Raw genomic sequence first — 56,577 nt, 5'->3', positions numbered from 1 at the left:
TCCTCTACCCCATGCGCATGCCCGACCTCGCGCTGCTCGGCTTCACCGAGGAATTGTCCCGCGCCGCCACCCAGGCCCGCGATGCCGCCACCCAGGGAGACGCCCGATGATCGAACGCAGCGAGGAACGGGACAGCGCGCTCCGCGCCACCCTGGCCCATGTGCCCACCCTCGGCTGGACCCGCGCGGCGCTGGCCGCGGGCCTGGCCGATCTCGGCCGCGATTCGCTGGAACAGGACTGGCTCTTCCCCCGCGGCCCGGTGGAGGCGATCGAGGCCTGGTGCGACCTGGCGGACCGGGAGATGGAGGCCGCCGTGGCGGCCGAGGACCTCTCCGCGCTCCGCACCCCCGCCCGCATCCGCCGCGTGATCGTGATCCGCCTGGAACAGGCGGCGGCGCACAAGGAAGCGATCCGCCTGGCGCTCGGCCACCAGGCGCTGCCCTGGAACGTGCCCTCCGCCATGCGGACCGTGGCGCGCACCGCGGATGCCATGTGGGCCGCGGCGGGCGATACCTCCGCCGATTTCTCCTGGTACACCCGCCGCGCGACGCTGGCCGGCGTCTATGGCGCCACGCTGGCCTTCTGGCTCCAGGACAATGAGGAAGGCTTCCCCCGGACGCTGGCCTTCCTCGACCGCCGCCTCGCGGGCCTCGCGAAATTGCAACGGCCGAAAGCGGGGGCGGGCGCGAAACGAGCCGCCTGAGCCCGCGTTGCCGCGCTGCAACCCCCATGGAGGCACGGCATGCGCGGCATCCTGTTATGGCTGATCGGTATCCCCATTCCGATCATCCTCCTGCTCTGGCTCTTCGGCGTCCTCGGATAGCGCTTCAACCGCGTGCAGCAGGCCCCGGATTGCGCTAGACTATTCCGCAGTCCGGGGATGCCGAGGGGGCCGGGCGGCCCCGACGCGGGCTCGGGTCGCGCAACGATGGTTGCGTCGCCCGGGCCGATGCGGCAGGCATGGCATCCTCAAGGGGGAGTTCCCGCGCCATGCGTCGCGCTACATTTGCCTATCGTCTTCTCGCTGGCGTCCTTGCCACCGGCATCGCCGGCCCCGCCCTGGCCCAGGCCTGCGTCCAGCCCGCCGAGCGTTCAGCCTTCGAGGTCCGCGCCCTGCAGAGCCAGCTCATGGTCACCGCCCTGACCTGCAGCCGGGACCAGGACTACAACGCCTTCGTGAACAAGTTCCGCCGCGAACTCGGCACGGCCTATTCCTCCATCGAGGGCCATTTCCGCCGCACCGCCTCCGGCAATTTCGCCCGCGCGCGCGACGGCTTCATCACCCAGCTCGCCAACGACCATTCGCAGGACGGCCTGCGCCAGGGAACCGCCTTCTGCCCGAACTCGGTCGCGCTGTTCCAGGTCGCCCTCGCGCAGTCCGACCTCAACTCCCTCGCCACCCTGGCATCGGATCGCAACATCCTGAACCCGATGATCGCGCCCGCCTGCCCGGAACGCGCCACGCCCGCGCGCAACCGCCCCGCGGCCACCACCCGCGCGGCCGCCCAGTCCCGCTGAGCCGCCAGGGCTGACGGCGACGCCGGGGATGAAGCGCTTCTGGGACGATGCCAGGGCGGAAGCGGCGGAGGGGGGATTTGCCATCCTCCTCGATGGCCGCCCCGTGCGCCTGCCCTCCGGCGCCCGCCTCCGCGTCGCCACCGCACCCCTGGCGGAGGCGATCGCCGAGGAATGGCGCCAGGCCGGCGGCGCCAAGGGGGGGGAGATGCGCCCCGAACAGGTGCCGCTCACCCGCCTCTGCGGCACGGCGGAGGAACGGATCGCCCCCGACCCCGCCGCCACCGTCGCCGCCATCGCCCGCTATGGCGAAAGCGACCTCCTCTGCTATCGCGCCACCGAATCGAAGCTGGCGGCGCGCCAGGCGGCGGGCTGGGACCCCTGGCTCTCCTGGTCCGCCCAGGCGCTCGATGCGCCGCTCCGCGTCACCACCGGCATCATGCCCGTGGCGCAGACCGACCAGGCGCTGCGCGCCCTGGCCTGCGCCGTGGAACAGCACCCGCCTCTGGTGCTGGCCGCCCTCGGCGTCGCGGTTCCCGCCCTCGGCAGCCTGGTGCTCGGCCTCGCCATCGCCGCCGGCCACCTGTCCCCGGAGGAAGCCCACCGCCTCGCCACGCTGGATGAGGCGTTCCAGGAGGAAATCTGGGGTACGGATCCCGAATCGACCGCCCGCCGGGAATCCGCGGCGGCCGATGTCGCCATCGCGGCGCGCCTCGTCACCCTGTCCCGCGCATGAAGGCCCGGCTCCTCCGCATCGAGGGGCGGGTCCAGGGCGTCGGCTACCGCGACTGGCTGGTGAAGCAGGCGAATCGCCTCGGCCTGCAGGGCTGGGTCCGCAACCGCCCCGATGGCAGCGTCCAGGCCCTGGTGGCCGGGGAGGAAGGGGCCGTCCTCATGCTGCTTTCCGCCTGCCGCCGCGGCCCCATGCTGGCCCGCGTGGACCTCATCGAGGAATCCCTCGCCGAACCCCCCGGCGAGCCCGGCTTCCACCGCCTGCCGACCGGCTGACCCGGCGTTACCCTTCGAGACGTCGATAGTTCTTGTCCGGTTAACCATACTGTCCTATTGAGCGACCCGTCGGCGGGCCTAGTCCCGCCGCGCCCCGGCCGCGTGAGCGGGCCTGGCGCCGCGACCCCCCTGGATGAACCCAGCGGGACGCCGGCGCTGAAGGAGGCCCGGACCGGGGCGCAGCACGCGGATGATCGCCGAAGGGAGACACAACTCCCGGCAACCGCGCCTCAGTGGACAACATCGGACCGGCCCCGGCACGCGGGTGGGTCCTTCTGCCACCCTCCCGCCCGGCACCGCGCCGCGCGGGATGACCGGATTTGATCACTCTCCATGACCACCTTCGCCGAACTCGGCCTCTCCCCCCGCCTCCTCCAGGCGCTCGAGGAAGAAGGCTACACCACCCCCACCCCGATCCAGCGCGACAGCATCCCCCACGCCCTGAAGGGCCGGGACATCCTCGGCATCGCCCAGACCGGCACCGGCAAGACCGCCGCCTTCGGCCTGCCGCTGCTGCACCTGCTGGCCGAATCCAAGGGCCGCCCGCCCCGCGGCGGCTGCCGCGCGCTCATCCTCTCCCCCACCCGCGAACTGGCCAGCCAGATCGCCGACAGCCTGAAGGCCTATGGCCGGCACATGGGCCTGTCCGTCGCCGTCATCTTCGGCGGTGTCCCCCACGGCCCGCAGCGCCGCGCCCTCGCCCATGGCATCGACATCCTCGTCGCCACGCCCGGCCGCCTGCAGGACCACATGGATGAAGGCGCCGCGCGCCTCGACATGGTGAACGCGCTGGTCCTCGATGAGGCCGACCAGATGCTGGACAAGGGCTTCTGGCCCGCCATCCGCCGCATCCTGCCGAAGCTGCCCCAGCCCCGGCACACCATGTTCTTCTCCGCCACCATGCCGACGGAAGTCGCCAAGCTGGCCGGCGAGATCCTGCGCGACCCCATCCGCGTCGAGGTCGCCCCCGTCTCCTCCACCGCGGAGCGCGTCACCCAGCACCTGGTCGTCATCGAACAGGGCCGCAAGCGCGGCAAGCTGGCCGAGCTGCTGCGCGGCGAAGGCGTGGGCCGCGCCCTGGTCTTCTCCCGCACCAAGCACGGCGCCGACCGCATCGTGAAGAACCTGGAAGCCGACGGCATCAACGCCAACGCCATCCACGGCAACAAGAGCCAGGGCCAGCGCGAGCGCGCCCTCGCCGACTTCAAATCCGGCCGCGCCCCCGTCCTCGTCGCCACCGACATCGCCGCCCGCGGCATCGACGTGGACGGCGTGACCCATGTCATCCAGTACGACATGCCGGACACGCCCGAAGCCTATGTCCACCGCATCGGCCGCACCGCCCGCGCCGGCGCCTCCGGCATCGCCGTCGCCATGTGCGCCCCGGACGAGCGGGAGAAGCTGTGGCAGGTGGAAAAACTGATCCGCATGCCCATCCCGGCGACCGACGAACGCCAGGACGTCTCCGTCCCCATGCACCGCACCCCCGGCCGCCCCGACGCCATCAAGCCCGCAGCCGGTGCCGGTCGCGGCCGCGGCCAGCCCGGCGGCCGAGGCCGCAACGGCGGCGGCGGCCAGCGTGCCCCCCAGCAGGCCAACCGCCCCCGCGTTGACGCGAAGCCCGCGGCGCCGCGCGGCGACGGCGGCAACGCCCCCGTCCGCCGCCCCACCGCCGCCGCCGCCACCCCGGCAACCAGCCGCGACCGCGCCTGGCGCGACGGCGACTTCCGCGACGCAGCGCCGGCGTTCCTGCGTAAGCGCTGACGCTGAGCCCTCTCCCCGTGTCTGGGGGGAAGGGGCTTTATAAGCCTTTCAGATCAACGCCTTGGGGAAGGCTCCGCCTTCCCCAAACCCCATCCGCCAGGGCCGAACCGGCCCTGGACCGTCATCAGTTTCGCGCCAGGACGGGGAACGCGAACCAACCGACGACCCCACTCACCACAGAACCCTCCCCCGCGCTTGCGTGGGGTCCGGCGCATGTCGCCGGACGCTGAAGGCTGGCAGGGTGTCTTTGCCACCGAGGTGCCCGAGAACCCTCCCCCGCGCTTGCGTGGGGTCCGGCGCATGTCGCCGGACGCCGAAGGCTGGCAGGGTGTCTGTGCCACCGAGGCGCCCGAGAACCCTCCCCCGCGGTTGCGGGGAGGGCAGGGTGGGGGTACGGCCCGCCCTGACACACCAACCAGAGGCCCCTCCATGCGCGAAACCGTCCTGATGAAAGGCGAAACCGCCACCCTCGTCATCGTCACCGCCAACGGCCAGACCGAAGTGCTGGACGGCGAAGACGAGGTGATCGAAAGCCACAAGGACGACCGCCACGAAGCCATCCTGGCGCGATACCTGGCGCAAGGGTGGGAGATCGAGGAAGACGGGCCGTAAGGCCCACAAACCCGCCTCCCCCTGCGTGAGGCTCACCGCGTGCGGGCGCGGGGCGGGGCAAAGGGTGGCTGTAGCGTCCTGCCGCGCTGCTTCACCTCAAGGCCCCGGATGCCATTCAACGGCGTCAGGTCAGCGACCTGCGTGCCCTCCAGGTCGAGCTTTCGCAGGCTGGAGAGGCCGGAGAGCGGCGAGACATCCGCGACCTTTGTGCCCTCCAGGTCGAGCGATTGCAGGCTGGAGAGGCCGGAGAGCGGCGACACATCCGCGACCTGCGTGCTCTTCAGGGTGAGCGATTGCAGGCTGGAGAGGCCGGAGAGCGGCGACACATCCGCGACCTGCGTGCCCATCAGGTCGAGCGATTGCAGGCTGGAGAGGCCGGAGAGCGGCGACAGATCGGCAATCTGGGTTCCGCTCAAGTCCAACTCGACAATGAAGGGCACCCACGCCGCCGGCGGCGCCTCACTTGCCAGAACAAGTCGCTTCACCTCATCAAGGTCGAAATCATCGGGCGGCGGCCCCTCCTTTGCTGGCGGTTCTGGCGCGATGTCGATTGGCCCCGTCGCTTGCAGCCGGCGCCGGATGGCGCGAACAAGAACGCGGACACTGCGGGCCGGCCGCTCGGCCGATCGCGCCAGCAACCCGCCCACGAAGCGCACCACGGGTGTGAGCCAGCCAGTCAGGCCCTCCACAGTCGCCTTCACATCGCGCGCAATGTCACGGATCGCTTCCGTCGTGCGCGCCAGGGCGGCGATGTCGCTCTCCGGCGGAATCGCAGCATCCTGCCCCGTGCGCGTCTCCAGCCGCGCTGCCCCCACCTGCACAGTCAGTGACGCGATTTGCAGGTTGAAAAGCCCGCGCTGATCCACGGCCATATTGGTCTGCGGCGTCGTCGGTTTGGCGGTAGCCTCGGCCAATCCCCGCACATTGTCCTCGACGTTGCGAAGCCTTTCATCAATGCGGACCAGGGTGGATTCGAACGCCGCACGCGGCACCTGCAACTCGCCGAACCCGGACATCCGGGGTTCGAGGCCGAGCGCCCGTGCCGCATCCACGCCGTTCTCCAGCGCCTCGACCAGGTTGCCGCGTTCGCCGCGCAGCGCCGTCAGGGCGGGTGTTGGCGCCTCAAGGTCCGGGTCCAACTCCGGCAGTTGAAGGCGGCGCAGGTCCTGGCGGGCTTTCGAGAGATCCCCGCCGAGTTCCCTCGTCGCGCCCACCGCCTCATTCGCGATGATCAGGTCGATCCGATCGAGCAATTCCTTGAAGTAGCGCTGATGCGCCGGGTCGTTGCTCAGCGCCAGGGCGGCGCGGAAGCGCCGGGACGCCCGCCCGATTTCGCCCAGGCGGTCGCGCATCGCCTGGATTCGCTCTGGCCGCGTCATGGCGTCGGCCTCGTGCTGGCCGCGAGGGGCGAACGGGGCGTGATGCTGAACCAGTCCTGGATGCCGTCGGAGATCGCCTTCGCGGCTTCAGCGAAGCCGTTCTCCGGCTTGGGCCAGTCCGCGACTGGCTTGAGGCGACCATCGCGGGTGGTCGGCACCACCTGGATGTAGCTGCCGAAGAAGCCCATCCAGCCGCAATTGCGATAGATCACCGGCAGGACCAGCGCTCCGCTGCCGCTGTGTCGCGCCTGGATGGCCGGCCATTCCCTCGTCAGGATGTAGTCGGAGGCGAAGAAGTCCGCCGTCACCAACAGGACAAAGACCTGGGACCGCTCGATTTCCGTCTCGATCCTGTGATTCCAGTAGTCGCCTGCCCGGATGCGGCGGTCATGCCACAGCCTCAGATTCAGCAGATGGGCGGGCGCTGCCAGATGCACGCGCAGCCTCTCAAAGGCGGCGTGGTCCGCATGCGAATACGACAGGAAGCATTGTTCCGGCCCCGACATGCCCCGGCCATGCCAGCCTCGCGCACGCTCAACAACCGCCTCCATTGATGACGGGGTCCGGGGGGCGTCACGCCCCCCGGTCGGGGGCCTGGGGGCAGCGCCCCCAGCCTTCCCCCCTGGACTTTCACCCCGTCAAAGGACTATCATCCTATCGCTCTTTGAACCCGCTCATCAGCCCCTCGCTCACCCCGACCCTCCCCCGGCGGGGAATTTGTCCAAAACACCCCCGCTGAATCCGCACTAAATCGGCTAAATCTCCTAAATCCACAGTACCCGCCGCCCCGTTACCCGAACACCTCTCCCCAGGCCGCCATCAGCGCGCTGTCCGCTTCTTCCATCGTCGCCAGCACCCCCAGCCGATGCAGGCTTGTCACGCCCAGCCCTTGCTCCGCGATCCCGCAGGGCACGATGCCGCCGAAGTGGGACAACTCCGGGTCCACGTTCAGCGCCACCCCGTGCCAGGACACCCAGCGCGTGACGCGCACGCCGATGGCGCCGATCTTGTCCTCGGTCCCCCGCGCGCGATCGACCACCCAGATGCCGACCCGCCCCTCCCGCCGTTCCCCCTTCACGCCGAAGCGGTCGAGGGCGCGGATCATCCACTCCTCCAGCCCCTGGACGAAGGCCCGCACGTCCCGCGCCCGCACCGTGCCGTGGTCCCGGTTCAGGTCGAGCATGACATAGCCCGTCCGCTGTCCCGGCCCGTGATAGGTCCATTGCCCCCCGCGCCCCGCGGCGACCGCCGGGAACCGCGTTTCCAGCAGGTCCTCCGGCCTGGCGGAGGTCCCGGCCGTGTAGGTCGGCTCATGCTCCACCAGCCACACCGCTTCCGGCTGCTCGCCCGCGCGGATGGCCGCCACCCGGGCCTCCATGGCGGCCAGCGCCTCCGCATAGGGAAGCCGCCCCGGCGTGATTCGCCATTCGAGTGCGGAACCGGGCGGGGGGGGCGTTGTCGGGTGCGCTGTCATCGGTTATACGCCCGGCCTCTACCCGATAAGCGGTCGTGGCGGAATGGTAGACGCGCCAGCTTGAGGTGCTGGTGGGGGCAACCCCGTGGAAGTTCGAATCTTCTCGACCGCACCAGGGCCCTGCGGGGTCCACCCCGCATCCTGCGGGCCTGGCAGATGATAATGCCGCTCACATAAGCTCTGCTTTATCCGTTTGGCGCGGTGGCGCCCCGGGCCGCTATGGCCTGGAGACGGTCGCCCATGATGCTTGCCCGCCTGACGATCCGTGCGAAGCTGATGGTCAGCTTCGGGCTCCTCACGGCGCTCTGCATCGCGGTCGCGGGCTTCGGCGCGGCGCAGCTCCAGGCGGTCAACACGGCGGCGCGTGAATTGCGGGAGGTCCGGCTGCCGGCCAGCCTCCATCTCGGCGTCTTCGGCACCGAGATGCAGCGCTTCCGCGCCCTGGAAGGCCTCCAGATCCTCGCCCCGCCGGATGAGGCGGAGGCCCAGGAACGCGAACTCCGCGCCATTGCGGGAGAGGTCGAGGCCGCCTGGCGGCGCTACCTTCCCCTGGTCGCCAGCACGCGGGAGCGTTCGCTGGCCGATGCCGCCGCCGCCGCCTGGGGCGCCTACCAGCAGGGCACCGCGAAGGTCGTCGCCTTCAAGCGGGAAGGCGACCCCGCCAACGCCATGCAGGTGTACCAGGGGGAGCAGTCCGTCGCGGCTACCCGCCTGCGGGACGCGGTCGACGCACTCACCGCCTACAACCGCACCGCCGCGGAAGTCGCCGGCCAGCGGGCCGATGCCGCGCATGAGGAGGCACTGCTCGCCAGCGGAATCGCGGCGGTCGCGGCGCTCCTGGCCGGCATTGCCATCGCCCTCCTGCTCAACCGCGACGTCGCAGGCGGCATCGGGCGCCTGTCGGTCCGTCTCCGCCGCATTGCCGAACGCGACTACGACTTCGACCTTCCCGATGCCCGCCGAGGCGATGAGGTCGGCGGCATGGCCCGCGCCCTCGACGAATGCCGCAACGCGCTGCGCGCCGCCGATGCCCTGGCGGCGGAGCGCGAGGCGGAGCAGGCGGCGCGGGTCGCCCGCGCGGAACGGGTCGATGCCCTGGTGCGGGAGTTCGAGGGCCAGGTCACCATGGCGCTCCGCTCCGTCGGCCAGGCCGTCCATTCGGTGGACGAGACGGCGGCGGCCCTCGATGAAACGGCGCGTGAGGGTGCTGCCCGCGCCGTCTCCGTCGCCGGCTCCGCCGAGGAAGCCAGCGGGGGCGTCCAGACCGTCGCCGCCTCGACCGAGGAACTCGGGGCGAGCGTCGCGGAGGTGGCCCGCCAGGTGGCGGAAAGCGCCCGCGCGGCGCGGGAGGCCAGCGCCCAGGTGCAGGCCGCCCAGGCCACCGTCGCCTCGCTGACCGACGCCGCGTCGGAGATCAATGAGGTGATGGGCCTGATCCGCGCCATCGCCGGGCAGACCAACCTCCTCGCCCTCAACGCCACGATCGAGGCCGCGCGGGCGGGCGAGGCCGGCAAGGGCTTCGCGGTGGTGGCGCAGGAAGTGAAGTCCCTGGCCGGGCAGACGGCCACGGCCACCACGCGCATCGCCGACCAGATCACCCGCATGCAGGCGGAGGTCACGAACGCCGTCGCGACCATCGCGGCCATCACCGGCACCATCGCCTCGGTCGACCAGATCGCCGTCCAGGTCGCCGCCGCCGCCGAACAGCAGGCCGCCGCGACGCAGGAGATCGGCCGCGCGGTGCATGAGGCCGCCGCGGGGACGCAGGCGGTCTCCGAATACTCCGTGGGGCTGACGCGCGATGCGCGCCGCACGGGAGAGGCCGCCGGCAGCCTTCGGGCCGCCTCCCAGGAGCTTACCGGCAAGTCCGGCGGACTGCGCCAGCAGGTGGACGGCTTCCTCGCCGCCCTGCGCGCCGCCTGACCCCCAGCCGACCGGCCAGAAAGGCCCTGACCGGGCACACCCGCCCTGCCTAGGAACGAGGAACACCCATGATGATCGCCCCTGCCTTCCGCCGCGTGGCGCTGGCCGCCGCCGCCACCTTCGTGCTCGCCGCCGGCTCCCTCTCCTCCGGTGCGGCCGCGCAGGGCTGGCGCGGCTGGAACATCCACACGCCCGAACACCCGAACGGCCGCGGCATGGATCACTTCGCCGACACCGTCGCCCGCACCTCCGAGGGCCGGCTCGCCCTGCGTACCTTCCACAACGGCCAGCTCGGCCAGCAGGATGAGGCGATCCAGCAGATCCGCCTCGGCACCATCGACTTCGCCAGCTTCAACCTGAATTCCTTCACCAACGTCGCCCCCGCCGCGGGCGTCGTGGCGCTGCCCTTCCTGTTCCGGGACAATGCCCATAGCCGCCTCGCCATCGATGGCGTCGCCGGGCAGGAAGTGGCGCGCGATCTCGAACAGGCCGGGCTGGTCGCGCTTGCCTGGTATGACAGCGGGGTGCGCAACCTCTACAGCGTCCGCCCCGTGCACAGCCTGTCGGACATGCAGGGGCTTCGCGTGCGCGTGCAGAATTCGAACCTGTGGCTGGAGACGATGCGCGCGCTCGGCGCTACCGCCGTCTCCGCGCCGCTCAGCGCCGTGATCCAGCGCTTCCAGTCCAATGCCATCGACGCGGCGGAGAACAACTGGGTCTCCTACCACACCGTCGGGCATTTCGAGGGCGCGCGCTTCATGACCATGACGCAGCACAGCGCGGTGCCGGAGGTGCTGGCCGTGTCCCGCACCCGCTGGAACCGCCTGCCGGAAGCGGATCGCGCCCTGCTGCGCGCTGCCGCCGTGGAATCCGCCACCCTGCAGCGGGACCTGATGGACCGGCAGGAGGCCGCGTCCCGCGACCACGTCATCGCCAACGGGATCACGGTGATCGAGCCCACGGACCGCGCGGCCTGGATCGCGGCCATGGACCCGGTCTATGCGCGCTTCGCGGGCACGCCGCGCCTCCAGGGCCTGGTCGAATCCATCCGCGCCCTGCGCTGAACCCAGGGCCGCCGGGCTTCGGCCCGGCGGCCATTCGGCGGGGCGTTAACCCTGGGCCTTCGCCGCCTGCCAGGCCGCCAGCTTCGCCCGCGCGCCGTTGGTCCGCGGGTCCATCGCCGTGTCGTGCTCCGGCGTCTTCGCCGTCAGCTCGATCACGTAGCCGTTGGGGTCCCGGAAGTAGATGGACTTGATGACCCCGTGGTCGGATGGCCCCCGCGTCTCGATGCCCGAAGCGCGCCCCTTCGCCAGCATCGCCTCCAGCGTCTCCATGGAGACTTCCATCGCTAGGTGCAGGTCGAAATCGTGCTGGTTGTGGAAGTCGAAGGGGCTGTCCGGCACCTCGAAGAAGGCCAGGTAGCTGTTGTCCGCCAGGCGGTAGAAGGTGTGCAGCACCTGTGCGGTGCGGCCCGTGGCGGTGGTGCCGATCGGCATCGCCTCCGCCAGCTCCAGGCCGAGGAACTCCTCGTAGAATTGCCGGGTCTCCTCGGAATCCCGGCAGCGATAGGCGATGTGGTGGTAGCCCAGGATCGCGCCCATCACGCGGCACTCTGCGACAGGACATGGTCCCGCCAGCCTTCCCAGGCCGCGTGCCCCGCCTTCCAGCCGGGCCTGGCCCGCATCGCCGCGATCCAGCGCCGCACGCGGGGGTAGGGCGTGTAGTCGAACCGCGCCATTTCCCCGAGTGTCGCGTAGGCCACGCCCATGTAGTCCGCCAGGTTGGGCTCCGCCCCGCCCAGGAACGGCCCGGGGTCCTTCAGCATGTCGGCGTCGAGGATGCGCATGAAGCGCTCCCCCTTCGCCGTGCAGCGGGCGTTCACCGCGGCCTGGATCACCGAATCCTCGAAGGCCATGTGCGGCATGATCCGCGGATACATCGCGCCGTAGCAGTATTCGCGGGAGAAGCCGGTATTGAACCAGTCCAGCTGCTCATCCACCCGCGCCCGGGCCTTGAGGTCCGTGGGATAGGCCGGGCTGCCGGCCAGGCTGGCGAGGTAGCGGAGGATCGCCGCATTCTCCGTCAGCACGAAGTCGCCATCCTCCAGCGTCGGCACCTGCTGGGTCGGGTTCTTGGCGGTGTAGCCGGGGGCCACATGCTCCCCGGTCAGCAGATCCACCGGCACGAGGTCCAGCTCGATTCCGGCCTCGGCCGCGAACATCTCCACCGGCCGGCACGTCGTGGATCCGCTGAAATGATACAGCCGCATGGGATTTCCTTCTCTCCGCGCCGCCCCTGTATCGCCCGCGCGCCCATCGCCTGCCAAGCGCAACCGATTGCCCCCCACACCCCCGGTCGCGCGCGGCGCGTATCTCCACTAAGGTAAGGGTGGAGGTGATTTGATGGACGAGGATTTCCGCAAGGCCGCGCTCGACTACCACCGCCTGCCAAGGCCGGGGAAGCTGAGCGTCGAGCCGACCAAGCGCATGGCCACCCAGCGCGACCTGGGCCTCGCCTATTCGCCCGGCGTCGCCGCGGCCTGCGAGGAGATCGCGAAGGACCCGAACGCCGCCTTCGAATACACCTCCCGCGGCAACCTCGTCGCCGTCATCACCAACGGCACCGCGGTGCTGGGCCTCGGCGCCATCGGCGCGCTGGCCTCCAAGCCCGTGATGGAAGGCAAGGCCGTCCTCTTCAAGAAGTTCGCCGGCATCGATTCCATCGACCTGGAGGTGGAGCAGCGCGACCCCCAGAAATTCATCGACGCGGTCGCGGCGCTGGAGCCGAGCTTCGGGGCCATCAACCTCGAGGACATCAAGGCCCCCGAGTGCTTCGAGATCGAGCGCACGCTGCGGGAGCGGATGAACATCCCCGTCTTCCATGACGACCAGCACGGCACGGCCATCATCGTCGCCGCCGCCGTCCGCAACGGCCTGCTGCTGCAGGGCAAGCGGCTGGAAGACGTGCGCGTGGTGAATACCGGCGGTGGCGCCGCCGCCATCGCCTGCCTCGACCTGCTGGTGGCCATGGGCCTGAAGCGGGAGAACGTGACGATCTGCGACATCGACGGCGTCGTCTGGAAGGGCCGCCCGAATACGGACCCCTACAAGGCCGCCTATGCGCAGGACACCAACGCCCGCACCTTGCAGGACGCGCTGCCGGGCGCCGATGTCTTCCTCGGCCTCTCCGCGCCCCGCATCCTGAAGGCGGAATGGCTGCCCCTGCTGGCGCCGAAGCCCCTGGTCCTGGCGCTGGCCAATCCCGAGCCCGAGATCCTGCCGGAGGCCGTCCGCGCCGCCCGCCCGGATGCGATCGTCGCCACCGGCCGGACGGACTATCCCAACCAGGTCAACAACGTCCTCTGCTTCCCCTTCATCTTCCGCGGTGCCCTCGATGCCGGCGCCACGACGATCAATGAGGCGATGAAGGTCGCCGCGGCGGACGCCATCGCGGCGCTCGCCCGGATGGAGGCGAGCGAGGTGGTGGCCGCGGCCTATGGCGGCAGCGCCCCCACCTTCGGGCCGGACTACATCATCCCCAAGCCCTTCGACCCCCGCCTGATCCTGGAAATCGCCCCCGCGGTGGCCAGGGCTGCGATGGATAGCGGCGTCGCCCGCCGCCCCATCGCCGACATGCAGAAGTACCGGCATGAGCTGGAGCGCTTCGTCTTCCGCTCCGGCAACCTCATGCGCCCGGTCTTCGAGGCCGCGCGCAAGCGCCTCTCCCGCGTCGTCTATGCCGAGGGCGAGGACGAACGCACGCTCCGCGCCGTGCAGACCGTGCTGGATGAAGGGCTCGCCGAGCCCATCGTCATCGGCCGCCGCGACGTCATCGCCGCCAAGGCCCGCGCCATGGGCCTGCGCATGGACTTTTCCGAATCTGTCCGGATCATGGACCCGCAGGCGGACGAAGCCGCCTTCGCGCCACTGATAAAGCTGTACCAGGAGAAGGTGGGCCGCCGCGGCATTCCGCCTGACGCCGCGGGCCGCCGCGTCGGCAACCGCCCGACCGTGGCCGCCGCGCTGCTGCTGGAAGCGGGCCTGGCCGATGCCTGCCTCTGCGGCGGCACCGGCGACTGGTTCCGCCACTGGCACCACGCCTTCGACGTGATCGGCAAGCGGGCGGAGGTGGATCGCGTCTATGCGCTCTCCGCCCTCATCGTCCCCAATGGCCACCTGTTCTTCGTGGACACCCATCTGACGGTGGACCCGACCGCGAAGCAGATCGTGGACATGACGCTGCTGGCGGCGGAGCAGATCCGCGCCTTCGGCCTGGCGCCCAAGGCCGCGCTGCTGTCCCATTCCAGCTTCGGTGCCTCCGGCGCGCCATCCGCCCGCAAGATGCGGGAGGCGCTTCGCCTGCTGCGCGCCCGCGGCACGGATTTCGAGGTGGATGGGGAGATGCACGCGGACGCCGCCCTCGTCCCCGCCATCCGGGACCGCGCGGTGGCGGACAGCACGCTGACCGATGCCGCGAACCTGCTGGTGATGCCGAGCCTCGACGCCGCCAACATCGCCTTCAACCTGCTGAAGGCGGCGGGAGAGGGGCTCCAGGTCGGCCCCATGCTCCTCGGCATGGCCAAGCCCATCCATGTGCTGGTGCCGAGCGTGACAGCGCGCGGCATCGTCAACATGACGGCGCTGGCGGCGGCGCAGGCGAACGGGATGCTGGTGGCGGGCTGATGCCGACAGCCTCGATGATCGACCTGCGACCGGCGTAGCCGGCAGAGGTCCCGGCCGCATCCCGCCACCGGTCATTGTCGCCGGTAGCGGAATGGCCGCTGTGCGGGCGCAGCGCCGGCAAGCCTGTCAGGGCCAGACAGGGGCGCCATCCAGCCCCGCGGTTTCCGGCAGGCCGCAGATCAGGTTCGCGTTCTGCACGGCCTGGCCGGCCGCTCCCTTGCCGAGGTTGTCGACCACGCCCATCGCGATCACCAGCTTGCGAACCGGATCGGCCGCATAGCTCACGAAGGCGAGGTTCGAGCCGGTCGCCCATTTGGTCTGCGGCGGCTTGTCCGTCACGCGGATGAAGGCGCGCCCGGCATAGAAGCGCCGCGCCGCGTCCAGGCACTGATCCGTGGTGGCGCGGCCGCGGCAGTAAATGGTGGCGAGGATGCCGCGGGTCATCGGCACCAGATGGGGCGTGAACACCAGCCCGGTGGCGCTGCCGCCGCCCAGCCGCTCGATCGTCCTGGCCATCTCGGGCATGTGGGTGTGCTGGAGCAGGCCATAGGGCACGAGGTTCTCGTTGCTCTCGGCGTAGCCGAACCGGCTGTCGGCGCCGCCCCGACCGGCGCCGGAGATGCCGGTCTTGGCGTCGATCACGATGTTCCCGGGATCGATCAGCCCATTGGCCAGCAGCGGCGCCAGCGCGGTCAGCGTCGCCGCGGGAAAGCAGCCGGGGTTGGCGATGCGGGTCTGGCCCATGATGTCGCCCGGCCAGACATCGGCCAGGCCATAGGTCCAACCCTCGACGTAGCGATGGTCACCGCCGATATCGACGATCTTCACCGCCGCGGGGACCCGCGCCAGCGCCTCCGCCGAGGTGCCCGTGGGGAGTGACGCGAACAGCACATCGAGCTTCGGCAGCGTCGCGGGGTCCCATTTCTCGATCACCAGTCCGGCCAGGCGGGACGGGACACCCGGGAAGCGGTCTGCCAGGCGGCTGCCGGCGCTGCCCTCGCCCGCGGCGTAGACGAGTTCGAAGGACGGATGGCCCGCGACCAGGCGCATCGCCTCGCCGCCGCCAAAGCCGCTGATCCCGACAATGCCGACGCGAATGCTCATGGTGCTGTCCCGCTGCCGGAGTGTGCGTCGGCAGCGGTGCCGAGGCGCTTGCTCATGTGGACGACAGCCCCGAACTGCGGGTGTTCTTCCTCCCGCTGCACCCGGTAGCCGACCCGGCTGTAGAGCCGCAGGTTCTCGGCGAAGAGCCCGTTGGTGTAGAGCCGTACTTCGCCAAGGCCGAGGGAGCGCGCGACCTCCTCCGCATGCGCCAGCAGGGCGCTTCCGTAGCCCCGGCCCTGCCGGGCGGGCGCGACCGCGACGTTGACGATCAGCAAATGGTCAGCCGTGGGCGCCATCTCGATCAGCGCGGCGGCTTCGCCATCCATGTGCAACAGGTCCACCAGGTGGTCGCGCACTGCCACATCGTAATCGGCGGTCATCGGCCGCGGCTCTCGCCCGAGGAGAGGCACCCACTTCGCGTAGGCCGCGCGGGTCAGTGCGCGGACGGCCGCCGCATCGGCGTCGGTGGCGCGTCGCATCGATCCATGCCCTGCGTCGCCGGGTCTTGCTGAAGGAGCGGGGTGGGCGGAGCCGCTGTCCTGCACGGTGTTCTCCTGTGATCTGGACAAACAAAAACCCCCGAAGCCAGGGGCTGCGGGGGTTCGGAGATGCGGGCTGATGCCGTCTCGGTGGTGGGCCGCTAGGGGCCGGACCTTGCCGGGGCCTGTCTGCACGCAGCCGTGGAAGCCGCCGCTGAGAAGCAGCGACGGCGTCGGTTGGCGTTGCGGCGGCGAAGGTCACGCATCGCAGGGACGGTAGTGATCCGCCTGAACGTCTGTCAACGAGGGTTTGTCGTCGTGCTGCCGGGACCTCCGCCATCACGCGCCCTGTCCCACGCTTCCCCCGTCGCCAGCCACCTGGCCCATTTCGCGCTTCCATTCGCCAGCGCGCGGGCCACCGCCACCTGGTGATCATAGGCGATCGCCACCAGATCGGCGGACAGCAGCCGCTCCTCCTCGATTTCCAGCACCGCGAAGCGGGCATGCGGCGCGCCCGTCTCGCTGACATGCGCAGGCGGCGTCGGGTCCTCATAGGCGGGCATCCCGACGCTGCCGGGGTTCACCACCACGCGTCCATCCGGCAATTGCCGGATCGCCGCCTGGTGGCTGTGGGCGCAGAGGATCAGCCTCTCCGCCATCGGCCCGAGCCGCGCCGCCACCTCGGCGACCGGCGCCGGCACCATCCGCCCGCCGGCCACATCCTCCAGCAGATAGGCATCGTCATTGTCGGGCCGCGCATGGAAGGCCAGCACGCCGGGCAGGGGGCGCAGATGCACCGGCAGCGCGCCCAGCCCGGCCCGCTCCTCGGCCGTCAGCGCGTCCCACGCGAAGCGGTCGGAAGCCCCGCCGCCGCCCTCCGCCACCCAGCGATCATGGTTGCCGCGCAACGAGGCGATGCCCGCCTCCCGCAGCAGCGCCAGCGTCTCCGCCGGCCACAAGGGCCCGGACACCAGGTCACCAAGGTTCACCACCGCCGCCACCCCCCGATGCCGCAGCGCCGCGAGCACCGCCTCCAGCGCCACCGCGTTCCCATGGATGTCCGCGATCACGCCGAGGCGCATGAGACGTCTCCTGCCCTTACCCGATGCTCGAAGGTCACACGGAAGCGCCGGCTGAACTGCATCGCGGCCAGGAAGGTCAGGTGGAAGGCCGCTTCCAGCACCAGCTCGCCGACGGGATCGGTGCTGGGCGGCCCCGGCGGCGGCCCGATCGCCTGGTCCGCCAGCGCCAGCAGCGCCGTGCCCAGCACGGCGAAGGCGGCATAGGCCAGCCGGAAGCCAGGCCAGCGCCGGAACCACAGCACCGCCATGCCCACCTGCACCCCCAGCACCAGCAGCGACAGCAGGTTCGATGCCAGCGCGGCCCCGCCGAGTGCGGGATCCATCCATTGCTGCCAGGCCACCACCACGCCCCCCGGCACGGCCAGCACCATCAGGGCGGAGACGACGCGCAGCCAGCCGCCCAGCCCGAACAGCCGGTGCGCCTCCGCCTCCGCCTCGCTCACCCGCACCCAGCCTGCCACGCACCGCACCCCTGCCAACGCCATCGTTCCTACCGGCGCATGAAGCCCGGCGGAAGCGGCGGCGTTGACGGTGCATGGCCCTGCTGACGCGCGCTGACCTCCGCCACCAATCCCGCTTCGCCTGGGCCTGCCTGGCCGCGCTGGCCGGCGTGGCCCCGTTGCTCTGGTGGCTCGACAAGCGCAGCGCCGCACTGGCCACCATCCTCGCCATGCTGGGGCTGCTCGCCGTCATCCTCCCACCCCGCGAACGCATGCCCCATTTGCCGATGCGCCTCCGCCGCCTGCCGATGAGCCTCGACGCCGCGCCGGTGCTGGCGACCATCCTCAGCACGCCGGGCCATGGGTTGAACTGGTTCCACGGCGCCAACAACTATGACGAGGTGGTGCACCTGGTCTCCGGCCTGCTCGCCGGCGCCGTCTTCGCGGGGCTGGTCCTGGCCGATGGCATGCCGCGCCGCCGCGCCCGCATGGCCGCCCTCGGCCTGGTCTTCGGCATCGCCCTGGCCCTGGGGTGGGAGGGATTGGAAGCCCTGCTCGGCATCATCGGCGGCACGACCGACACGATCTCCGACATCATCCTCACCACCCTCGGCGCCGCAATCGGTGCCGTCCTGTGGCGAGGCGGAAGGTGATGCGCGTCGCCACCTGGAACATCCATCGCGGCCGCGCCGCCTTCGGCCGCTTCCGGCCCGACCGCATCGCCGCGGTGGTGGCGCAGATCGCGCCGGATTTGATGGCGTTGCAGGAAGCGCAGCACCACCTCCGCCGCCATGACGCCATGCTGGACCTGGCGGCGATCGAGGCCGCGACCGGCCTGGTGCCGCTGCGCGTCGATCCCCTCCAGCAGGGTTGGCGCGGCAATGTCCTGCTGGCGCGGCGCGATGCGCGGTTGCTGTCCGCCCCGCGCGGCCTGCGCCTGGGCGGGTGGGAGCCGCGCGGCGGCATCCAGGCGGATCTCGACCTGGGCTTTGGCCCCTTCCGCCTGCTCTGCGCCCATCTGAGCCTGGGGCCCGCCCGCCGCCGCGCCCAGGCGGCGGCGCTGCTGGCCGCCATCAAGCCCGGCCTGCCGGTGCTGCTGATGGGCGACCTGAATGAATGGCGCCCCGGCGGAAGCGCGCTGGCGGTCCTCGCCCCCGCCTTCGGCCACCCCGCCATGGTGCCGAGTTTTCCTGCGTTTCGCCCCCTGCTGGCGCTGGACCACATCCTCTCCCACCCGCAGGGGCTGGTGACGGGGGTGGCCGTGCATGCGACGCCGGCCGCGCGCCGGGCTTCCGACCACCTGCCGCTCGTCGCGCGCTTCACCCCTTCCGGCTGAGGCGCCGCGCGCCCATCTTGCGGTCATGCCGAACCTGCCCGCCAAGCCCAGTTCGTCCGCGACGGGGAACACCGCCGTCGCCGCCTTCCTCGACAAGGTCGCGTCCCTGCCCGCCGTGGCGGTGGCGCCCGGCCGCGCCGGCCGGCTGCTCTTCGCCATCGACGCCACCGCCAGCCGCCAGCCCAGTTGGGACCGCGCCTGCCATTTGCAGGCGGAGATGTTCCACGCCGTGCGGGATAACGGCGGGCTGGCCGTCAGCCTCGCCTATTTCCGCGGCCATGGTGAATTCGCCGCGACCCCCTTCCTGACCTCCGCCGAGGAACTGGCGCGCCGCATGGCGGGCGTCACCTGCCTCGGCGGCCATACCCAGGTGGTGCGGACGCTGCGCCACGCTTTGGCACAGACGAAGGCGGATCGCGTCCACGCCCTCATCCTCATCGGCGATGCCTTCGAGGAGGAGGTGGACGAGGCCTGCCACCTGGCCGGCGAATGCGGCCTGCGCGGCCTGCCGCTGTTCTGCTTCCTGGAAGGCCAGCACCCCGTCGCCGCCAATGCCTTCCGCCAGATGGCGAAGCTGTCCGGCGGCGCCTTCGCCCCCTTCGACGCCGCCAGCGCCACCGCGCTGCGGGACCTGCTGCGCGCGGTCGCCGTCTATGCCGCCGGCGGGCGAAGGGCGCTTGCGCGCCTCACCAGCCCCGCCGCCCGCGGCATCGCAGGCCAGCTGCCCGCGCCCGCCTGATGGCCGCCCCCCTCTGATGGCCGCCCTTGCCCTCGGCGCCCTGGCGCTGGTCTTCGCGCTCGGCCTGCTGCAGCTCTTCGTGGCGGCGAAGCCCGGCCAGGTGAAGGCCGCGCTCATCTGGGGCGGCGGCGCGCTCGGGCTCGGCCTGTTTGTCCTGATGCTCGCAACCGGCCGCGGCGGCCAGGCCTTCTGGGCGCTGGCGCTGTTCGGGCCCGCGATCTGGCGCTGGTGGAAGGGCAGGGCAGCGGCGGCCACCTTCGCCCGCGGCGGCGCCGCCAATCCGGGCCAGGCCTCGGATGTCGAGACCTCGCACCTCGCCATGACGCTCGACCATGACAGCGGCCGCATGACCGGCCGGGTGAAGGCCGGCCGCCATGCCGGCGCCGACCTCGCCGACCTCGACCTCCCCGCGCTGCTCGCCCTGATGGCCGACCTCGCCGCCATCGACCCCGATGGCGTGCCCCTGCTGGAAGCCTGGCTCGACCGCGCCCATCCCGACTGGCGCGACGCCGCGCCCCCCACCGCCGCCGGCCCCCTGACCCGCGCCGAGGCGCTGGCCATCCTCGGCCTGGCGGAGGGCGCGACGCCGGAGGCCATCAAGGCCGCCCATCGCCGGCTGATGCGAAGCGCCCATCCCGACCAGGGCGGCTCCGACTGGCTCGCCGCCCGGTTGAACGAGGCCCGGGACCTCCTCCTCGGCGCGTGAGGCGGTGGACGCCTTAACCTGTCCATGGCATGGCTTCGCGCATCACCGCCAAGGGATCCACCACCCGTGCGCAAGCCGCTCCGCAAGGCTGTCCTTCCCGTCGCCGGTCTCGGCACCCGTTTCCTGCCCGCCACGAAGCAGATGGCGAAGGAGATGCTGCCCGTTGTGGATAAGCCGCTGATCCAGTACGCGGTGGAGGAAGCCCGCGCAGCGGGGATCGAGCAGTTCTGCTTCGTCACCGGCCGCGGCAAGACCATGCTGGTGGACCAGTTCGACGTGGCCTACGAACTCGAACGCACCCTGACCGAGCGCAACAAGACGAAGGAGCTCGACATGCTCCGCGCCCAGGCGCTGCCGCCCGGGTCCATCGTCTCGACGCGCCAGCAATCGGCACTCGGCCTCGGCCACGCCATCTGGTGCGCGCGGTCCTTCATCGCCGATGAGCCCTTCGCCATCCTGCTGCCGGACGACCTCATGCTCTGCGACGTGTCCTGCACGAAGCAGCTGGCGGATGCCTACAACGAGACCGGCGGCAATGTCGTCGCGATCGAGGAAGTGCCGATGGTCCGCGTCTCCTCCTACGGCGTCATCGCGCCGGGGGCGACCACGGGCAACCTCGTCGAGGTGAAGGGCCTTGTCGAGAAGCCGAAGCAGGAGGAAGCGCCGAGCAACCTCACCGTCATCGGCCGCTACGTGCTGATGCCGGAGGTGATCGCCCACCTGTCCAAGATGGAAAAGGGCGCGGGCGGGGAGATCCAGCTGACCGACAGCATGGCCATGCTGATCGGCACCCAGCCCTTCCACGGCGTGCGCTATGAAGGCCGCCGCTTCGATTGCGGCGACAAGGCCGGCTACCTGGAAGCCCAGGTCGCCTTCGCGCTGTCGCGCCCGGACATGGCGCCGGCGATGCAGTCGATCATCAAGAAGTACAGCTGAGCAGAAGTGGAGACGACGCAGGACATGACGGCCTTCAACCACCGCTTCGACCCCACCTCGCTCCGCGAATACGACATCCGCGGCATCGTCGGCGAAACCCTGAAGCCGGAGGATGCCTTCGCCATCGGGCGCTGCTTCGGCTCCATCGTCTCCCGCGGCCAGAATGGGGAAAAGGGGGGTACCAAGGTCGCGGTGGGCTATGATGGCCGCCTGTCTTCGCCGGAGCTGGAAGCGCAGCTCGTCGCGGGGCTCCGCGCCTGCGGGCTGGAGGTGCTGCGCATCGGCTGCGGGCCGACGCCGATGCTCTACTTCGCCTCCTACGCGCTGAAGGCCGATGGCGCTATCATGGTGACGGGCAGCCACAACCCGCCCAACTACAACGGCTTCAAGATGATGCTGGGGAAGAAGCCCTTCTTCGGCCCGCAGATCCAGCAGATCGGCCGCATGGCCGCCGAAGGGGATGTCGTCCCCGCCGCCGTCGGCACCGATCGCCAGGTCGATGTGTCCGAGGACTACATCACCCGCATGATGCAGGACTGGGATGGCGGGGACCGCGCGCTGAAGGTCGTGTGGGACCCGGGCAATGGATCGGGCGCCGAGATCACCAAGCGCATGGTGGCCCGGCTGCCGGGCACGCACTACGTCATCAACGGCACCATCGACGGCACCTTCCCGGCCCACCATCCGGACCCGACGGTCGCCAAGAACCTGGAACAGATCATCGCGGAAGTCGCGAAGAACGGCGCCGACCTCGGCATCGCCTTCGATGGGGACGCCGACCGGATCGGCGTGGTGGACAATGAAGGCCACATCCTGTTCGGCGACCAGCTGCTGATCGTCCTGGCGCGCGATGTCCTGAAGTCGAAGCCCGGCGGCACCATCATCGCCGATGTGAAGGCCAGCCAGGTCCTGTTCGACGAAGTCGCCAAGGCCGGCGGCACGCCGCTGATGTGGAAGACCGGCCACAGCCTCATCAAGTCCAAGATGGCCGAGACCGGCAGCCCCCTGGCCGGGGAGATGTCGGGCCACATCTTCTTCGCGGACAAGTGGTACGGCTTCGACGACGCCCCCTATTCCGCCATCCGCCTGCTCGGCATCGTGGCGCGCATGGAGGGCAAGCTGTCGGAAGTCCGCGCCGCGCTGCCGCAGGTCATCAACACCCCCGAACTCCGCTTCGATTGCCCGGACACGCGCAAATTCGACGTGGTGGCGGAAGTGAAGGCCCGCCTCGCGGCGGAAGGCGCCAAGGTGCAGGACGTCGATGGCGTCCGCGTGCTGACGGAGGATGGCTGGTGGCTGCTCCGCGCCTCCAACACCCAGGCCGTTCTGGTGGCGCGCGCGGAGGCTTCCAGCGAGGCCGGGCTCGAACGCCTCAAGGCCGGCATCGCGAAGCAGCTCCAGGCCTCCGGCCTCGCCGCCCCGGACTTCACGGGTGAGAACGCCGGCCACTGAGCCGGCTGCCGTGCGGGTCTTCCTGTACGGCACGCTGCTGGACCCCAGGGTCCTCGCCGCCCGCGCCGGCCGCCATGGCCTGCGCGGGGTGCCGGCCATCCTGCCGGGATGGCGGCGCGTGGCGCTGCGCGGCCAGCCCTATCCGACGCTGCTGCGCGCCCGTTGCCATTCCGTCCACGGCCTGGTCGTCACCCTGGCCGGTGCGCCGCTCCGTCGCCTGCACGCCTATGAGGGGGCCGCCTATCGCCTGCGGCCGGTCCGGCTCCGCCTGTCGCGCGGCCGCCTGGCCGCCCTGGCCTGGATCGCCCACCCCGCCCTGGCGGCAGCCGGCAGCCCCTGGCGAACCCTTCCATGATGTCCAGGTGAAACACGCGAAATAGTGAGGACCTTTACTACGCCGTCGGCGCTGGCGCCGCGGCCATCTTCCCGTGCATGGTGAACCCGTCAGGTCGCAGTCGCGTTGGCACCGGTGGTTATGGGGATGGAGGGTCTGGCGATGCCGGCTGATGGGCGACGGGTCCTTGTCGTGGAGGATGAGGCGCTGGTGGCCATGCTGGTGGAGGATGCGCTGCTCGACGCCGGCTTCTCCGTCATCGGTCCCGCCGCGACGGTGGAGGAAGCGATGGGCTTCCTGGCCGCCGAACGGCCTGATGCCGTGGTGCTGGACCTGAACCTGGCGGGCGAGACCTCCACCCCCGTTGCCGATGCGCTGGCGTTGCGCGGCATCCCCTATGTCATCGCCACGGGCTACGGTGCCTCCGGCCTGCCGGCCGGGCACCAGAAGGCCATGGTGCTGGCCAAGCCCTATGACCCGAGCGAGTTGACGGCGATGCTGGGGCGGATCTGCGCCCCGGTCTGACGCACGCCTTCCGGCCCAGGGTATCCCGCCGCCCTGGCATCATCCGGGCCCGGCCTTGCCGATGTCCGATCGCGTGGCGCGCGCCGGACCCGCCCGCGATGCGAAGCGGGGGGCGCGTCTGGCAACCATGGTGATGGAACCCGTGACCCGGCGGGCGGCATGGCGGCTGGCCCTGGCCGGCGCGCTGCCATGGGCCATCGCCGGCAGTGCCATCGCGTCCGAGCATGATTCGCTGCAGGCCGCCGCGCGGCTGACGGCGGCTTCCCTGGCGCGGGAGCTGGACCGGCAATGGGCCAGGCTGCGCGCCCTGGCGGCGGAGGTGGAGCGCGGCCAGGCCGCCCAGCCCGTGCCGGAACTCCGCCGCATGATGAACGCCGCCCAGCAGGCGGCCCCGCATACCGTCTGGATCGGCGTCGCCAGTGCCCGCGACGGCAAGGTCATCGCCGCCTCCGCCGGCGTGCTGGAAAGCGCCGACGTCTCCGCCCGGCCCTGGTTCCAGGCCGGGCTGCAGCGCCATTTCGCGGGCGATGTCCACAGCGCGGCGTTGCTGGTCACCGCGCTGCGGCGGGACCCCCGCGACGAACCGCTGCGGCTGATCGACTTCACCACGCCCGTCCGCAATGCCGCCGGCCAGGTGGTGGGGGTGCTGGGGTCGCATGTCGATTGGCGCTGGGTGACGGCGATCATCGCCGGCGCGCCCATCCCGCCGGGCGCGCAGGTGGCGCTGCTGTCGCGGGAGGGGAATGTGCTGTTCGGGGCCGAGGGGCACTGGATGACCGCCAGCCCCCGGCCACCCCTGTCACTGGTGCAGCAGGCGCCGGAAGCGCCGGGCCTCGGCTGGCGCTTGGTCGGCCTGCCCGCGAGCACGCTGCGCGGACGGGGATAGGACGCCCGCCCCCCTCCGCCCGTCTGGCAGTCGGCAGCGCTTGAACAATACCTGACCGCGCGATCAGGCAATCCTACACCGCCGCGCTGTGCCGCGCCGGACCGCCGCCGAGATAGGCATCGAAGGCCGCCGCGATGTGGCGCACGAAGCGCCGTCCGGCCTCGGTCGTGGCCAGCCTGCCATCCGCCACCGTCGCCAGCCCATCGGCCACCAGCGGTTCCAGCCGCGCCTCCGCCGCGCGCCAGACCTTCAGCGGCACGCGCCGCAGGTCCAGCGACAGGTCGCACATCACCGCCTCGATGATGCCGCGCCGCAGCCGGTCCTCCTTCGTCAGGGCCAGGCCGCGGGCGATGGGCAGCCGCCCGGCCTCCACCGCCGCCAGCCAGGCGCGCTCATCGGGCAGGTTCTGCGCATAGCCCTCCGCCAGCGACCCGATGGCGGAGGCACCGAGGCCGAGCAGCACCGGCGCGCGATCCGTCGTGTAGCCCTGGAAGTTGCGCCGCAGCGCGCCTGCCTTCGCCGCCACCGCCATCGGGTCCTCCGGCCGCGCGAAATGGTCGAGCCCGATGGCGACATAGCCCGCCGCCAGCAGCGCCCGCTCCGCCGCCTCCGCCTGGTCCATCCGGGCCATGGCATCGGGCAGCAGCGCCTCCGGGATCGCCTTCTGGTGCGGCTTCATCCAGGGCACATGGGCATAGCCGAACACCGCGACCCGGTCCGCCCCGGCTTCGGCGGCGAAGCGGGCGCTGGCCTCGACATGGGCGGTGGTCTGGCCGGGCAGGCCGTACATCAGGTCGAAATTGATGCCCTTGATCCCGGCGGCGCGCAGCTTCGCGACCGCCCCCGCCACCAGCGCCGGCGGCTGGATGCGGCCGATCAGCGTCTGCACCTCCGCCGCCATGTCCTGCACGCCGAGGCTGGCGCGCCCGAAGCCCTGCCGCGCCAGGACGGCCACGATGGCATCATCCAGCAGCCGGGGGTCGAGTTCGACGGAAAGCTCCGCATCGGGCAGGAAGGCGAAGCGCTGGCGAAGCCCCTCCATCACGCCCTCCAGCGCCTCCGCCCCCAGGGCGGACGGCGTGCCGCCGCCGAGGTGCAGCGCCTCCACCGGCGCTGCCTCCGGCAAGGCGGCGGCAAGCAGCGCCGCCTCCGCCACCAGCCCCTGCGCGTAGCGGCTGGTCCGCGCGACGGATCGCGTCACGCTGGTGTGGCAGCCGCAATACCAGCAGAGCGACTTGCAGAAGGGGATGTGGAGATACAGCGAAAGCCGGTCCCCCGGCGCCACGGCGCCGAGCCATTCCCGGTAGCGCGCTTCCTCCAGCGCCCCGAAATGCGGCGCGGTGGGGTAGGAGGTGTAGCGCGGCAGGTTCTGGCGCGCGTAGCGGGCCAGGATGGCGCGGGAGGGGCGGAGGCCTGGGGGAGGGAGTGCGTCCATGACCCATCCTTCCCCGTCTGGCAGCGTCGGCGCCTTGCGGAGGATCAAGTTCCGCGCGCGATTTCCGGGCGCCGCGGGACTTGCCGGATCGACGATGTTCCTGTTATGTTCATTGCGTCACGGGGCCGGATTGCGTCCGGCGCCGGGGCAGCGCGGGTCCCGCATCGGTCCGAGGCACCCCGTGAATCGCGACTAAATGCACTAAAACGGCTAAATCGGCTAAAAGTCCTAAAAAGGATGGATCCGCTTCGGGATCGAGGGCGTCAGGTGGCCGCCGGCCAGCGGGGCGCCGGGGCCCAGCCGGCGGCGGCGGGCGCCCGCTCCTCCTCCGGATCGGGTGTCGCCAGCACGGCGCGGCGGAACACCAGGGTGAATTCGGCCCCGGCCTCCGTGCCATCCGCCACGTTGTCCGCCGTGATGCGCCCGCCGATGCCGCGCATGATGGTGCGGGAGATGGACAGGCCGAGCCCGGTGCCGAAGCCCGGCGGCTTGGTGGTGTAGAAGGGCTCGAACAGCTTGTCCCGCACCTCCGGCGCCAGGCCCGGGCCGCTGTCGCGGACCCGCAGCGTCACCTCATCCGCCAGCGGGCCGATCTCGGCCTCGATCCGCAGGCGCCGACGTTCCGGCGGGCGGTCCAGCAGCGCGTCGCGGGCATTCAGCACCAGGTTCAGCAGCACCTGCTCCACCAGGATCACCTGGCCGACCACGGGGGGCAGCACGTCGGGCAGGCGCAGCTGGACCTGGATCCCCGCATCCCGCAGCGCCTGGCCGGCCAGCACCATCATCCCGTGCACCGCGCCGCCCAGGTCGATCGCCTCCAGCGCGGAGACATCGACGCGGGAGAAGGCACGAAGCTGGGTGACGATGGCCTTGGCCCGGTCGGCCTGGGCCATGATCCGGCGGAGTCGCGTCAGCGCCTCCTCCACCCCGTCCTCGCCCGCCTCCAGCGCCTCCGCCGCGTTCTCGGCGGCGAGCGACATGATGGCGATGGGCTGGTTGAGTTCATGCGCCAGCCCGGCCGCCATCTCGCCGAGGGTGGCGAATTTGGCGGCGGTGGCGGCCTGCAGCGCCAGCTCGCGCTCCGCCGTGATGTCCTCCAGCACGCCCGATGCCTCGATGCCCGCGGCGCCGCGGCCGGTGACGCGCGCGGTCTCCCGCAGCCACATCCAGGCGCCGTCGGCCCGGCGGAAGCGGTATTCGGCGGTGGCCTGGGTCTCGCGCCGCAGGCGGTCCGGCAGGTCCGGGCCGAGCGGCAGGGTCTGCGCATCCACGCCACGCTGCCGCCAGCCCGGCCGCAGCGCCGCTTCCACGGTCCAGCCCGTCAGCCGTTCCACGCCGGGGCCGATCTCCGTCAGCCGCATGGCCCCGCCCACCTCGATCACGGCGCGGTAGGTGATGGCCGGCAGCGAATCATCCACCGCATCCGGCGGCTCCGCCGGCGCCGGGCGCCGCAGCAGCGGCATCCCGATCGCGCCCAGGCCGATCACCGCGGCCAGCAGGAAGGGGAACCAGGCGCCGTTCGCCGCCGCCTCCTCCAGCGCCGCGACCAGCAGCAGGTCGCCGCCGGCCGGCGCGGCGGCAAGTGTCAAGGGCGGCAGCCCATCCACCGCCGCCCGCCGCGACACGGCGGTGGTGGGCGTGGGAAGCGGCCAGAGGGGGGCCGGCAGCGGGGTCCCGCCGGTGGCGAGCGGCATGCCATCGGCGCGCAGCAGCGCCAGTCGCAGCCCCGGCAGCACCGCCGCATCGCCCAGCGCCCGGTCGAGCCGCCGCGGATCGATCGCCGCCACCGCGATGCCCGTGAAGCCCCGCGAATCAGCCAGCGGCCGCGTCGCCAGCAGGCTGCGCGGCCCGCCCGGCAGGTCCAGCAGGGCCGGCGCCATCAGTACATCCGCCCGACCGCCACGGTGCAGGCCGAAGCTCTCCCGATCCGCCAGGGAGGTGCCGGTCAGCGGCGCATGGGTGGTCCAGACGATTCGCCCCTGCGCATCCGTCACCGCCGCGAATTGCAGCCCGTCGCGCCGCGCCGCTTCCGCCAGCAGCCTTTCGGCCACCTGCTGTGCCGCGCGGTCACCGCGCGCCGCGGCCTGGTGGCGCTGCTCGGCCGCGCCCAGCGCTTCCGCCAGCCCCTCGATCGGCTGGGCGACGAGGGCCCGGGCGCCCCGCGCGGCGCGTTCCGCGGTGGCGATCGCGGTCGCCGCCCGGGCCTCGGCCTGCGACTCCGCATGCATCCACGCCGACCCGAGGGCGAGGCCGGCCACGGCCACGCCCGCCACGAGGCCGTAGCCCCGGGAACCTGTCGTTGCGGGCTGCCTTTCGCGCTTGATGGGAACGCTGCCTCTTGATGGGGGAAGCCCCCGAGCCTGATGGACCGCCACGCCCTGCGCCACAGCCGGCACGCAGGCGCTTCCGATTCGGAAACAAACTTACGGCAGGTGCCACGGGGAGGCATCGCATGGCGGTCGGAACGCGTGAACGTTACGCTCGCGGCCATGTGAGCGTGGCTTTCCTGCATCACGACAAGACAACCGGAAGGTCAGGCCGCGCCTTCCAATACGCCTTCGGCGCGTTCCAGTGCCGCGAGTCGGGCGGCGAGGTCATCCTCCCGGCAGGCCATCACCGCCACCACGCCCGCGCCCACCAGCCGGTTGCCCCGGTCGCCGAGCTTCACGCCATCGCCCGCATCGATGTCCACCACCAGCCCGCCCGGCCCGGCCTTGGCCCGCAGCACGCAGGCCAGGCGCTGGTCCGGGCCGAGTACCAGGCGGCGCCAGGGTTCCCCGCCCTCGCCCCGCAGGCGCAGCCGGATCGCGCCGCCGCCGGGCGGGCCGCGCAGTTCCAGCACCGCCCGCATCGCCGTGCCGGCCGGCACCGCGGCCGGCAGGCCGAGCGTGGCGACGCCGTCCCGCGTCCAGCAGCCCCAGGCTTCCTGCCACCACCAGCCCAGCCCCTGGCGCACACGTTCCGCCCAGGCCACCGCGCTGGTGGCCGCCGGCGGGCCGCCGGTGCCGAGCGGAAGCCGCTCCCCCAGCGGCAAGGCGGGCTCCGCGTCGCCCTCGCCGGGCCGGGCCAGCGCGGCCAGCGCCTCCGCCGCCGCCTGGTGCCAGCTTCGCCCCGCCGCCTTGCGATCGATCCCGGCTTCCAGGGCCGCGCGATGGGCGGTGTCCGTGACGAGGCGCTCCAGCACCTCCACCAGCGCCGGCTCGTCCTGGGGCGGGAAGAAGACGGCGCCGGGTGCGCCCGATTCCAGCAGCCCGGACTGCGCCGGCACCACCGCCAGCTTGCCCGCCGCCAGGCTCTCGCTGACCGGCAGGCCCCAGCCTTCGTGGAAGGAGTTGTAGATGGTGAAGTCGCAGCGCGCGTAGAGCCCGGCCAGCGCCAGGTCCGACACGTCATGCAGCACGGAGACCTGGCGGCGCAGCGCCGGGGATCGTTCCCGCAGGCCGAGTGCCGCTTCCGCATGCCAGCCCGGCTTGCCGACGCAGACCAGCCGCGGCACCGCGGCCGCGCCGAGCCGCCGGATCAGCGCCAGCCAGGCCTGGAACACCATCAGATGGTTCTTGCGCGATTCCAGCGTGGCGACGAACAGCACGAAGCGCTCCCCGGGCAGGGGCGCGGGCAGGGCCTCCGCCGCCGCGCGGGCGGCGCCGGCCTCCGCCGGCGGGCCGAGCCCCTCCGCCGCCAGCCGCACTACCGTCGCGGGCCGTTCCGGGCCGAGGCCCGCGGCGAATTGCCGCACGTCCTGCAGCGTGCTTTCCGAATTCGCCAGCAGCGCATCGGCGTGCAGGGACAGCGCGGCGAACCAGCGCGCATAGAGCCGCACGGTGAGGCCGAGGCAGTGCTCGGGCATCACCAGCGGCACGCAGTCATGCACGAAGGCGACGTAGCGGAAGGGCACCTGCGCGCGGAGCATGCGGAGGCCGCGGAAGTAATCCTCCACCCCCCAGGCATTGCCGAGCGTCGTCAATGTCGCCCCTGCCTTCAGCGGCGCATCGGGCCGGGCATCGGCGTTGCAGAGCGTCGCGGTCGCAGCGCGCCAGGCGGGTTCATCCGCCCGCGCGCCGAGGCGCGCCAGGCCGAGGACCTGCCGGAAGGCGCGCTCCTCCACATGCCACCAGCGCCAGGTGGAAGGTTCATAGGCCATCAGCAGCAGGTCCGGCCGACCGGGGCCGCGGGAGGTCGCCAGAACGGCGCCAAGCATCCCCATCTGCACGCGCTGGATGCCGGTGGGGGTGCGGGCCTCCCGCAGATAGGCCAGCAGGTCCGTGACGTCGAAGGCGAGTTGGGATGGCGCGCCGCCGGGCCGAAGCGGCGGGGCCTGCACCGGGCCGTCGCCGGGGATGTCCCGCCGGTGCCGCACCAGCGCATCGGCGCGCCGCAGCACGGTGTTGTAGGGCGCGCAGGCCAGGGCGCGGGCGATCGCCTCCGCGGCTTCGCGCCCCCGCCCGAGCATGCGGAGCGCCTGGCTGATCTGCAGCGGCGGGTCGAAGTCGCGCGGCTCCAGCGCCTCCGCCTGCCGGTAGATCGCGAGCGCACCCTCGACATCCCCGCGTTCCTTCACACAGTGGCCGAGCTGGACCAGGATCTCCCAGTGCCGCGGCCGTTCGGCGAGGTAGGCGCGATAGAGATGCTCCGCCTCCGCCCAGCGGCGCTGGTCGCGCATCGCATCGGCTTTGGCGCGGATCGCTTCAGGCGTGGGTTTCGGGCTGTCCATCGGCGGCGATGCTACCCCGCGATGGGTTGACCGGCCATCACTGGGGGATCGTCGATGACGAGGTCCCAGGTTTCGGCCACCAGGTCATGCCCGAAGCTGCGATGGGGTTCGGAGGCCACCAGCCGGAAGCCCGCGCGTTCATAGATCCGCCGGGCGGCGAGCAGGATCGAATGGGTCCAGAGCGTGACGCGGCGATAGCCTTTGGTCCGCGCAAAGGCGATGCAGGCCGCGACCATCGCCGCCCCGATCCCGAGCCCGCGCGCCGAGGGCTCCACATAGACCAGGCGGATCTTGGCCGTGTCCGCCGCGTGCTTCACCAGGAAGGCGGAACCGACGATGGCGCCGCCGCGCTCCGCGATCCAGCAGGCCTCACGCGCCGGGTCGAAGTCCCGGATGAAGCCGGCGGCGATTTCCGCCACCAGCCCTTCGAAGCTGCCATCCCAGCCAAATTCGGCGGCGTAGAGAGCGCCGTGGCGGCTGACGACATGGCCGATATCGCCGGGCCGCGGCGGGCGGAGGACGAAGGCCGGGGCGCCACCGCCCAGCAGCTGTTCCGCGGTGCCGAGGGCCGCGACCAGGCGATCCTGCTCCGCCGCCGGAAGCCCGGCGACGAGGCCCGCCACCTCCGCCCGCGACTGGCCATCGATGGTGGCGAAGGCGGCCTGGCCGGCAGCCGTCAGCGACAGCAGGCTGGACCGGGCATCGTCGGGATCGGGCCGGCGGGCGAGAAGGCCGCGTTCCTCCAGCCCCTTCACCAGCCGGCTGAGATAGCCGGCATCGAGCCCGAGCTCGGCCGCCAGCCTGCCCGGCGCGGCGGTGCCGCGATCCGCCAGTTCCCACACCAGCCGCCCCTCCGGCAGGGTCAGCGCGGTGCCGAGGTAGCGTTCATGCAGCAGGCCGATCCGCCGCGTGTAGAAGCGGCTGAAGCGGCGGATGGCGGCGACCGGGTCGGGCTTCGGGGCATCGGACATGCCCCGAGGCTAGCGATATGCTTGCTAAAAGCAAGCATCAGCCACCCATCCGCACCCCGGCCGCGTCGAAGACATGGAAGGCGCTGGCGGGCAGGGTGAGGGGCAGCACCGCGCCGATGTCGCTGGCCGCGATCGGCAGGCGCGCCACCAGCACCTCATTCCCCGGCAGGCGGCCATGAATGACGGTCTCCGACCCCAGCGGCTCCACCAGGTCGACGGTCAGGGGCAGGCCGTCCGGGCTCACCGTCACATGCTCCGGCCGGATGCCGATGGTGAGCGGCGTGCCATCCGCGCCCGGGCGCGCGCCATCGGCGAAGGCGATGGTCGGGCCCGCCTTCAGCGTGGCGGCGGTGCCACCCCCGGCCAGCGTGGCCTGGAGAAAATTCATCGCCGGCGATCCGATGAAGCCGGCGACATAGGTATCGGCGGGCCTGCCCCAGACCTCCATGGGGGAGGCCACCTGCGCGGCGCGGCCGGCATGCATCACCACCAGGCGGTCGCCCAAGGTCATCGCCTCCACCTGGTCATGCGTGACGAAGAGGCTGGTGACGCCGAGGCGCTTCTGCAGGCGGCGGATTTCCGCGCGCATCTGCACGCGCAGCTTGGCGTCGAGGTTGGAGAGCGGTTCGTCGAAGAGGAACAGCTTCGGCTCCCGCACCACCGCGCGGCCCATCGCGACGCGCTGCCGCTGGCCGCCCGACAGCTGGCGCGGCTTGCGGTCCAGCAACGGGCCGATCTCCAGCATCTCTGCGGCCTCGGCCACGCGCCGCTTGATCTCCGGCATCGCCTGGCCTCGGATCTTCAGGCCATAGGCCATGTTCTCGAAGACCGACATGTGCGGATAGAGCGCGTAGTTCTGGAACACCATGGCGATGTCGCGGTCCGCGGGTTCCAGCGCGGTCACGTCCCGCCCATCGATGCGGACGATGCCGGAGGAGGGTGTTTCCAGCCCCGCCACGATGCGCAGCAGGGTGGATTTGCCGCAGCCGGAGGCGCCGACGACGACGATCATCTCGCCATCCGCGACATCGAGGTCGATGCCGTGCAGGACCTGGGTGCTGCCGAACTGCTTGCGGACGGCGGAAAGGGTGAGGGTGGCCATTACTTTTCCGTCTCCGTCAGGCCCTTGACGAACCAGCGTTGCATGAAGACCACGACGGCCACGGGCGGCAGCATCGCCAGCACCGCGGTCGCCATGATGATGTTCCACTCGTTCTGGCTGTCCGAGGTGCCGATCATCTTCGACATGCCGACCACCACCGTCTCCAGGTCCTTGTCGGAGACGATGAGCAGCGGCCAGAGATACTGGTTCCAGCCATAGATGAAGAGGATGACGAAGAGCGCCGCGATGTTCGTGACCGACAGCGGCATCACCACGTCCTTGAAGAAGCGGAGCGGCCCGGCGCCGTCGATCTTCGCGGCTTCCACGTATTCATCCGGGATGGTCAGGAAGAACTGGCGGAACAGCAGCGTCGCGGTGGCGGAGGCGATGAGCGGCACCACCAGCCCGGACATGGTGTTGATGAGGCCGAGATTCACCATCACCTCGAAGGTCGGGATGATGCGGACCTCGACCGGCAGCATCAGGGTGATGAAGATCAGCCAGAAGGCGACCATGCGGCCGGGGAAGCTGAAGAACACCACGGCATAGGCCGAGAGGAGGGAGATCGCGATCTTACCGAGCGCGATCATCACCGCCATGTTCAGGCTGTTCCACAGCATCAGCCACGCCGGCACCTGGCCCGTGGTGCGGACAGCGCTGCCGCCCGTGGTCCAGGCGCTGATGTAGTTGGTGATGGCCTGCGCGCCGAACCACAGCGGCACGTCGCCGCGGCCGATGGTGTTGGCATCGTGGCTCGACCCCACCAGCGTCAGCCAGATGGGGAAGGCGAAGACCAGCACGCCGAGGGTGAGCACGGCATGGGCGACGTAGCGCGACCGCGCCTGGCGGCGCGCGGTGGCGCGGACCAGGGCGGCGTCATCCGCGGCAGTCAGCATGGCGGGGTCCCCCCGAAACTGGCGGCATGCCGCATGTCAGGCGCGCCAAGGCCGCGAATGCGGCCCGCGCACAAACCAGCAGTGCCGCCTGACTGGACAGTGGCCTGCGCGAAGGCAAGCGGCCGGAGGCCGCGCCTGCCGACTGAAGGCTTCATCAATAGTGCACCTTCCGCTCCACGAAGCGGAACTGCACGGCGGTCAGCGCCACCACGATGGCCATCAGGATCACGCTTTGCGCCGCGGAGGCGCCGAAATTCAGGTTCTGCACGCCATCGACATAGACCTTGTAGATCAGCGTCGATGTCGCCTGGCCCGGGCCGCCCTGCGTCAGCGCATGGATCGTGCCGAAGGTGTCGAAGAAGGCGTAGACGATGTTGACCACGAGCAGGAAGAAGCTGGTCGGCGCCAGCAGCGGGAAGATGATCGTCCAGAAGCGGCGCACCGGGCGCGCGCCATCGATGGCGGCGGCTTCCAGCACGGCGCGGGGGATGGATTGCAGCCCCGCCAGGAAGAAGATGAAGTTGTAGGAGACCTGCTTCCAGGCCGCCGCCATGATGACCAGCAGCATCGCCTGGTCGCCATTCACCTTGTAGTCCCAGCGGATGCCGATGCCGTTCAGCGCCTTGCCGAACAGGCCGATCTGCGGGTGGAACATGAACAGCCACAGCACGGCGGCCACCGCGGGCGCCACGGCATAGGGCCAGATCAGCATGGTCTTGTAGGCATCCGCGCCACGGATCGCCTTGTCCGCCTGCACGGCCAGGAACAGCGCGACGCCGAGCGCGCCGATGGCGACGGAGGAGGAGAACACGACCGTGTTCCAGCCCGCCGCGAGGTAGTTGGGGTCCGCCAGCACGTCGCGGAAATTCTCGAGCCCCACGAATTCACGGGACAGGCCGAAGGCGTCTTCCCGCAGGAAGGACCCGTAGATGGCCTGGCCGGCGGGCCAGAAGAAGAAGACGCCGGTGATGACCAACTGCGGCAGCAGCAGCAGCCAGGGCAGGGCGATGCCCTTGAAGATCACCTTCTTGCGCAAACCGAGCCTCCCGCCACCCGATGGGACGTCACAAACAAAGCGCTACAAACAAAGCGGGGGGCGGGCGCGTGGCCCGCCCCCCGCGATCACGCAGCCTGGATCAGCGGGCGGCGTTCTGGCGTTCGAAGTTGCGCAGCACCACGTTGCCGCGCGTCGTCGCATTGGCCAGGGCCTGTTCGCCGGTCTGCTGGCCCTGGAAGGCGCGCTCCAGCTCCTCCTGGATGATGGTGCGGATTTCCACGAAGCCGCCGAGGCGGATGCCCATGGAGTTCTCCGTCATCTGGCCGCCGCCGCGCAGCATCTGCTGGATGGGGACGTCGGCGCCGGCATTGGCGGGCTGGTTGTAGAAGCCCGTGGCGCGGACCTGTTCGAAGGCCGTGCGCGTCACCGGCAGGAAGCCCGTGTCGGTGTGCCACTTGGCGGCGACTTCCGGCCGCGCGATCCAGGCGAAGAACTGCGCGATGCCCTGCAGTTCGTCGGCCGAGCGCGCCGCATTCGGGCCGCGGTTCATCACCCAGAAGCTGGCGCCGCCGATGATGGAGTTGATCGGCGTGGTGCCCTGGTAGACCGGCAGCATGCCCACGCCCCACGGGAACTGCGCTTCCCGCATGATGCGCGCGCGCAGGCCGGAGGAGGCGAAGATCATCGCGCATTCGCCGTTCGGGAACAGCGCATCCGCCGCGCCGTCACGACCGCCGTAGCGGAACAGGCCTTCGCGCTGCCAGGCGACCAGGTTGTTGAAGTGGCGCACCAGCAGCGGGTTGTTGATGCGGAGTTCCGCGTTCAGCCCGCCCATGCCGTTGGCCTGCGTCGCCAGCGGGATGTTGTGGATGGCGCTGAACTGCTCGACCATCAGCCAGGTCGGCCAGGCCGTCGTCATCGGGCAGGCATGGCCCGCGGCCTTCAGGGCGCGCGCGGCGGCTTCCACCCCTTCCCAGGTCTCCGGGAAGGCATCCGGGTTCAGGTTGGCGCGGCGGAAGGCGTCCTTGTTGTAGAACACCACGGAGGTCGAGCTGTTGAACGGCATCGACATCATGCGGCCGTCGGTCAGGCTGTAGTAGCCGCGCACGCCGGGCAGGTAGTCCTGGAAGTCGATGCGGGTGTTGGTTTCCGCCAGCAGTTCATGCAGCGGCTTGATGGCGCGGCCGGCGGCCATCATCGTGCCCGTGCCGACTTCGAACATCTGCACGATGCCCGGCGCCTGGCCGGCGCGGAAGGCGGCGATCGCGGCCACCATCGTCTCGGGGTAGGAACCGCGGAACGTCGCCTGGATGCGGTAGCGGTTCTGGCTCGCGTTGAAGTCCGCGGCGATCTGCTCCAGCATCCCGCCCAGCGGCTGGGTCAGGCCATGCCAGAACTGGATTTCCGTGGGGGCCGTGGCCTGCGCCTGGGCCTGGGCCGGGGCCCCGAAGCCGGCCGCGAGCGCGACGGCGCCCGCCATGATGGTGCGACGGAACATGACTTAACTCTCCCCGTGAAACGTTGCTGGCGGGCACGTAACCGGCCCGCGTTGCGACTGTTTTACAGTTATATGACAGACCGGTGAAGGGGCTCCGAGCGTTACTCGACCATCGCCGCTGCCCGCAACCCCGCGATCATCGAGGATTTGAGCAGGTGGTCCCGGGCCCGGGCGGCATCGCCCGCCACGGACTGCAATTCCGCCAGCAGGGCGGCGCGCTTCGCCGGGTCCGTCTCTCTCATCCTGGCGCGGTTTCGATCCGCCTGGGCGATGATCTCCCGCTTCGCGATGGGCTGGCGGCGGCGGGTGTATCGATCCAGCATCGACTCGGGCGCTTCCCCGCGCAGCACGGGCAGCAGGGTGGCGGCGAGTTCGAAGGCATCATGGATGCCCCCATTCATGCCCATGCCGCCGGAGGGGCTATTCAGATGCGCCGCGTCCCCGGCCAGCAGCAGGCGGCCCACCCGATAGGTCTCCACGATCCGCTGGTGGATGCGATAGGGGCGGAGGTCCGGCACGTCATACTCGCCGCCCCTGGGGTGGATGGCCTGCAGCTTGCGCTGGATGGCGGCGGGCTCCAGCGCCTGCTCGATCGTCTCGCCCGGCGCGGGGTAGAGGCTGGCGCGCCATTTCCCGGGCACGCGCAGCAGGCTGAAGGTGCCGCTGAAGGCCGGGTGCTCGGTCCAGATGTAGTTGACGTTCGACAGCCCCTCGAAGGCCTCGTGGAAGGGGAAGGTGGTGGTGGCGAGGATGGTGGTCTCGGGATAGGTGTCGCCGGGGAAGTCGATGCCCATGGCCTGGCGCACGGCGCTGCGGGCGCCGTCGCAGCCGACCGCGTAGGGGGCGCGCAGGGGCTCGAAGCCGGTGCCGGTGAGCGTCACGCCATCACCGTCCTGCGCCACGCTCTCCACCTTGCAGCCGAAGCGCAGTTCGACCGTGCCGGGGTGGTCCGCGGCGAGCTTCGCCAGGATGAGGCGGGAGAGTTTCCACTGCTCGGCCTGCAGGCGGTAAGGATGGGCGGTGTCGGCCGCGAGCACGCCGAGGTCGAACACCGCCCGCGCGCCATCGGCGTGGCGCCTGATCTGCCAGGTCGGCGTCACCAGGCCCTGCGCGATCAGCGGCTGCGCCAGGCCCAGTTGATCCAGCATGTCGAGCGAGGGCGGATGGAAGGTGCTGGCGCGCAGCGCCTCGCTGATGTCGGGCTCCGCCTCCAGCACGATGGAAGGGACGCCCAGCGTCGCGAGGCGAAGGGCCAGCACCAGGCCCACCGGCCCGGCACCCACGATGGCAACCCGGTCCGGGGCGATGCGGTCATTCATGGGGGCGCAGACTGCCCCGGCGCCCTCAATCCCGCAACGAGCGGCGCAGCGAGTCGCGGATGGGCGAGATGATGTAGGCCAGCGCGCTCCGCGTCTCCCCCAGCACGAAGAGCTCGACCGGCATGCCCGCCTGCAATTGCAGGCCCGGGATGGCGGACAGTTCGCCGGCATCGATCTGCGCCCGGGCCAGGAAGAACTGGTTGCCCTGCGCATCCGTCTGCTGGTCGGCGGAGACGTAGGTGAGGTGCCCGGCCAGCAGCGGCGTGGTGCGCTGGCGGAAGGCGGAAAGGCGCACATTCACGCGGCTGCCGATATGCAGCTGCTCCACATCGGCCGGCAGGACCTTGGCCTCGATCACCAGCCGGTCATCCAGCGGCAGCAGGTCCAGCACCGGCACGCCGTCGCTGATGCTGCTGCCCGGCGTGACGAAGCGGATATCGGTGACGATGCCGGCTTCCGGCGCCACCAGGTCACGCCGGCTGCGGACATTCTCCGCCGCCAGCACGCGCTGCTCGGCATCCAGAAGCAGTTGCTGGTTGTCCTGCAATTCGCGGGCGATGTCCTGGGCGCGGGTCAGGCGGAAGGTCGCCATCTCCGCCTCCGCCTGGGCGATGGCCTGGCGGTACTGCGCCTCCTGCGCGGCCAGCGCCCCGGCGGAGCCGAGCAGCTCGGCCTCCGTCCGCTCCAGCTCCCGGACGCGGCTCATCAGCGCGAAGCCCTGCTGCGCCAGCGGCCGCTGGCCGGCCAGGTCCGTGCGGATGGATCCGATGCGGCTGGCGACGGAGGCGCGCTGCGCGGCGGTGGCCTGCAACTGTTCGCGCTGCACCGCCACGCGCCGTTCATAGACCGCCATGTTGCTGTCATAGGCCTGCCAGCGCGCGGTGAAGAGGCGCTGTTCGGACGCGACGATATTGGCGAGGCCCGGGTCGCGTTCCGCCGCGCGCAGGATCTCCCGCGGGGCGACGAAGCGGCGTTCATCCTGCTGCTCCGCCCGCAGCCGCTCCACCCGCACGGCCAGCGCGCGGGCCTGGGCCCGGGCCTGGGCGGCGGCCGCTTCCGCCGTGGTGGGGTCGAGGCGCAGCAGCACCGTGCCGGCCTGCACGCGCTCCCCCTCCCGCACCAGCAATTGCTGGAGGATGCCGGGCTCGCTGAGCACGATGGATTTGCGCCGCCCTTCCGCGACCAGGGAGCCGCGGGAGACGACGGCGCGCTCGATCGGCGTGATGGCGGCCCAGAACAGCAGCCCGCCGAAGCCCACGACGAGCAGCAGCAGCGCGGCCAGGCCGATGCGCCGCACGCTCGGCATCCGCGCGGCCGCATCGGCTTCCGCGAAGCTGAGGGGGATGGATTTCGGGCCGGTGAGGCGTGCCGTGCTCATGCGCCGCGTGCCGCCGGCTTGTCCGGCGCCTCCGTCTGCCAGCTGCCACGGGGGCCGAGGCGCAGCAACTGGTCCACCTGCCCATGCCACAGGCCGGGATCATGGCTGACGACGAGGCAGGCGGCGCCCGCCGCCCGGGCCGCCAGCACCGCGGCCAGCGCCGCCTGCCGGCCTTCGCGGTCAAGCCCGGCCTCCGGCTCATCCAGCACCAGGAGGGAAGGGGCGCCGTAGAGCGCGCGGGCCAGGCCGATCATGCGCTTCTGGCCCATCGACAGGCCGGCGGTGGGGCCGGCTTCGGTCGCGTAGCCCTGGGGCAGGCGGCCGATCATGTCATGCGCGCCCGCCATGCGCGCGGCGGCGACCACGGCTTCCGCCTCCTCCGGCCCGAAGCGGCCGATGTTCTGCAGCACGCTGCCATCCAGCAGCTGCACATCCTGCGGCAGGTAGCCGATGCGCGGGCCGATCACGTCGCGCGCCACCTGCCGCGTATCCTGCCCCTCCAGCTCCGCGGTGCCGGAATCCGGCTGCATCAGGCCGAGGGCGAGGCGCAGCAGCGTGGACTTGCCGGAGCCGTTCGGCCCCAGCACCAGGGTGATGGTGCCGGGCGGGCAATAGACGGTGGTGCCGTCCAGCACGGGGCGCGCGCCCTCCGGCGGTGTCCAGGTGAGGTCGCGGACCCAGAGCCCGGGATGGCCATCGGCGGCCGGCGGCAGGGCATCCGGCGCCGCATGGTCTGCCAGCAGCTCCTGCATCCGCCGCCAGGCCAGCGCCGCCATCGCCCAGTCGCGCCAGGACAGCACGACGCGCGCGATGGGGGCGGTGGCGGAATTCGCCAGCATGCTGGCCGCGATGACGCTGCCCGGGGAGACCTGGTGATGGGTCGCCAGGATCACGCCCGCCACCACCATCGTCCCCTGCGCGATGTAGGAGCTGTATTCGGTGATGCCGCGCACCGCGCGCGCACGGGCCTGGGCGCGGTCGCCTTCCGCCAGCGAAGCGGCCTGCGCCGGTTCCCACCGCCGCACCACGGCCCCCAGCATGCCTAGGCCCTCCAGCATGTCCGCCTGCCGGAGCCGCCCCTGCAATTCGGCGGAGGTCTTCACCTGCCGGTCGGACGCGCTGCGCATCATGCCCCGCGTCGTATGGTCCAGCACCACGCCAAGCGCCGCGATGGTCACGCAGGCCGCCAGCGCGATGACGGCATAGACGGGGTGCATCATCCACAGCACCAGCAGGCCGATCGGCGTCGCCGTCATGTCGAAAAGGTCGGCGATGGTGCCGCCGCCGAGGAAGCGGCGCAGCTCCGCCGTATCCTGCAGCGCCGCCAGGCCCGGGCGCCGGCTGCCGGCCAGCGCGCTGCGCACCGCGGCTTCCAGCGCCTCCACCGTCAGGCGCCGCGCCAGGCTTTCCGCCAGCGCCGCCATCAGCATGGCGCGCACCGCCCGCATCACGCCGGCCATCACCAGGGCGACGAAGAAGCAGACCGCCAGCACCGCCAGGGTGTCGAGGTTGCCGCCCTCGATCACGCCATCGAAGACGTGCATGGTCAGCAGCGGCATGCCGAGCAGGCAGGCCTGGCGCGCGACGGACAGGCCAAAGGCGGTGCCGAGCACGCCGCTGAAGGCGGGCGCGCGGCTGAGCGCCTGCGCGACCTCCCCGGCCATGGTTCCGGCGCGGATCATGCGGCTTCACCGGCGCGGCGGCCCGCTTTGGGACCGGTGGTGGTGGGCCCGGCGATGGCGGGGATGGCTGGCGCGGGTGCCAGCTGGCCGCCGCGTAGCAGCAGCACGCGATCCGCGGCCGCCAGCAGCGCCGGGCGGTGGGAGGTGAAGAGGATGCCCATCCCCTCCGCCGACAGGCGCCGGATCAGGCGGACCAGCCGTTGCTCCCCTTCCGCGTCCAGGAAGGCGGCGGGTTCGTCCATCACCAGCAGCTTCGGCCGGGCATAGAGCGCGCGGGCCAGCGCCACCCGCTGCCGCTGCCCGGCGGAAAGCGGGCCCTCCGCCCGGATCGGGGTGGCATAGCCCAGCGGCAGGGCCGTGATCATCGAGGCCGCATCGGCCAGCCGCGCGGCTTCCATCACCGCCTGCATGTCGGGCGCGGCGAGGCGCGCAATGGCTTCCGCCACCGTACCGTCGGTCAGCAGCGGGTCCTGCGGCAGGTAGCCGACATGGTGGGCGAAATCCTCCCGCTGCCACTGGCTGGTGGATTGGCCATCCAGGAAGCAGGCGCCGGCGGAGGGCTTCACCATCCCGACGGCGATGCGCAGCAGCGTCGTCTTGCCCGCCCCCGCGCTGCCGGAAATGGCCACCGCGCGGCCCGGCTCCACCACCAGCTGCACATCCCGCAGCAAGGCGCGCGGCGCGCCGCGATGGGCGTAGCTGACGCGTTCCATGACCAGCCTTGCGTCGCGGCAGGGGAAGGCGATTCCGGTATCCGGGCCGCGATCGGCCTGGGACAGCGCCTGCAGCCGGCGCCAGGACGCCAGCGCGCCAGCCCAGTCCGCCGCCGCCCCGCCCAGCCGGGTGAAGGGCCCGATGATCTGCCACATCAGCAGCATCGCCACGAGCGCGCCCATGCCGATATTGGCCCCGTTCGCCGACAGCACGGTGGCCAGCACCAGCGCGCCGCCGCTGCCGATGCCCGAGACCGTGCTCAGCGCCGCGCTGATCCAGCGGCCGGCATTCTGCGCGCCGCGCAGCGCCGTGGCGCTGTCATCCATCCGCGCTTCCCAGCGGGCGGCCAGGTTGTGGCGCATGCCCATCGCCTCCACCGCTTCCGCGCAGCGCATCGCATCCGCGACCAGGCCGCTGGTCTGCGCATGGGCGTCGTTGGAGGCGACGAGCGCGCGGCGGGTCAGGCGTTCGCCGACCAGGGACAGGACGGCGGCGAGCAGACAGAGCGCCAGGGCGAAGACGGCGAAGGCCCAGTGGAAATACAGCAGCAGCAGGATCAGCAGCGGCACGATCACCGCATCGACGACGCCGGTCAGCACCGGGCCCGCCAGGTTGCGGCGCAGCTCCTCCACATCCCGCAGCGCCTGTCCGGCACTGATGTCGGACCGGCCCTGCTGCTTCGCGGCCGCCATGACGAGCGGCGCGGCCATCCGGCGCGCCAGGCGGTGGGACAGGGCCAGCAGGCCGATTTCCCGCAACTGGTCCAGCGCCACGTTCATGGCGATGGCGATGCCGACCAGCACCGAAAGGCCCGCCAGCGTCCAGGGATCGCCCGTGGGCAACACCACCTGCCAGATCGTCATCTTGCTGACGGTGAGCGCGAAGCCCGCCAGCGCCAGCACGATGCCGAGCCAGAGCGTGAACCGCGCCGCGACGCCCACTTCCCCGCGCGCGATATCCATCACGCCCTGCGCTGTCGCCGGCGAACCCCCCGCCCGGGCATTCCCTGGCGTGGCGCCCTGCGGGGCTGGCAGGCGCCGGGCGGCCATCAGATCGCCAGGATCAGCGCGAAGGCCGTCAGCGCGCCGAAGCTGGTCAGGCCGAGCAGCGCCATCAGCACGATCTGCCAGGTATCCAGCCCGGCCCGCCCGGCCCGCGGCGGCGGTGCTTCCGCCTGCAGGGCAGCCAGGCGTTCATCCAGCCGCGCCACCCAGGCTTCCAGCACGGCGATGCGCTGCTCCGCCTCCTCCGGCATGGGGCCCGCGGATTCCGCCGGCGCGCGGGCGGCGACGTCCTGCAGGCGTTGTTCCAGCGCGCGCTGGCCGGCGACCAGCTGCTCGATCGCCTTGATGACCTGCGGGCTGGCGGGTGGCGGGGCGGCAGGGGCGGGGGGGCGCGCCTCGGCCATGGCGGGGCGGCGGAAGACCTGCAGCGGGGCCTCCCCCCCCGCGGCGCCGCGCGCCACGACCGCCAGGTCTGACCGTCGCTCGGCCCAATCGGGCTTGAGGGGGAAGCGGAAGCCGTGGAAGGCATCGCCGATGCCGGCGCGCACCAGGTCGGTCCGGTGCCGGTCGGCGACGGTGGTGGCCACTGCCTGGCCGTCGAGGCGCAATTCGACGATGACGCGTTCCGTCGGATGGGCGGGCTCGAAGGCCCAGCCATCGATCTGGTTGCCGCTCAGGCCGTCGATGAAGCCGCGGATTTCCGGCGCCGCGCGGGTTTCAGCCGGCCCGGACAAGCGCCTTGCCTCCCGCCTTGCGCCGGGGCGCCTCGGCTTCCTCCTGCTGGGCTGCCGCTGGCGGTGCCAGCAGGCGGCGATACAGCGCCAGGTGTTCCGCCGCCGCCTGGTCGATCAACCTCGGCGGCCTGATGCCGGCGGCCAGCTTGTCCCACAGCCCCGGCTCCTCCGCCGCCCGGCGCATCACGGCGGCGAGGCCCGTGGAATCACCGATCGGGAAGTGCAGGCCATCGACACCGTCGCGCACCGCCTCCGCCATGCCACCCACATTGCCGCAGATCACCGGGCGGCCATGGCGGAACGCCTCCATGACCACCAGCGGCGCGTTCTCCCACCAGATGGAGGGCATGACCACCCAATCCACCGCAGCCATCCGCGCCGGCATGTCCCGCGCGGTGTAGAGGCCGTGGTGCCGCGCATCCGGCGCCGCTTCCAGCGCCGTCCTGAACTCCGCCAGGAATTCGTCGGGCTGCCAGGCCGTGCCGCCATGCAGCGCCAGGTCATGCGTCACGCCCTGCTTCGTCAGCCGGGCCGAGGCGCCGATTGCCACCATGCTGCCCTTGAAGCGGTTGATGTGGCCGAAGAAGCCGAAGCGGTCCCGCCGCCCATCCGGAGCCAAGCGATGAGGGGCGGGGGTGCCGAGCGCGATGCCGTTGCGCAGCACCTCGATCCGCGCGGGGTCCCAGCCCGCCTCGATGAAGCGGTCGCGCAGGAAGTCGGAGGGCGACAGGATCAGGTCCACCCCCGCGAAGGCGCCCCGCACGCCGAGGTCCCGCAGCACGAGGTCCGTGCCGCCGCGGCCGGGGAAGCAACGCCGGCAGCCATCCGGCGAAGGGCCCATGCACAGCCTGCCATCCACCGTCAGCAACTGGCCTTCCTGCGGGCAGATCGCGAAGAAGTCGTGCAGCGTGACCACGATCCTGGCCTTCGGCGCGACCCGCCGCACCAGGTCCAGTGTCTCCAGCCCGAAATACAGCAGGTGGTGGAAGTGGATCACATCGGGCTGGAAGCCCGCGACGAAGGGGCCGAGTTCCTGGAGGCCCCAGGTATCCAGCTGCGCCAGGTGGAAGCGGTCGAAATGGCTGAGCCAGACCAGCATCTCATCCGCCTGGCGGCCGGCGGCCTGGAACAGCGTGCCGGGGCGGCGTTCGCGGTGCTGCCCGGTGACGGCGCCGAGGAAAAGCCCCTCCACCCCATGCCGGTCACGCAATTCCCGGAACAGGCCGCGCGCCACCACCTCGGTGCCGCCGGGCTGCAGGTCGGGATGGTTATGACAGAGGACGAGAAGGCGCATGGTTCGGGGACGCTAGCACCTTAAGTGGATCACGGGGCGGGCCTCTTCGCCCCGATGCCGCAAAAACATGTCCGCGGGAAGGGGGATACGACAATCGACGCCCGTCCGGGTTGTTCCAGGCCGCGCGCCTGGGGTCAGGCGGCCGCAAAGGTCTCGCCGTGGCGTGAAAACCCGTCCATCAGCGATTCGATGGTCGAGTCCCAGCGGCGATGATGCAACCTTCGATTGTAGGCGGCCGCGACGGTGCCGGCGTAGCCGCCGTGCTGGGCGATGGATTGGCGTTCGAAGTGGAACAGCTCGGCGGCGGGTTCGTAGAAGATGGTCCCGCCGGCCTGGCGGAGCCGCAGGCAGAGGTCGCTGTCCTCATAGTCGCCGACGATGTAGCCGGCATGGAAGCCGCCGACCTCGTCCCAGGCCTGCCGGCGGATGAGCATGGCCGCGCCCGTCACGCCCGGCACGTCGCGCGGCCGGTTGGCATCGGGGTAGTGGCGCGGGAATCCCTTGAAGTAGTGGCAGTTGAACCAGTCATTCCCGGGCCCGCGGGCGAAATAGAGGCCCGCATGCTGCAGCGATCCATCGTCGAACATCAGCTTGGGCCCGACGCAGGCGATGCGCGGATCGGCGTCGAGCCGCGCGGCCAGCGGCGCCAGCCAGCCCGGCCGGTCCGGCACCACATCCGAATTCAGCATCAGCAGCAGCGGCGCGGTGGCGATGGCGGCGCCGCTGTTGCAGGCGGTGGCGTAGCCGGCATTGCGGCCATGCAGCACCAGCGTCACGCCGAGGCCCGCCAGGCCGCAGGTGCCGCGCAGCAGATGCTCGGCCTCCCCCCGCTGCTCCGGGCTGTCGAGCACGTAGATGATCTCCGCCTGCCGCAGCATCGGGTCCCGCGCGAAGGCGGCGACCTGGTGGCGGATGAAGCGGAGGTTCCGGTAGAGCGGGATGACGAAGGAGACGGTGGGGGCGGAAGGCCTCTCCCCGATCTGCACCACCTCCTGCCCCACGGGATCGGCGGAGGCGGCGGCGTGCAGGCGGGCGGCGGCGGGGGCCAGGACCTGGTCCAGCATGGCCGGGCCGACATCCAGCGGGTTGACGCTGCGCAGCACCACCTCCCTCGCCTGCGCGGCGGGGATCAGGGCGGGGCCGGCCACGAGTTCGATGGCATCGCCGGAGCCTAGCGCGATTTCCAGCCGCCACTGCGCCACCGGGCCGGGGCCCGCATCGGGTACATGGACGACAAAGCCGCGGCGGGGGTCGCAGTCGCCGAAGGGCGCCTGTTCGAACTTCTTCACCACGTCGGGGCGGCTGACGCGGAAGATCGCCTCCGGCGGCACGGGGATGGCGCCGAAGGGGCCGCGCAGCGCCATGCCGCGGGTCAGGCGCAGGGGATCATGCAGCCAGCCCAGCAGGAAGACACCGCCGCCATGGTCGGAAATGGCGCGGTCCACCGCGGCGCCGACGGCATTGGCCGGTTCCGCCGCCGCGCGGGGCGGCGCCATGGCCAGCACCTGCGCATCGCGCACCGCGTCGCGGCACCAGGCTTCATGCACGTGGCGCCGCAGGGCCATGAAGGCCTGGCGCAGCAGTCCGCGCTGCGGAGCGCCGGTCTGGCGGGCGAGTTCGACGAGCGTGGGGGCGGCGGGGGACTGGCCCGGCAGTTGCAGCGCAACGCCATCGGCCCGCAGCAGCACCGCGCCGGCGGCGCCGGCGGGCAGGGGGGCGAGGCCGCCTTCCGGATCGGGCGCCCGGGCCACGCCCTGCACCGTCACCAGCCAGCCCCCGGCATCCATCCGCCACAGGCTGCGCCCCTGGCCGAGCATCACGAGCGGCCTGACCCCATCCGGCGCCAGCATGACCAGGGGTTGCGCCAGCGCCAGCAGGTCCCCCGCCAGCGTGGCGTCGGAGGCCGCGCGGAGCGGGCCCGCCGCCTTGCCGGCCAGGAGCGAGAGCAGCCGCGGCGCGGCGTCGATCAACGGCCTCAGCGCGTCCAGCGGTCGGGCGGGCGGTAGGCTCGACCAGGCGCCGCCGCCGATACGAAGCCCGATCACGGCCGCGCCCCGGGTCCGCAGGAGCAGGATGGTGCCCGCCGGGGCGCCGTCGGGCAGGGGTATCTGGGACAGGGGGCGGAACGGGGCACCATCGTCGAGGCAGAATTCGGCGGCCTGGGCATCGGCCGGGGTGCCGGGCAGGACGACCACGGCCGCTTCCGACCCCAGGCAGACCCACCAGGCGCCAGGGGCGGGCAGGGGCGGGTCGGTCGGGGTGGGGGTCACGGATCAGCCCTCATGCTCGGACCATCAATGACGCAGGTGTTATCATGCGCAAGGGCCAAGGCAGTGGGGCTGCGATGCCCGGCGCTACCCGCGGCCGCGCCGCCACCCCATCCATCCGCGCCGGCCATCCGCCCCGTTGGGGGAGGCGTCAGACCACCTGGACGATGCTGTCGATGTGGGTGGTGAGGTCGGTCACGGAGATCCCCTGCAACGTGATGGTATCCCCGCCGAGGGTGATGACCGCGTTGCCGAAGCTGTCCGCCGTGACATGGCCGCCCGTCACCAGGTCGGCCGCCGCGCTGATGCCGGAGCCGTTGATCCCGGTGGCGATCTGCAGGGTATCCGTGCCGATGGCGAAGCCGATGATCAGGTCGTGGCCGAAGCCGTCGTCGAAGGCGAAGACGTCGTCGCCGGTGCCGCCCAGCGCGGTGTCGTCGCCGCTGCCGCCGACGAGCAGGTCGTCGCCCCGACCGCCGGACAGGTAGTCATCGCCGGAGCCGGCATTGATCGTATCGTCGCCATTCTCGCCGAAGGCGGTGTCGTCACCGCTGCGCAGCAGCACGTTGTCGCTGCCCGAGCCCGCCAGGACGAAGTCGTCGCCAGAGCCGGTGTTGATGGTGTCATCGCCACCGCCAGAGGCGATCGTGTCGTCGCCGCTCCCGGAAACGATCCCGTCGCTACCGCCGCCATAGACCGACGCGAAACCTGACATCGACACCTCCACGTGCCCAACCGGACTCGGCCTGCACGTTTTCTACCGCCAATGGAATGAAACCAAACGACTGCAAAGTCAACGAAAAGCAGAATGTTGCAGCATCAATCCAGACGCGGCCCGCGGTGCGCACAGCGTTGATCTTCAATGTTTGACAGAATTTTGGACAGTCAATACAAAATATTACAAAACATCCATGCCAGGCGCCAGCCTCCCCCGCCTCATCGGGGCCTGATCCCGCTCAGCCAAGGCCCCGACAGGCTTGCCGCCCCCATGCGCCCGCCCCCGCGCCGACATCCCGCCGCTCCGGAGGCCGACCCTGGTCGGCGTCGGAGGCCGGCGTCGGACTTTTCGCGGGTACAGTAACGCATCATCAATTATTCGTGAAGAACCGAGAACAACGACAGTATTCGAAGCCGGTTCGCCGTCAGCGCCCGCGGCCGCGCCGCCGCCGTGCCGCCCCGGCCGGCTGGGGTGGTGGCGCGGGGGGCAGCCTGATCAGCGCGACCTGTGGCACCGCCACGCCCTGCCGGCCCTCCACCGCCGCGGCTTCGGAGGGCGGCGCCGGGTCGAGAGCCCCCGCCAGCGCCGCACGCCGCCACAGCACGGCCCCGGCCACGACTTGGCCGCTTGCATCGTGCAGCGCGGCGAAGGGCGCGGCCGGGGCGGCTTCCAGGGCCTCCGCCGCCCGGCGGAGGAAGGCGCTGCCCGGCGCCAGGTCGGGATCGGCCGGCCAGACCAAATCTGCCTCCGATTCCGCCAGCGCCCGCGCCGCCAGGGCGGACCAGGATGGCACGGGCGCCGCCACCCGGCGCCAATGCCGGTGCCAGCGCAGGCCCGCCTCCGTCGCCCCGGCCGCCACCTGCGGGTCCGTGCCATCCTCTACTACCAGCACCTCCGCCACCGGCTGGTCCTGGTGGAAGACGGCGTCCAGACGGCTGGCGAGCATCCGGCCGCGCCCCTGGCCCGCCACGACTACGGCGATCGATGGCAGGCCCGGGACCAGCCGCGCCAGCAGCGCGCGGGCATGACGCCCTTCGTCGAAGCGCGATCGGGCTGCGGCCAGGCTCGCCTGGCGGGCCGTCGCGCTCGCCGGGGAGTCCAGCAGCCGCATCGCCGCCCGCGCCATCGCCTCCACATCGCCGAGCGGCACCGCCGCGCCGCCGAATTCGGTCGCCAGCGCCGCCGCGCCGCCCGCACCCTCGAAGGCCAGGATCGGCAGGCCGACGCAGGCGGCCTCCTGCGCGAGCAGCGGGAAGGGGGCTTCCCGCGCCGTCAGGGCAAGGAGGTCGGCGGCGGAGAGCAGGGCGCCGGGCTGCGCCAGGTGCTCCACGAGGTGGAAACCCTCCCGCGCCGCGGCCGCGATCTCGCCCCCCATCCAGGCGCGGATGGCGGGATCGAGTGGCCCCACCCAGGCGGCTGCCAGCCGCGGACGATCCGCGCGGAGCCGGCGGAACAGCTGGATGAACAGGTCGATCCCGTGGCGCAGGTCGCCCGGCCCGGCGCCCAGCAGCAGCGGATCGCCGGGCGCGATGCCGAGTGCCTCCCGCGCCGCGGGACCAGCCGCTGGTTCCGCGGCGGGGGCTTCCGGCAGGCCGGGTTCCAGCACGTCCGGCGTCCCGGCGCCGCGCCATTCCTCCGCCAGGGCATCCCGCACCGCCGCCGCCGGCACCAGGCAGGCATCGACCTGGCCGAGCGCCGTGCGCAGCCCGCCTGTCAGGCCGCGCGCCCGCAGCGAGGCGGGCATCTCCTCCAGCAGCAGGGTCGTGCGGATGCCGGCGCGCGTCGCGGCCCGTGCCAGGCGCGACGCGGCCGCGGCATCCATCGCGGCGTGGCGGATGCCGGCGGCACGGAAGTGCTCGATCGCGGCCTCGGGCGCCGCCGTCGCCACCGTCACGGTGCCGAGTCGGGCGAAATCGGGCTCCAGCGGCCCGCCGGCCAGCAGCAGCACCTCCATCCGCAGCCCCGTGCGCCGTGCGATGGCCTGGAGGGAGGCGATCAGGCGGCGCGTCGCCTCCCGCTCCTCCGCATCGCCGGCCGCCAGCAGCAGGGCGGGCGCGTCCTGCGAGGCGCGGCCGACCACCGCGCGCGCCGTCGCGTTCAGGAAGGCGTGGCCGTAATGCAGGTCGGGCTCGAGATAGGCGCCCTCGCACCATTCGTTCCAGGCATTGACGCAGACGAAGGGCTCCGCGCCCATGAACGGCTTCGCCGCCGCGCGCTCCACCAGCTCGCCAAGCCATGCCTCGTAGCTCGCGGGCGTCGACCCATGGATGATGACGGTGTTGGTGCCCTGCTTGCGCGGGTCGTTGTCCCAGCCCGGCACCGCGCATTTGATCAACGGGAAGGGCGGCTCCGGCTCCTCCAGCGAAACGCGGGCGATGTCGTCGTAGCTGAAGACGGTGCCGGTGAAGTCGGGGTCGAGGTAGTCGAGCGACGCGCTGATCGGCATCGCGCGCTTCGTCACCTTGTGGGGCGGGAATTCGATGGCGGCATCGAAGCCGACCTCCCGCGGGTCGATGTCGTCGAAGCTCTGCGCCATGACGAAGACCGGGTCTTCCCCATGGTCGTCGCGGAAGCGCTGCCGCCAGCCCGCCACGATCTCCTTCGGCTCCGGCATCAGCCCGGCGCGGTACATCATCAGCAGCGGGCGGCCCTGGACGCGGATGTAGCGGGGGTCGCGGAAATGGCGGGCGAGTTCCGCCATCAGCGCCGCCTCCTCCTCCGGCCGGTAGTCCTGGCTCATCAGCACGTCGTTCTCGGCGCCGTCCCAGCGCCTTGTCCAGTTCTCGTTCGCCCACATCAGGGCGAAGGGCATGTCCAGGCTGCGGTCGCCGAGGAAGGCGTCGACCGGCTTTTCCAGCAGGCGGTGGCCGTTGAACCAGTACCAGTAGAAGATCCAGCCATGCACGCCGCCGCGCTTCGCCATCTCGATCTGGCGGCGCATGACGTTCATGTCCGTCAGCGCATAGGGGCCGAGGTCCCGCGGGATGCGCGGCTGGTAGTGGCCGGCGAAGCGGGGCAGGGCGCGTGGCAGGTTGGTCCATTCGGTGAAGCCCTTGCCCCACCAGGCATCATTCTCCGCGATCGCGTGGAATTGCGGCAGGTAGTAGGTCAGCACCTTGGCCCGTGGGCGCGCGCCATCGGGCAGCGGCTTCGAATCCTCGAAATCCTCGCCGGGGCGGGTGTTGCGCTTGACCATGCGCGGGATGGTGGGCGTTTCCTGCGGCATCCGTGGATGCACGCCGGGCTCATGCCGGTGCGCCAGCCAGTGCAGCAGGGGCGGCATCTCCGCCGCGCCCCCCATGTGGCGCTTGACGTAGTAGCGGCTTTCGAAATCGGGCGAGGGTTCGCGTCCTTCCTGCCAGCCGAGGGTGACGTAATGCTCGAAGGCATCGGCGCCGGCGCGGGCCACGTCGCGGTAGGTGGCCAGGTAGAATTCGGCGTCGAATTCCGGGATCGGCGCGGCGCCATAGGCGCGGCTGCGCAGGTAATGCGCCAGCGCCGGCTCCGCGGGGTCCAGCCCGTTGCGCACGCGGTACCAGCCCGGGTCGAAATGCGGGCCGGGCTGGCGGTTCTCCTGGTCCCCATGCATGACGTAGTGCAGCACGGGGTCGAAGCCGGCGTCGCGCACATCGGGGTTCTGCGCCAGGTACCAGGCGGGGTCGAGGTAGTAGTTGGGCCGCCGCCCTTCCCGCCAGCCGCGCGTCAGGAAATGCAGCGCGGGGTCTTCGCCGGCATGGGCCACATCGGCGTTGTTGGCGACATACCAGTCGGCATCCAGGATGCCGCTATCCGCCAGCGCCTGCAGGTCCGGCGCCAGCCCGTCTTCAGCCGGCGCGCCGTCCATCACTGGTCCTCGCGCGCCAGCAGGGCTTCGAGGTAGGTGCCGTAGCCGCTGTTGCGCAGCGGCCTGGCGAGTTCGCGCAGCTGCTCCGCATCGATGAAGCCCATGCGCCAGGCGATCTCCTCCGGCGAGGCCACCTTCTGCCCCGTCCGCTTCTCGATCGCGCGCACGAACTCGCCCGCTTCCAGCAGGCTGTCATGCGTGCCCGTATCCAGCCAGGCATAGCCGCGGCCGAGCCGCGTGACGCGCAGCGATCCCTCATCCAGATAGGCGCGGTTGAGGTCGGTGATCTCCAGCTCCCCGCGCGCGGAGGGCTTGAGGCTGCGCGCGATGGCCGGCGCGCGGCCGTCATAGACATAGAGGCCCGTGACCGCCCAGTTGGATTTCGGCGCCTTCGGCTTCTCCTCCAGGCTCAGCGCGCGGCCATCGGCGTCGAATTCCACCACGCCGTAGCGTTCGGGATCGGCGACGCGATAGGCGAAGACGCCGGCGCCGTGATTGGCCGCTTCCCGCGCTTCCTTCAGGCGCTGTTCCAGATCGTGCCCGTGAAACAGGTTGTCGCCGAGGACCAGCGTGCTGGGCGCGCCTTCGAGAAAATCCTCCGACAGGGTCAGGGCGCGGGCGATGCCATCCGGCTTCTCCTGCACCGTGTAGCCGAAGCGCAGCCCCCAGCGCGCGCCATCGCCGAGCAGCCGCTGGAACAGCGGCATGTCATGCGGCGTGGAGATGATCATGATCTCCCTGATGCCCGCGAGCATGAGGACCGACAGCGGGTAGTAGATCATCGGCTTGTCGAAGACCGGCAGCAGCTGCTTGGAGACCGCGAGAGTCGCGGGGTGCAGCCGCGTGCCGGATCCTCCGGCCAGGACGATGCCCTTCATGGCGTCTCTTCCTTCAGCCCCGCCTGCGGGGGTCCGATGAGTTCATCGAGGCAGCGTGACAGCGAGGCGCGCCAATCCGCGGGCGCGATGCCATGCACGCGCGTGATCTTCGCGCAATCGAGCCGCCCATCCGCCGGGCGCGCCGCCTTCGTCGGATAGTCGCTGGTGGCGATCGGCGTCAGGCGCGGCTGCCGATGGCCACGGGTCGCGGCCTGCGCGAGGATCTCCGCCGTGAAGCCGTACCAGGTGGTGTGCGGCGCGCCGGACAGATGAAACAGCCCGAAGGCGTCGTCACCCGGGGGGGCGGCCAGCAGCCGCGGCGCCATGGCGAAGACGGCATCGGCCAGGTCGGCGGCGAAGGTCGGCGCGCCGTGCTGGTCCGCCACCACGCGCAACTCCTCCCGTTCATTCGCCAGGCGCAGCATGGTCTTCAGGAAATTGCCGCCGGTCGCGCTGCACACCCAGGCCGTGCGCAGGATGGCGCTGCGGGGATTGGCGGCCAGCACCGCCCTTTCCCCTTCCTCCTTGCTGCTTCCATAGACGCCGAGGGGGCAGGGGGCGTCATCCTCGCTATAGGGCGCGCCCTTGCGGCCATCGAAGACGTAGTCGGTGGAGAAGTGGATGAAGGGCAGGCCGCGCGCCGCCGCCGCCGCGGCAAGGGCCGCCGCGCCGTCCCGGTTGACCGCGAAGGCGAGCGCCGCGTCATCCTCCGCCCGGTCCACCGCCGTATAGGCCGCGGCATTCACCACCAGGTCGGGGGCGGCGGCATCCATGGCCGCCCGGATGGATGCCGGATCGGTCAGGTCGAGCGCCGGCGGTTCCAGCGCGGTGACGTCATGCCCCGCGAAGCGCAGGGCGAGTGCCCGCGCCACCTGTCCCTCCCGCCCCGCGACCAGCAGGCGCATCAGAAGCAGGGCCCGAGGTCGGCCAGGCGCGGCAGCACCCGGTCCTTGTCGGAAAGCCGGGCCGTGGCGGGGTCGATCCCCCAATCGATGCCGAGCGCGGGGTCGTCCCAGGCGATGCCCCTGTCGCAGCCCGGGGCATAGAGGGCGGAGACCTTGTAGGCCACCTCCGTGTTCGGCTCCTGCGTCGCGAAGCCATGCGCGAAGCCGACGGGGATGTAGAACATCAGCCCGTTCTCGGCCGACAGTTCCGCCGCCACATGCCGGCCGAAGCTGGGGGATCCGGCGCGGAGGTCCACCGCGATGTCGATGATCCGTCCCCGCAGCACCCGCACCAGCTTGGCCTGCGGCGCCGGCGGTACCTGGAAATGCAGGCCGCGCACCGTGCCGGGATGGACGGAGAGGGACTGGTTGTCCTGCACGAATTCTTCCGTGATCCCCACCGCGGTGAAGTCTCGGCGGTTGTAGGTCTCGATGAAGACGCCGCGGGAATCCTCGAAGCGGCGGACGGAGAGCAGCAGCGGGCCGGCGATGCCGAAGCCCTGCGCTTCGACATTGCCGGCGCAGCGGATATCCGTGGCCGGCGCGCGCAGCCCATCCAGCATCGCCGTCATCCCGCCCTCATCCCGATGTCACCACGCTGGGGCACCCCCAGGGGCTGAAATCTCCGGCCCCTGCATAATCCAAGGTAGAGCCCCGCGAAAGGCCGCCGGCCCGCGGCCGACCGATGGTGGAATGAACAGAAAGTCTTGCAACTCCGTAAGCGGGCCGTCCGGCGTCCGTCACCAGCGGCCGGCATCGGGTTCCGGCGCCGGTTCCCCCCCGGCGGCGATGGTCTCCAGCAACTCGATCTGCCGGGGCAGGCAGATCGTCTTCAGGTCGTAGCGGTCGATCACGCTCCGCCGCCCGGCCTCGGCGAGTGGCGCATGGGCGCCGGGGTCCGCCACCGCGGCCAGGACGGTGCGCGCCAGCGCGTCCGGGTCGAAGAAGGGCACCAGAAGGCCGTTATGGCCGTGGCGGATCGCCTCGCTCACCGGCGGGGTGTCGCTGCCCACCACGAGCGCGCCGCAGGCCATCGCCTCCAGCATCGACCAGGACAGGACGAAGGGGTATGTCAGGTAGACATGCGCCCGCGTCACGCGGAACAGGTCGTGCAGCGCGTCATGCGCCACGCGCCCGGTGAAGTGGATGCGGCTGAGGTCGAGCTGGGCGCCCACTTCCTCCAGCATCTTGGCCTTCCAGTGTTCCGCATCCGGCGGCTTCTTGCCGTAGGAAACCTCGTTGCCGCCGACGATGACGGTGTGGAGGTCCGGCCTTTCCCGCTGGATCCGCGGCAGGGCGCGCATGAAGCTCGGGAAGCCGCGATAGGGTTCGAGGTTGCGGGCCACGTAGGAAATCACCGGATCGCCGCGGCGGAACTCCCGCCCCTCCGGCGTGCGGAACACCGCCCCGGCGCGCGGGGCGCAGCGATCGGTATCGACCCCTTCATGCAGCACGGTGATGCGCCGGCGCGCCCAGGCGGGGTAGCGGCTCCATTGCCAGCGGGTGGGGGAGACGCCCCAGTCGGCCACCTGGAGGGAGACGAGCTGCGCCGAGTTCAGCACCCGGACCCGCGCCGCATCGTCCAGCGTCACCGGCTGGGCAGGGTCGAAGCCCAGGTCCTGGCCGATCGCGTTGTAGAAGAACTCCCAGTAGAACAGGGTGCGCGCCTGCGGGAAGACGTCCTTCAGGAACAGCCCCTCACCCCAGCCGGGATGGCAGACGATGATGTCGGGGCGCACGCCGGCATCCCGGGCCTTCACCAGCGCATTGGCCAGGTGCTGCCCGCGGCGGAGCGAGCCTTCGAACGGGCGGAGGTAGCGGTGCGTCTGCTCCCCGGCGCCCTTGGGCGGGCCGTAGGGGATGTAGGTGACGCCCGGCGCCTCGTAGCCCGGCTTCTCCCCCACGCACCAGACCTGCACCCCCTCCCGCTGCGCCATGGCGGGGGCGAGGTGGGCGTATTGCCCGGGGAAATTCTGGTGGATGAACATCACCCGGAGGGGGCGTTTCAGGGGTAGCGCGGCCATCATTGCTCCGGTGTCGGTCGCGGGACGGTGGGGTAGCGTGTGACCCGGGTCAAGCGCCGGACCCCGCCGGGAGCAACCCCCCGGCGAGACCTCGCCAGGCCCTGGCGGGCTGGTCGGGCCGGGCGACGGATGGCAGGCTGCGCGCCGCTCGACCAAGGGGGGATTGCAGCATCATGGGCACTCGCAAGCGGCCGGAGGAACTCCGCAGCCATCGCTGGTACGGGGTGGATGACCTCCGCGCCTTCGGCCACCGGTCGCGCATGCTGCAGATGGGGTTTTCCGAGGCCGATTTCCGCGGCAAGCCCGTGATCGGCATCATCAACACCTGGTCGGAACTCAGCCCCTGCCATTTCCACTTCCGCACGCGGGCGGAGGAGGTGAAGCGCGGCGTCTGGCAGGCCGGCGGCTTCCCGGTGGAACTGCCCGCGCATCCCGTGACCGAGCAGTACATGAAGCCCACCAGCATGCTCTACCGGAACATGCTGGCGATGGAGACGGAGGAACTGGTCCGCAGCCAGCCCTGCGACGGTCTGGTGCTGCTGGGCGGCTGCGACAAGACGCCGCCGGGCCTGGTGATGGGCGCGCTGTCCATGGGCCTGCCCTTCATCTTCGTTCCCGCCGGCCCGATGCTGCGCGGCAATTGGCGGGGCAAGACGCTGGGATCGGGATCCGACGTCTGGAAGTACAATGCGGAACTCCGCGCGGGGAACATCACCCAGTCCCAGTGGAAGGACATGGAAACCGGCATCGCCCGGTCCTTCGGCACCTGCATGACGGCAGGCACCGCGGCCACCATGATGCTGGCCTGCGAGGCGATGGGCCTGACGCTGCCGGGCGCTTCCTCCATCCCCGCCCCGGATGCCAACCACCCCCGCATGGCCACCGATTCCGGCCGCCGGATCGTCGACATGGTGTGGGAGGATTTGACGCCCGCCGCCATGCTGACGCAGGGCAGCGTGGACAATGCGGTGGCCGCGACCATGGCCTTCGGTGGCTCCACCAACGCCATCATCCACATCATCGCCATGGCGCGCCGCGCCGGGCTGGAACTGGACCTGGAGCGCTTCGACACGATCAGCCGCCGCGTGCCGCTGATCGCCAATCTCCGCCCGAATGCGGGGGAGGCGCTGATGGAGGATTTCTTCTATGCCGGCGGCAGCCGCGCCTTCCTCAAGCGCCTGTCGCCGCATCTGGACCTGGCAGCGAAGACGGTCAGTGGCCGTACGCTCGGCGATGACATCGCCGATGCCGAGGTCTTCGACGAGGAGGTCATCCGCCCGCTGGATCGCCCGATCCAGGCGGAAGGCGGGCTCGCGGTGGTGAAGGGGACGCTGGCGCCGAAGGGAGCGGTCATCAAGACCTCTGCCGCCGACCCGAAGCTGCTGACCCATACCGGCCCGGCGGTGGTCTTCGACAATTATGCCGACCTCAAGAAGCGGCTGGACGATCCGGACCTCGACGTCACGGCGGACAGCGTGCTGGTGCTGCGGTCGTCGGGGCCGCAGGGCGGGCCGGGCATGCCGGAATGGGGCATGATGCCGATCCCGCAGAAGCTGCTGAAGCAGGGGGTGCGGGACATGGTGCGGCTGTCCGATGCGCGGATGTCCGGCACCAGCTACGGGACCTGCGTGCTGCATGTCTCCCCCGAATCGCATATCGGCGGCCCGCTGGCCCTGGTCCGGGATGGCGACCTCATTCGCCTCGATGTCCCGAACCGCCGGCTCGACCTGCTGGTGGAGGAGGCGGAGATGGAACGCCGCCGGGCTGCCTGGACGCCGCCGGTGCGTCGCT

50 protein-coding genes and 1 tRNA gene (2 of these 51 only partly in view) are annotated in these 56,577 nt (G+C 71.3%); 21 read left to right on the top strand and 30 right to left on the bottom strand.

The genetic code is table 11. The features are described from left to right. The 7 genes from def to BM041_RS16625 all read left to right on the top strand — a co-directional run. A protein-coding gene (def, locus tag BM041_RS16655) for a peptide deformylase (protein ID WP_092961006.1) crosses the window boundary here: on the top strand, positions 1–110 show its 3' end. The gene continues 421 nt to the left of window position 1, outside the view; only the last 110 of its 531 coding nucleotides appear in the window; its start codon lies off the left edge, out of view; it ends in the stop codon at positions 108–110. Next, positions 107–703, top strand: coding sequence for a COQ9 family protein (locus tag BM041_RS16650; protein ID WP_092961005.1), 597 nt, complete (start codon positions 107–109; stop codon positions 701–703). The genes def and BM041_RS16650 overlap by 4 nt, the downstream gene beginning before the upstream one ends. Positions 704–990: 287 nt before the next feature. Beyond that, on the top strand, positions 991–1,518 hold the full coding sequence (locus BM041_RS16645) for a hypothetical protein (RefSeq protein WP_092961004.1): 528 nt from the start codon (positions 991–993) through the stop codon (positions 1,516–1,518). Positions 1,519–1,546: 28 nt separating this feature from the next. After that, positions 1,547–2,251 carry an ATP12 family chaperone protein gene (locus BM041_RS16640; protein ID WP_092961003.1) on the top strand — a complete coding sequence of 235 codons (705 nt, stop codon included), beginning with the start codon at positions 1,547–1,549 and terminating at the stop codon, positions 2,249–2,251. Next, the gene (locus BM041_RS16635) at positions 2,248–2,523 is read left to right on the top strand and encodes an acylphosphatase (protein ID WP_092961002.1); all 276 of its coding nucleotides are present in this window, start codon (positions 2,248–2,250) and stop codon (positions 2,521–2,523) included. The genes BM041_RS16640 and BM041_RS16635 overlap by 4 nt, the downstream gene beginning before the upstream one ends. A 333-nt stretch (positions 2,524–2,856) precedes the next feature. Continuing rightward, the gene (locus BM041_RS16630; RefSeq protein WP_092961001.1) at positions 2,857–4,287 is read left to right on the top strand and encodes a DEAD/DEAH box helicase; all 1,431 of its coding nucleotides are present in this window, start codon (positions 2,857–2,859) and stop codon (positions 4,285–4,287) included. A gap of 429 nt (positions 4,288–4,716) precedes the next feature. Further along, a complete protein-coding gene (locus tag BM041_RS16625) occupies positions 4,717–4,899 on the top strand; it encodes a hypothetical protein (protein WP_092961000.1) in 183 nt (60 codons plus the stop codon). Positions 4,900–4,931: 32 nt separating this feature from the next. On the opposite strand, the gene BM041_RS16620 is transcribed toward BM041_RS16625, so the two are convergent. The 3 genes from BM041_RS16620 to lipB all read right to left on the bottom strand — a co-directional run bounded on the left by BM041_RS16620 (position 4,932) and on the right by lipB (position 7,752). Beyond that, the gene (locus tag BM041_RS16620) at positions 4,932–6,251 is read right to left on the bottom strand and encodes a leucine-rich repeat domain-containing protein (protein ID WP_092960999.1); all 1,320 of its coding nucleotides are present in this window, start codon (positions 6,249–6,251) and stop codon (positions 4,932–4,934) included. Positions 6,252–6,274: 23 nt separating this feature from the next. Beyond that, on the bottom strand, positions 6,275–6,784 hold the full coding sequence (locus BM041_RS16615; protein WP_175533981.1) for a toll/interleukin-1 receptor domain-containing protein: 510 nt from the start codon (positions 6,782–6,784) through the stop codon (positions 6,275–6,277). A 284-nt stretch (positions 6,785–7,068) separates the two neighbouring features. Continuing rightward, on the bottom strand, positions 7,069–7,752 hold the full coding sequence (lipB, locus tag BM041_RS16610; RefSeq protein WP_092960997.1) for a lipoyl(octanoyl) transferase LipB: 684 nt from the start codon (positions 7,750–7,752) through the stop codon (positions 7,069–7,071). A gap of 29 nt (positions 7,753–7,781) precedes the next feature. Between lipB and BM041_RS16605 the strand changes: the two genes are divergently transcribed. The 3 genes from BM041_RS16605 to dctP all read left to right on the top strand — a co-directional run bounded on the left by BM041_RS16605 (position 7,782) and on the right by dctP (position 10,739). Next, a tRNA-Leu gene (locus BM041_RS16605) sits at positions 7,782–7,867 on the top strand. A gap of 125 nt (positions 7,868–7,992) precedes the next feature. Beyond that, the gene (locus BM041_RS16600; RefSeq protein WP_175533980.1) at positions 7,993–9,675 is read left to right on the top strand and encodes a methyl-accepting chemotaxis protein; all 1,683 of its coding nucleotides are present in this window, start codon (positions 7,993–7,995) and stop codon (positions 9,673–9,675) included. Positions 9,676–9,743: 68 nt separating this feature from the next. Beyond that, on the top strand, positions 9,744–10,739 hold the full coding sequence (dctP, locus tag BM041_RS16595) for a TRAP transporter substrate-binding protein DctP (RefSeq protein ID WP_245762131.1): 996 nt from the start codon (positions 9,744–9,746) through the stop codon (positions 10,737–10,739). A 45-nt stretch (positions 10,740–10,784) separates the two neighbouring features. Here dctP and BM041_RS16590 read toward each other — a convergent pair whose 3' ends face one another. Together BM041_RS16590 and BM041_RS16585 are read right to left on the bottom strand one after the other, a co-directional pair. Then, on the bottom strand, positions 10,785–11,276 hold the full coding sequence (locus BM041_RS16590; protein WP_092961191.1) for a VOC family protein: 492 nt from the start codon (positions 11,274–11,276) through the stop codon (positions 10,785–10,787). Continuing rightward, positions 11,276–11,944, bottom strand: a complete 669-nt coding sequence (locus BM041_RS16585) for a glutathione S-transferase family protein (protein WP_092960995.1) — start codon at positions 11,942–11,944, stop codon at positions 11,276–11,278. The genes BM041_RS16590 and BM041_RS16585 overlap by 1 nt, the downstream gene beginning before the upstream one ends. Positions 11,945–12,077: 133 nt before the next feature. On the opposite strand from BM041_RS16585, the gene BM041_RS16580 reads away from it, so the two are divergent. Then, a complete protein-coding gene (locus BM041_RS16580; protein ID WP_092960994.1) occupies positions 12,078–14,357 on the top strand; it encodes an NADP-dependent malic enzyme in 2,280 nt (759 codons plus the stop codon). 126 nt (positions 14,358–14,483) lie between these two features. Here BM041_RS16580 and argC read toward each other — a convergent pair whose 3' ends face one another. The 4 genes from argC to BM041_RS16560 form a co-directional block, all read right to left on the bottom strand. Beyond that, positions 14,484–15,461, bottom strand: a complete 978-nt coding sequence (argC, locus tag BM041_RS16575) for an N-acetyl-gamma-glutamyl-phosphate reductase (protein WP_092960993.1) — start codon at positions 15,459–15,461, stop codon at positions 14,484–14,486. Next, positions 15,458–15,940 carry a GNAT family N-acetyltransferase gene (locus BM041_RS16570; RefSeq protein ID WP_092960992.1) on the bottom strand — a complete coding sequence of 161 codons (483 nt, stop codon included), beginning with the start codon at positions 15,938–15,940 and terminating at the stop codon, positions 15,458–15,460. The genes argC and BM041_RS16570 overlap by 4 nt, the downstream gene beginning before the upstream one ends. Positions 15,941–16,239: 299 nt before the next feature. After that, positions 16,240–17,022, bottom strand: coding sequence for a metallophosphoesterase family protein (locus tag BM041_RS16565; protein ID WP_092960991.1), 783 nt, complete (start codon positions 17,020–17,022; stop codon positions 16,240–16,242). Continuing rightward, positions 17,007–17,483: a hypothetical protein gene (locus BM041_RS16560; RefSeq protein WP_092960990.1), complete on the bottom strand. Its 477-nt coding sequence runs from the start codon at positions 17,481–17,483 to the stop codon at positions 17,007–17,009. The genes BM041_RS16565 and BM041_RS16560 overlap by 16 nt, the downstream gene beginning before the upstream one ends. Positions 17,484–17,557: 74 nt before the next feature. Here BM041_RS16560 and BM041_RS16555 point away from each other — a divergent pair, with 74 nt between their 5' ends. From BM041_RS16555 to BM041_RS16515, 9 genes are all read left to right on the top strand, one after another. Next, complete coding sequence (locus BM041_RS16555; RefSeq protein ID WP_092960989.1) at positions 17,558–18,115, top strand: hypothetical protein; 558 nt, start codon at positions 17,558–17,560, stop codon at positions 18,113–18,115. Beyond that, the gene (locus BM041_RS16550) at positions 18,115–18,798 is read left to right on the top strand and encodes an endonuclease/exonuclease/phosphatase family protein (RefSeq protein ID WP_092960988.1); all 684 of its coding nucleotides are present in this window, start codon (positions 18,115–18,117) and stop codon (positions 18,796–18,798) included. Before BM041_RS16555 ends, BM041_RS16550 begins: the two co-directional genes overlap by 1 nt. Positions 18,799–18,823: 25 nt before the next feature. Continuing rightward, complete coding sequence (locus BM041_RS16545) at positions 18,824–19,537, top strand: hypothetical protein (RefSeq protein ID WP_092960987.1); 714 nt, start codon at positions 18,824–18,826, stop codon at positions 19,535–19,537. Positions 19,538–19,553: 16 nt separating this feature from the next. Then, on the top strand, positions 19,554–20,243 hold the full coding sequence (locus BM041_RS16540) for a J domain-containing protein (protein WP_092960986.1): 690 nt from the start codon (positions 19,554–19,556) through the stop codon (positions 20,241–20,243). A gap of 66 nt (positions 20,244–20,309) precedes the next feature. Continuing rightward, a complete protein-coding gene (gene galU, locus BM041_RS16535) occupies positions 20,310–21,179 on the top strand; it encodes a UTP--glucose-1-phosphate uridylyltransferase GalU (protein WP_175533979.1) in 870 nt (289 codons plus the stop codon). Positions 21,180–21,203: 24 nt separating this feature from the next. Continuing rightward, complete coding sequence (gene pgmG / locus BM041_RS16530) at positions 21,204–22,631, top strand: phosphoglucomutase/phosphomannomutase PgmG (protein ID WP_092961190.1); 1,428 nt, start codon at positions 21,204–21,206, stop codon at positions 22,629–22,631. 10 nt (positions 22,632–22,641) lie between these two features. Beyond that, the gene (locus tag BM041_RS16525; RefSeq protein ID WP_175533978.1) at positions 22,642–22,986 is read left to right on the top strand and encodes a gamma-glutamylcyclotransferase family protein; all 345 of its coding nucleotides are present in this window, start codon (positions 22,642–22,644) and stop codon (positions 22,984–22,986) included. Positions 22,987–23,127: 141 nt separating this feature from the next. Further along, positions 23,128–23,490, top strand: coding sequence for a response regulator (locus BM041_RS16520; RefSeq protein WP_245762130.1), 363 nt, complete (start codon positions 23,128–23,130; stop codon positions 23,488–23,490). Positions 23,491–23,617: 127 nt separating this feature from the next. Next, positions 23,618–24,376 (top strand): cache domain-containing protein, encoded by a 759-nt coding sequence (locus BM041_RS16515; protein ID WP_092961188.1) that lies wholly within the window; start codon positions 23,618–23,620, stop codon positions 24,374–24,376. 73 nt (positions 24,377–24,449) lie between these two features. Here BM041_RS16515 and hemN read toward each other — a convergent pair whose 3' ends face one another. From hemN to BM041_RS16410, 21 genes are all read right to left on the bottom strand, one after another. Beyond that, positions 24,450–25,811: an oxygen-independent coproporphyrinogen III oxidase gene (hemN, locus tag BM041_RS16510; protein WP_092960983.1), complete on the bottom strand. Its 1,362-nt coding sequence runs from the start codon at positions 25,809–25,811 to the stop codon at positions 24,450–24,452. Between the two features lie 263 nt (positions 25,812–26,074). After that, a complete protein-coding gene (locus tag BM041_RS16505) occupies positions 26,075–28,075 on the bottom strand; it encodes an ATP-binding protein (protein ID WP_217648746.1) in 2,001 nt (666 codons plus the stop codon). A gap of 269 nt (positions 28,076–28,344) precedes the next feature. Further along, positions 28,345–30,522, bottom strand: coding sequence for a glycosyltransferase (locus tag BM041_RS16500; protein ID WP_092960981.1), 2,178 nt, complete (start codon positions 30,520–30,522; stop codon positions 28,345–28,347). A gap of 11 nt (positions 30,523–30,533) precedes the next feature. After that, positions 30,534–31,493 carry a bifunctional helix-turn-helix transcriptional regulator/GNAT family N-acetyltransferase gene (locus BM041_RS16495; protein ID WP_092960980.1) on the bottom strand — a complete coding sequence of 320 codons (960 nt, stop codon included), beginning with the start codon at positions 31,491–31,493 and terminating at the stop codon, positions 30,534–30,536. Between the two features lie 37 nt (positions 31,494–31,530). Next, positions 31,531–32,595 carry a sn-glycerol-3-phosphate ABC transporter ATP-binding protein UgpC gene (gene ugpC / locus BM041_RS16490; protein WP_092960979.1) on the bottom strand — a complete coding sequence of 355 codons (1,065 nt, stop codon included), beginning with the start codon at positions 32,593–32,595 and terminating at the stop codon, positions 31,531–31,533. Beyond that, positions 32,595–33,491 carry a sn-glycerol-3-phosphate ABC transporter permease UgpE gene (gene ugpE / locus BM041_RS16485; RefSeq protein WP_092960978.1) on the bottom strand — a complete coding sequence of 299 codons (897 nt, stop codon included), beginning with the start codon at positions 33,489–33,491 and terminating at the stop codon, positions 32,595–32,597. The genes ugpC and ugpE overlap by 1 nt, the downstream gene beginning before the upstream one ends. A gap of 154 nt (positions 33,492–33,645) precedes the next feature. Then, positions 33,646–34,527 carry a sn-glycerol-3-phosphate ABC transporter permease UgpA gene (gene ugpA / locus BM041_RS16480; protein ID WP_092960977.1) on the bottom strand — a complete coding sequence of 294 codons (882 nt, stop codon included), beginning with the start codon at positions 34,525–34,527 and terminating at the stop codon, positions 33,646–33,648. A 100-nt stretch (positions 34,528–34,627) separates the two neighbouring features. Beyond that, complete coding sequence (gene ugpB, locus BM041_RS16475; protein ID WP_092960976.1) at positions 34,628–35,986, bottom strand: sn-glycerol-3-phosphate ABC transporter substrate-binding protein UgpB; 1,359 nt, start codon at positions 35,984–35,986, stop codon at positions 34,628–34,630. A 101-nt stretch (positions 35,987–36,087) separates the two neighbouring features. Then, positions 36,088–37,305, bottom strand: a complete 1,218-nt coding sequence (locus BM041_RS16470; protein WP_092960975.1) for an FAD-dependent oxidoreductase — start codon at positions 37,303–37,305, stop codon at positions 36,088–36,090. A gap of 25 nt (positions 37,306–37,330) precedes the next feature. Then, entirely contained in the window at positions 37,331–38,683 is a 1,353-nt protein-coding gene (locus BM041_RS16465) for an HlyD family type I secretion periplasmic adaptor subunit (protein ID WP_092960974.1), read from the bottom strand. Further along, positions 38,680–40,365: an ATP-binding cassette domain-containing protein gene (locus tag BM041_RS16460; RefSeq protein WP_092960973.1), complete on the bottom strand. Its 1,686-nt coding sequence runs from the start codon at positions 40,363–40,365 to the stop codon at positions 38,680–38,682. Before BM041_RS16460 ends, BM041_RS16465 begins: the two co-directional genes overlap by 4 nt. Continuing rightward, positions 40,362–42,041, bottom strand: coding sequence for an ATP-binding cassette domain-containing protein (locus BM041_RS16455; RefSeq protein WP_217648745.1), 1,680 nt, complete (start codon positions 42,039–42,041; stop codon positions 40,362–40,364). Before BM041_RS16455 ends, BM041_RS16460 begins: the two co-directional genes overlap by 4 nt. A gap of 86 nt (positions 42,042–42,127) precedes the next feature. Then, complete coding sequence (locus BM041_RS16450; protein ID WP_092960971.1) at positions 42,128–42,817, bottom strand: hypothetical protein; 690 nt, start codon at positions 42,815–42,817, stop codon at positions 42,128–42,130. Beyond that, positions 42,801–44,111, bottom strand: coding sequence for a glycosyltransferase family 4 protein (locus tag BM041_RS16445; protein WP_092960970.1), 1,311 nt, complete (start codon positions 44,109–44,111; stop codon positions 42,801–42,803). The genes BM041_RS16450 and BM041_RS16445 overlap by 17 nt, the downstream gene beginning before the upstream one ends. A gap of 134 nt (positions 44,112–44,245) precedes the next feature. Beyond that, on the bottom strand, positions 44,246–46,381 hold the full coding sequence (locus BM041_RS16440) for a glycosyltransferase (RefSeq protein WP_139226089.1): 2,136 nt from the start codon (positions 46,379–46,381) through the stop codon (positions 44,246–44,248). A gap of 148 nt (positions 46,382–46,529) precedes the next feature. Beyond that, positions 46,530–47,093 (bottom strand): calcium-binding protein, encoded by a 564-nt coding sequence (locus BM041_RS16435; RefSeq protein WP_092960968.1) that lies wholly within the window; start codon positions 47,091–47,093, stop codon positions 46,530–46,532. Between the two features lie 427 nt (positions 47,094–47,520). Further along, positions 47,521–50,940: a glycoside hydrolase family 99-like domain-containing protein gene (locus BM041_RS16430; protein WP_092960967.1), complete on the bottom strand. Its 3,420-nt coding sequence runs from the start codon at positions 50,938–50,940 to the stop codon at positions 47,521–47,523. Then, entirely contained in the window at positions 50,940–51,818 is an 879-nt protein-coding gene (rfbA, locus tag BM041_RS16425; protein WP_092960966.1) for a glucose-1-phosphate thymidylyltransferase RfbA, read from the bottom strand. Before rfbA ends, BM041_RS16430 begins: the two co-directional genes overlap by 1 nt. Next, on the bottom strand, positions 51,815–52,723 hold the full coding sequence (gene rfbD, locus BM041_RS16420; protein ID WP_092960965.1) for a dTDP-4-dehydrorhamnose reductase: 909 nt from the start codon (positions 52,721–52,723) through the stop codon (positions 51,815–51,817). The genes rfbA and rfbD overlap by 4 nt, the downstream gene beginning before the upstream one ends. After that, the gene (gene rfbC, locus BM041_RS16415) at positions 52,723–53,334 is read right to left on the bottom strand and encodes a dTDP-4-dehydrorhamnose 3,5-epimerase (protein WP_342713800.1); all 612 of its coding nucleotides are present in this window, start codon (positions 53,332–53,334) and stop codon (positions 52,723–52,725) included. The genes rfbD and rfbC overlap by 1 nt, the downstream gene beginning before the upstream one ends. 168 nt (positions 53,335–53,502) lie before the next feature. Next, entirely contained in the window at positions 53,503–54,750 is a 1,248-nt protein-coding gene (locus tag BM041_RS16410; RefSeq protein ID WP_245762129.1) for a glycosyltransferase family 4 protein, read from the bottom strand. Between the two features lie 209 nt (positions 54,751–54,959). Here BM041_RS16410 and araD point away from each other — a divergent pair, with 209 nt between their 5' ends. Continuing rightward, positions 54,960–56,577: the 5' portion of an L-arabinonate dehydratase gene (gene araD, locus BM041_RS16405; protein WP_092960964.1), read on the top strand. 113 nt of this gene lie beyond the right edge of the window; only the first 1,618 of its 1,731 coding nucleotides appear in the window; it begins with the start codon at positions 54,960–54,962; the stop codon falls past the right edge of the window.

This window comes from Falsiroseomonas stagni DSM 19981 (assembly GCF_900114315.1).
Lineage (GTDB): Bacteria > Pseudomonadota > Alphaproteobacteria > Acetobacterales > Acetobacteraceae > Falsiroseomonas > Falsiroseomonas stagni.
This window is presented reverse-complemented; position numbering and strand designations above follow the sequence as displayed.

Excerpts from the sequence above, each read along its gene's own strand:
- BM041_RS16650 (WP_092961005.1), top strand. The coding sequence starts at position 107 with ATGATCGAACGCAGCGAGGAACGGGACAGCGCGCTCCGCGCCACCCTG.
- BM041_RS16645 (WP_092961004.1), top strand. The coding sequence starts at position 991 with ATGCGTCGCGCTACATTTGCCTATCGTCTTCTCGCTGGCGTCCTTGCC.
- BM041_RS16640 (WP_092961003.1), top strand. The coding sequence starts at position 1,547 with ATGAAGCGCTTCTGGGACGATGCCAGGGCGGAAGCGGCGGAGGGGGGA.
- BM041_RS16635 (WP_092961002.1), top strand. The coding sequence starts at position 2,248 with ATGAAGGCCCGGCTCCTCCGCATCGAGGGGCGGGTCCAGGGCGTCGGC.
- BM041_RS16630 (WP_092961001.1), top strand. The coding sequence starts at position 2,857 with ATGACCACCTTCGCCGAACTCGGCCTCTCCCCCCGCCTCCTCCAGGCG.
- BM041_RS16625 (WP_092961000.1), top strand. The coding sequence starts at position 4,717 with ATGCGCGAAACCGTCCTGATGAAAGGCGAAACCGCCACCCTCGTCATC.
- BM041_RS16620 (WP_092960999.1), bottom strand. The coding sequence starts at position 6,251 with ATGCGCGACCGCCTGGGCGAAATCGGGCGGGCGTCCCGGCGCTTCCGC.
- BM041_RS16615 (WP_175533981.1), bottom strand. The coding sequence starts at position 6,784 with ATGTCGGGGCCGGAACAATGCTTCCTGTCGTATTCGCATGCGGACCAC.
- lipB (WP_092960997.1), bottom strand. The coding sequence starts at position 7,752 with ATGACAGCGCACCCGACAACGCCCCCCCCGCCCGGTTCCGCACTCGAA.
- BM041_RS16600 (WP_175533980.1), top strand. The coding sequence starts at position 7,993 with ATGATGCTTGCCCGCCTGACGATCCGTGCGAAGCTGATGGTCAGCTTC.
- dctP (WP_245762131.1), top strand. The coding sequence starts at position 9,744 with ATGATGATCGCCCCTGCCTTCCGCCGCGTGGCGCTGGCCGCCGCCGCC.
- BM041_RS16590 (WP_092961191.1), bottom strand. The coding sequence starts at position 11,276 with ATGGGCGCGATCCTGGGCTACCACCACATCGCCTATCGCTGCCGGGAT.
- BM041_RS16585 (WP_092960995.1), bottom strand. The coding sequence starts at position 11,944 with ATGCGGCTGTATCATTTCAGCGGATCCACGACGTGCCGGCCGGTGGAG.
- BM041_RS16580 (WP_092960994.1), top strand. The coding sequence starts at position 12,078 with ATGGACGAGGATTTCCGCAAGGCCGCGCTCGACTACCACCGCCTGCCA.
- argC (WP_092960993.1), bottom strand. The coding sequence starts at position 15,461 with ATGAGCATTCGCGTCGGCATTGTCGGGATCAGCGGCTTTGGCGGCGGC.
- BM041_RS16570 (WP_092960992.1), bottom strand. The coding sequence starts at position 15,940 with ATGCGACGCGCCACCGACGCCGATGCGGCGGCCGTCCGCGCACTGACC.
- BM041_RS16565 (WP_092960991.1), bottom strand. The coding sequence starts at position 17,022 with ATGCGCCTCGGCGTGATCGCGGACATCCATGGGAACGCGGTGGCGCTG.
- BM041_RS16555 (WP_092960989.1), top strand. The coding sequence starts at position 17,558 with ATGGCCCTGCTGACGCGCGCTGACCTCCGCCACCAATCCCGCTTCGCC.
- BM041_RS16550 (WP_092960988.1), top strand. The coding sequence starts at position 18,115 with ATGCGCGTCGCCACCTGGAACATCCATCGCGGCCGCGCCGCCTTCGGC.
- BM041_RS16545 (WP_092960987.1), top strand. The coding sequence starts at position 18,824 with ATGCCGAACCTGCCCGCCAAGCCCAGTTCGTCCGCGACGGGGAACACC.
- BM041_RS16540 (WP_092960986.1), top strand. The coding sequence starts at position 19,554 with ATGGCCGCCCTTGCCCTCGGCGCCCTGGCGCTGGTCTTCGCGCTCGGC.
- pgmG (WP_092961190.1), top strand. The coding sequence starts at position 21,204 with ATGACGGCCTTCAACCACCGCTTCGACCCCACCTCGCTCCGCGAATAC.
- BM041_RS16520 (WP_245762130.1), top strand. The coding sequence starts at position 23,128 with ATGCCGGCTGATGGGCGACGGGTCCTTGTCGTGGAGGATGAGGCGCTG.
- BM041_RS16515 (WP_092961188.1), top strand. The coding sequence starts at position 23,618 with ATGGTGATGGAACCCGTGACCCGGCGGGCGGCATGGCGGCTGGCCCTG.
- hemN (WP_092960983.1), bottom strand. The coding sequence starts at position 25,811 with ATGGACGCACTCCCTCCCCCAGGCCTCCGCCCCTCCCGCGCCATCCTG.
- BM041_RS16500 (WP_092960981.1), bottom strand. The coding sequence starts at position 30,522 with ATGGACAGCCCGAAACCCACGCCTGAAGCGATCCGCGCCAAAGCCGAT.
- BM041_RS16495 (WP_092960980.1), bottom strand. The coding sequence starts at position 31,493 with ATGTCCGATGCCCCGAAGCCCGACCCGGTCGCCGCCATCCGCCGCTTC.
- ugpC (WP_092960979.1), bottom strand. The coding sequence starts at position 32,595 with ATGGCCACCCTCACCCTTTCCGCCGTCCGCAAGCAGTTCGGCAGCACC.
- ugpE (WP_092960978.1), bottom strand. The coding sequence starts at position 33,491 with ATGCTGACTGCCGCGGATGACGCCGCCCTGGTCCGCGCCACCGCGCGC.
- ugpB (WP_092960976.1), bottom strand. The coding sequence starts at position 35,986 with ATGTTCCGTCGCACCATCATGGCGGGCGCCGTCGCGCTCGCGGCCGGC.
- BM041_RS16470 (WP_092960975.1), bottom strand. The coding sequence starts at position 37,305 with ATGAATGACCGCATCGCCCCGGACCGGGTTGCCATCGTGGGTGCCGGG.
- BM041_RS16465 (WP_092960974.1), bottom strand. The coding sequence starts at position 38,683 with ATGAGCACGGCACGCCTCACCGGCCCGAAATCCATCCCCCTCAGCTTC.
- BM041_RS16460 (WP_092960973.1), bottom strand. The coding sequence starts at position 40,365 with ATGATCCGCGCCGGAACCATGGCCGGGGAGGTCGCGCAGGCGCTCAGC.
- BM041_RS16455 (WP_217648745.1), bottom strand. The coding sequence starts at position 42,041 with ATGGATATCGCGCGCGGGGAAGTGGGCGTCGCGGCGCGGTTCACGCTC.
- BM041_RS16445 (WP_092960970.1), bottom strand. The coding sequence starts at position 44,111 with ATGCGCCTTCTCGTCCTCTGTCATAACCATCCCGACCTGCAGCCCGGC.
- BM041_RS16435 (WP_092960968.1), bottom strand. The coding sequence starts at position 47,093 with ATGTCAGGTTTCGCGTCGGTCTATGGCGGCGGTAGCGACGGGATCGTT.
- BM041_RS16430 (WP_092960967.1), bottom strand. The coding sequence starts at position 50,940 with ATGGACGGCGCGCCGGCTGAAGACGGGCTGGCGCCGGACCTGCAGGCG.
- rfbA (WP_092960966.1), bottom strand. The coding sequence starts at position 51,818 with ATGAAGGGCATCGTCCTGGCCGGAGGATCCGGCACGCGGCTGCACCCC.
- rfbD (WP_092960965.1), bottom strand. The coding sequence starts at position 52,723 with ATGCGCCTGCTGGTCGCGGGGCGGGAGGGACAGGTGGCGCGGGCACTC.
- rfbC (WP_342713800.1), bottom strand. The coding sequence starts at position 53,334 with ATGACGGCGATGCTGGATGGGCTGCGCGCGCCGGCCACGGATATCCGC.
- BM041_RS16410 (WP_245762129.1), bottom strand. The coding sequence starts at position 54,750 with ATGTTCATCCACCAGAATTTCCCCGGGCAATACGCCCACCTCGCCCCC.